The sequence below is a fragment of the Bradyrhizobium algeriense genome (assembly GCF_036924595.1).
Taxonomy (GTDB): domain Bacteria; phylum Pseudomonadota; class Alphaproteobacteria; order Rhizobiales; family Xanthobacteraceae; genus Bradyrhizobium; species Bradyrhizobium algeriense.
This window is the reverse complement of the sequence record NZ_JAZHRV010000001.1, coordinates 169,861-227,320: the sequence shown is the minus strand read 5'-3', so window position 1 is coordinate 227,320 and position 57,460 is coordinate 169,861. Positions and strand designations below refer to the sequence as shown.

Below are 57,460 nucleotides of genomic sequence, written 5' to 3'. Positions count from 1 at the left end.
TCGCCGTTCCGCCGCCGCCTCGAGCGCATCGAGCGCCAGCATCAGGCGCCGTGTGGCGGCGTCGATGTCGACTTGGACCGGCTCGGCATTGCCGACACCGTTAGTGTGACGATCGCTCATGAGAGACAGCGCGCACCTTCGCGTGAGCCCGCCGCACGGCAGCAAAATCCGCGGTTCGGCAAGCGGTTAGAGCACGAAATTTACGTGGCAAGCGAGCGAATCGCAACGCCCGCGCGAAGCTATGCACTGCTAAGCAACTTTTCGCACCAAAAGGGCGTTTCCTCGCCTTGGACTCACGGGGATTGAGGTGCTATCCAGCCCCGACTTTCCCCTAATCCACGCCCGTATTGCGGCCTTTCGCCCGGTACGTACCGCAACCAAGCACCTCATTTCAGGCGGATTTTCATCATGACGCAGGTCGATCATACCCGTATGGCCAATGCGATTCGCGGGCTTGCCATGGATGCCGTCGAAAAGGCGAAATCCGGCCACCCGGGCTTGCCGATGGGCGCCGCCGACGTCGCGACCGTGCTGTTCACACAGTTCCTCAAATTCGACGCAACTGATCCGACCTGGCCGGACCGTGACCGCTTCGTGCTCTCGGCCGGACACGGCTCGATGCTGCTCTATGCCTTGCTGTACCTGACCGGTAACAAGGACATGACGCTCGACCAGATCAGGAATTTCCGCCAGCTCAACTCCAAGACGCCGGGACACCCGGAAAACTTCGAGACCAGCGGCGTCGAGACCACCACCGGCCCGCTCGGCCAAGGCATCGCCACCGCGGTCGGCATGGCGCTGGCGGAAAAGATGCTCGCAGCCGAGTTCGGCAAGAAGGTGGTCGGGCATCACACTTACGTGCTCGCCTCCGACGGCGACCTGATGGAGGGCGTGTCGCAGGAAGCGATCGCCATGGCGGGCCATTGGAAGCTGAACAAGATGATCGTGCTGTATGACGACAACGGCATCTCGATCGACGGCCCGACCTCGCTCGCCGATTCGGTCGACCAGGTGAAGCGATTCAAGTCCGCGGGTTGGGCGGCCGAGCTGATCGACGGCCAAGATCCGAAGGCGATTGCAGCCGCGATCACCCGCGCGCAGAAATCCAACAAGCCGTCGCTGATCGCCTGCAAGACCACCATCGGCTACGGCGCGCCGACTCGGGCCGGCACGGCGAAAGCCCATGGCGAGGCGCTCGGCGCCGACGAACTCAAGGGCGCCAAGGAAAAGCTCGGCATCTCGCTTGAGCCGTTCTCCGTACCCGACGATGTCTTGAAAGCATGGCGTGCGGCCGGCAGCCGCGGCGCTGCCGCGCGCGAGGAATGGCAGGCCCGCTTCGACGAACTCGGCAGCCGCAAGCGCGCCGAGTTCGAGCGGCGGATGCGGCACGAACGGCCGGCTTCGCTCGCGAAGGCGCTGCGCGCGCACAAGAAGGCGCTGCTGGAAACGCCCCAGAATGTCGCCACGCGGAAATCATCCGAATCCGCCATCGAGGCGATCGCAGCAGCGATGCCGATGGAATTTTTGGCCGGCTCCGCCGACCTCACCGGCTCCAACAACAACAAGGCGAAATCGGCGGTGGCGTTCTCCGCCAAAACGCCGAAGGGCCGCTTCATCCATTACGGCATCCGCGAGCACGGCATGGCGGCGGCCATGAACGGCATCTTCCTGCATGGCGGTTTTGCGCCGAACGGCGCCACCTTCCTGGTGTTCACGGACTACGCGCGGCCTGCGATGCGGTTGGCCGCGCTGATGGGCAACGGCGTCGTTTACGTGATGACCCATGATTCAATCGGGCTCGGCGAGGACGGCCCGACGCATCAGCCGGTCGAACACCTCGCCGCGCTGCGTGCGATTCCCAACATGCGCGTGTTCCGGCCCTGCGACGCCGTCGAGGTAACGGAATGCTGGGAGCTGGCGCTCAACCGTATCGACGGCCCGACCGTGCTGGCGCTGACCCGCCAGAACCTGCCGCAACTGCGCACCTCAGCGCCAAACGACAATCCTTGCGCGCATGGCGCCTATGAGCTGGTCGCGGCGCAGGGCGACGCCAAGGTGTCTCTGTTCGCCTCGGGCTCCGAGGTCGAAATCGCGGTGGCCGCCCAGAAGCAGCTGGCGGAACGCGGCATCGCGTCGCGGGTGGTTTCGGTGCCCTCGCTCGAATTGCTGCTTTCACAGCCGGCGGACCGGCGGAAGGCCATCATCGGCAACGCCCCGGTCAAGATCGCCATCGAGGCCGCGGTGCGCTGGGGCTGGGATGCCGTGATCGGCCCGGATGGTGAATTCGTGGGCATGCACGGTTTCGGTGCCAGCGCGCCCGCCAAGGACCTTTTCAGGCACTTCGGAATTACCGCCGAGACCGTCGTTAACGCTGCCCTGAAGCGCTTGGGCTGACGGTTGAGATTGCTGGGAAAAAGGACTACCTAGACCCCATCTTGACCGTTCCCGCCCGGCCGAACCGGGCGTTCCGCCGTAAGCACCTCCGTGGAACGTCTCCGCGGGGCCGGCACCGGCTATTAGAGGAGAAACGAGCATGGCAATCCGCGTCGGGATCAACGGATTTGGCCGCATCGGCCGCAATATCTTGCGAGCCATCGCCGAATCCGGCCGCAAGGATATCGAGGTGGTCGGGATCAACGATCTTGGCCCGGTCGAGACCAACGCCCACCTGCTGCGCTTCGATTCCGTGCATGGCCGCTTCCCCGGCACCGTGACCGTCGACGGCGACTCGCTCAGCCTCGGCAACGGCAAGATCAAGGTTTCCGCCGAGCGCGATCCCTCCAAGCTGCCGTGGAAGGCCCTCGGCGTCGATATCGCGCTGGAATGCACTGGCATCTTCACCGCCAAGGACAAGGCCTCCGCGCATCTGACCGCCGGCGCCAAGCGCGTCCTGATATCGGCGCCTGGCGAGAACGCCGATGCGACCATCGTCTACGGCGTCAACCATGACACCCTGACCAAGGATCATTTGATCGTCTCCAACGGCTCCTGCACAACCAACTGCCTCGCGCCGGTCGCCAAGGTGCTGAACGACACCGTGGGCATCGAGACCGGCTTCATGACCACGATCCACGCCTATACCGGCGACCAGCCGACGCTCGATACCCTGCACAAGGATCTCTATCGCGGCCGCGCAGCGGCGATGTCGATGATCCCGACTTCGACCGGTGCTGCAAAGGCGATCGGCCTCGTGCTGCCGGAACTGAAGGGCAAGCTCGACGGCGTCGCGATCCGCGTGCCGACCCCGAACGTCTCGGTGGTCGATCTCAAGATCGTCGCCAAGCGCGCCACCGATGTGAAGGAAATCAACGCGGCGATGAAGCGCGCCTCCGAGCAGCAGCTCAAAGGGATCTTGGGCTATACCACCGCGCCGAACGTCTCGATCGACTTCAACCACGATCCCCACTCGTCGACGTTCCACGAGGACCAGACCAAGGTGCAAAACGGCACGCTGGTGCGCGTGATGTCCTGGTACGACAATGAATGGGGCTTCTCCAACCGCATGGCCGACACCGCCGTGGCGATGGGGAAGCTGCTGTAAGTCTCGTGTCCCGGACGCGGCGCGGCACGAAGTGGCGCGACGCAGAGCCGGGACCCATCCAGTGTAGGTCCCGGTTCAGCACAGCGGCACTTCGCGCCGCCGTGCGCCCGGGACAAGAGAGCGCCAATGTCGAAAACATTCCGCACCCTCGATGACGTCGACGTGAAGGGCAAGCGCGTGCTGCTGCGCGTCGACCTCAACGTGCCCATGGAGAACGGCCGCGTTTCCGACGCGACCAGGCTCGAGCGCGTCGCGCCGACCATCACCGAAATTTCGGACAAGGGCGGCAAGGTCGTCCTGCTCGCCCATTTCGGCCGGCCAAAGGGACGCGACGCCAAGGATTCGCTCAAACCCGTCGCCGCGGCGCTTGGGCAGGTGATCAAGAAGCCGGTCGCCTTCGCCGACGACTGCATCGGTGAGGCCGCCGCCAAGGCCGTGGCCGCCATGAAGGATGGCGACATCCTCTGCCTGGAAAACACCCGCTTCCATAAAGAGGAAGAGAAGAACGATCCCGCGTTCGTAGCCGAACTCGCCAAGCTCGGCGACATCTGGGTCAACGACGCGTTCTCGGCCGCGCACCGCGCGCATGCTACGACCGAAGGCCTTGGCCACAAGCTACCCGCCTATGCCGGCCGCACCATGCAGGCCGAACTCACTGCGCTTGAGAAGGCGCTGGAAGCGCCGACCAAGCCGGTCATCGCGATCATCGGCGGCGCCAAGGTATCGACCAAAATCGACCTCTTGGAAAACCTCGTCAGCAAGGTCGATGCCCTCGTCATCGGCGGCGGCATGGCCAACACCTTCCTGCACGCGCAAGGCGTCGGCGTCGGCAAATCGCTGGCGGAGAAAGATCTCGCGGCGACCGCGCTGCGCATCATGGAAAAGGCCAGTGCCGCGAACTGCGCCATTATCCTGCCCGTCGATGCCGTGGTCGCCTATCACTTCGCGGCCAACTCGCCCTCGCACGCCTATGGGCTCGACGCCATTCCGGCCGACGGCATGATCCTCGACGTCGGCCCGCAATCGACCGCGCGGATTCACGCCGCGATCGACGACGCCAAGACGCTGGTCTGGAACGGCCCGCTCGGCGCATTCGAAATGACGCCGTTCGACCGCGGCACGGTGGTTGCGGCCAAGCACGCGGCAGAGCGTACCAAGGCGAAGAAACTGATTTCGGTTGCGGGTGGCGGCGACACCGTTGCGGCGCTGAACCAGGCCGGCGTATCAGGCGATTTTTCCTATGTTTCGACGGCCGGCGGCGCGTTTCTCGAATGGATGGAAGGCAAACCGCTGCCTGGCGTGGAAGTTCTGAAGCAGCGTTAAGCCAAGATTTAATGGAGCGCCAAAGGCGCGGCAAATACAGGAGAATTTGAATGGCTCGCATTACCTTGCGTCAACTGCTCGATCATGCGGCAGAGCACGATTACGGGGTGCCGGCTTTCAACATCAACAATATGGAGCAGGCGCTGGCCATCATGGAGGCCGCCTCTTCGCTCGATGCTCCCGTCATCATCCAGGCCTCGCGCGGCGCGCGCTCCTACGCCAATGACGTCATGCTCCGCCACATGATGGACGCTGTCACCGAAATCTATCCGCAGATTCCGGTCTGCGTGCACCTCGATCACGGCAACGAACCTGCGACCTGCATGACCGCGATCCAGGCCGGCTTCACCTCGGTCATGATGGACGGCTCGCTGAAGGCCGACGGCAAAACGCCCGGCGACTGGGACTACAACGTCGGCGTGACCAAGACCGTCACCGACATGGCCCATCTCGGCGGCATCTCGGTGGAAGGCGAGCTCGGCGTGCTCGGCTCGCTCGAGACCGGCATGGGCGACAAGGAAGACGGCCACGGCGCGGAAGGCAAGCTGTCGCACGACCAGTTGCTCACCAACCCCGATGAAGCCGTGAAGTTCGTCAAGGAGACAAAAGTCGACGCGCTGGCGATCGCGATGGGCACTTCACACGGCGCCTACAAGTTCACCCGCAAGCCGGACGGCGACATCCTCGCCATGAAGGTGATCGAGGAGATCCATCGCAAGCTGCCGAACACGCATCTGGTGATGCATGGTTCGTCCTCGGTGCCGCAGGACCTGCAGGAAATCATCAACGCCAATGGCGGCAAGATGAAACCGACCTGGGGCGTGCCGGTGTCCGAAATTCAGCGCGGCATCAAGAATGGCGTACGCAAGATCAACATCGACACCGACAACCGCATGGCGATGACCGGGCAGATCCGCAAGGTGCTGAAGGACAATCCGGAAGAGTTCGATCCGCGCAAATATCTCAAGCCCGCGATGGAAGCCATGGCCAAGCTGTGCAAGCAGCGGCTGCAGGAATTCAATACCGCAGGCCAGGCCAGCAAGATCAAGAAGGTGCTGACGACGGCCGAAATGGCCAAGCGGTACAGCAAGGGTGAGCTGGACCCCAAGATCGCCTGACAAGATCGCCTGAGCGGCCGCCCGCGCCTCGCAAACACCCCCGCTGCGACGAACGTTTTCTAGGCAATTGCCCGAGAACCGCCTATTTTGGTGCGCAAGGGCATGATGTTTCTGGAGAACTTCGATGAATCTTGCTGACCTCAACAAGGTTGCCCTCGCCATGGTCACCCCGGGCAAGGGCATTCTCGCCGCCGACGAATCCTCGGGCACGATCAAGAAGCGTTTTGACGCCATCAAGGTCGAATCGACCGAGGAGAACCGCCGCGACTATCGCGAGATGCTGTTCCGCTCCACCGAGGCGATGAGCAAGTACGTCTCGGGCGTGATCCTGTACGACGAGACGATCTGGCAGAACGCGAAGGACGGCACGCCGCTGGTCAAGCTGATCGAGCAGTCCGGCGCGATCCCCGGCATCAAGGTCGATGAGGGGACGCAAGCGCTGCCGCAATGTCCGGGCGAACTGGTCACCGTCGGTCTCGACAAGCTCGCCGAGCGCCTGAAGAAATATTACGAACGCGGCGCGCGCTTCGCCAAATGGCGCGCAGTGATCGACATCGGCGCGGGCATCCCCTCCATGACCGCGATCAGCGTCAACGCGCACGCGCTGGCGCGCTATGCCGCGCTGTGCCAGGCGGCGCAGATCGTGCCGATCGTGGAGCCAGAAGTGCTGATGGATGGCGATCACGACATTGACCGCTGCTATGACGTCACCCAGCGTGTGCTGAACGAGACGTTCCAGGAATTGCGGGTCCAGCGCGTCGAACTCGAAGGCATGGTGCTGAAGCCCAACATGGCCGTTTCAGGCAAGAAGTGCGCGAAGCAGGCTTCCGCCGAGGAAGTCGCCGAGAAGACTGTTCGTCTCCTGAAGGCGTGTGTTCCCGCAGCCGTGCCGGGCATCGCCTTCCTTTCCGGCGGACAATCCGATGAGGATGCGACCGCGCATCTAAACGCGATGAACCGGATCGGCGGCCTCCCTTCCAGTTTGCCTTGGAGACTGACCTTCTCCTATGGCCGGGCGTTGCAGGCGGCGCCGCAAAAGGCGTGGTCGGGTAAGGCCGAGAACATCGCCGCGGGCCAGCGCGCCTTCACGCACCGTGCGCGGATGAATGCGCTGGCGAGCAAGGGCGAGTGGGAAACCGGCCTTGAAAAGAAGGTCGCCTAGACTTGGCTAATAAACCTGTTCCGCCGCGCCCGGCGCCGCGCCTCTATCTCGCGACATCAGAGGTCGACGATCCGTCGCAGCTCGCAAGCATGCTTCCGGAGCTGTTGGCAGCGGCCGACATCGCGGCGGTGCTGCTGCGGCTGAAGCCGACCGACCAGCGCACCATGATTTCGCGTGTGAAGACACTGGCGCCCGTGATCCAGAATGCCGGCGCGGCGCTGCTGCTCGACGGCCATGTCGAACTGGTGGCGCGCGCGGGCGCCGACGGCGCGCATCTGAACGGCATCGCCGCGCTGGAGGATGCCTTGCCGTCGCTGAAGCCGGACCGCATTGCCGGCGTCGGCGGCCTTGCTACGCGGCACGATTCGATGGCCGCGGGCGAACGGGGCGCGGACTACGTGCTGTTCGGCGAACCCGACGCCGAGGGCCAGCGGCCCTCGGTGGACGCGATTGCCGAGCGCCTGCAATGGTGGGACGAACTGTTCGAGCCGCCTTGCATCGGCTTTGCCGCCTCGCGCGAGGAGGCTTTCGAATTCGCAGCCGCCGGCGCGGATTTCGTGCTGGTCGGCGATTTCATCTGGGCCGACCCGTGCGGCGCCAAGGCGGCGCTGACCGATGCCGGACAGGCGATCGCGCAAGCGTACGAAGCGGCGTTCGGAAAAGCCAGGACCGGCGCTGAGAAGACCGGCACTGAGAAGACCGGCACGGACAAGGCCGGGCACGGATAACGCCGGACCATGAAACCCCTGCGTCCCATATCGCTGCTTGCGGGCTTGCTGATGACGATGACCGGCGCCACCGCGCAGATCTCGCTGACGCCGCCTGCCGCGCAGCCGCCTGCGAGCCCTCCGGCGGCGAAAAAGGAGGCGCCCAAACCAAAGGCTCCGGCCGCAACGAAACAGCCTGCTGCGACACCGACGCCGACGCCGTCGGCGCCGCTCAAGCCTGCGGTAACGACCAAGCCCGCAGCAACGCCTGTGCCCTCGCCCTCGCCGACGGCCGCGTTCGAGGACCCGAACGTCGACAGCGTCTACGGCGCCTATCAGCGCGGCCTCTACAAGACGGCCTTCGACCTCGCGACCACGCGTGCGCAATATAACGGCGACGCCAAGGCGATGACGATGCTGGGCGAACTCTATGCCAACGGGCTCGGCATCAAGCGCAACTATGCGAAGGCCGTCGAGTGGTACCAGCGCGCGGCGGACGCCGGCGACCGCGAGGGCATGTTCGCGCTCGCCATGATGCGGCTGGCGGGCCGCGGCGGCCCCACCAATCGCGAACAGGCGGTCAAGCTATTGGCGTCCGCGGCCAAGCTCGGCAACCCCAAGGCGGCCTACAATCTGGCGCTGCTCTATCTCGACGGCAACACGCTGCCGCAGGACACCCGGCGCGCCGCCGAGCTGCTGCGCGTCGCAGCCGACGCCGGCAATCCGGAAGCGCAATACGCGCTGGCGACCTTCTACAAGGAGGGCACCGGCGTGCCAAAGGACATCGAGCGGGCGGTGCGGCTGCTGCAGGCGGCTGCGCTGGCCGACAATGTCGATGCCGAGGTCGAATACGCCATCGCGCTGTTCAACGGCACCGGCACGCCAAAGAACCAGCCGGCCGCGGTCGCGCTCTTGCGCAAAGCCGCCCGGCAAAACAGCCCGGTCGCGCAAAACCGGCTGGCCTGGCTGCTGATCTACGGCGTGGGCACACCCCCGGACAAGGTCGAGGGCTTCAAATGGCATCTCGTCGCCAAGACTGCCGGCAAGGGCGACCCCAAGCTGGACGAATTGCTTGCCGAGCTCAGCCCCGAGGATCGCGCCAAGGCCGAGGCGGCGGCGCGCAAATGGACCGGAACCGCCGACAAATCACGCCTTGACGGCGGCATATCAGCAGGGCACCCAGTCCCTAAACCCTGACGGCATTGCGCCGTTCCCTCACACCATAAGCTCGCATCATGCTCTACTCAGCCCTTATCAACGTCATGGTGAAAGCCGCGCGCCGCGCCGGCCGCAGCCTCAAGCGCGACCTCGGCGAGATCGAGCATCTGCAGGTGTCGCTGAAGGGGCCGGCGAACTTCGTCACCAAGGCCGACAAGCGCGCCGAGGAAATGCTGTACGAGGACCTCGCCAAGGCGCGGCCGGGCTACGGTTTCATCGGCGAGGAAGGCGGCAGCCGCGAAGGCGCCGACAAGACCCACACCTGGATCGTCGACCCCCTGGACGGCACCACCAACTTCCTGCACGGCATCCCGCAATTTGCGATCTCGATCGGCTTGCGGCGCGAAGACACCATCATCGCCGGCGTGATCTACAATCCCGCCAATGACGAATTGTACATCGCCGAGCGCGGCAAGGGCGCGTTCCTCAACGACCAGCGGCTGCGCGTCGCCGGCCGCCGCAGGCTCGATGAATGCGTGGTCGCCTGCGGCCTGCCGCATATCGGCCGCGGCGACCACCAACTGGCACTGAACGAAATGGCCGCGCTGCAGAACAAGGTCGCCGGCTTCCGCCGCTTCGGCGCCGCCTCCCTCGACCTTGCCTTCGTCGCCGCCGGCCGCCTCGACGGCTACTGGGAACGCAATCTCTCGCCTTGGGATATCGCGGCGGGGCAGATCATGGTGCGGGAAGCGGGCGGGACGGTGACGGGCATCGACGGCAAGGATGATGCGCTGAAGACGGGGCACGTAGTGTGCGGCAACGAGTTCGTGCACGGCGAGCTGGTGAAGATACTCGGGCCGCTGGGAAAATAGGGCGACGGTCCCAAACCACGCGCCGTCGCATCATCCGCGATCGGGTGATGCAGCCTTCCGGAGGCGACGAAAGGACACGGAGGGGCCTCGGCGCTCCCAGCCAAAATATTGAAAACAACCCCATGCACAGTAGCCGGCACTCGCCGGTGCCGAAGTAGACATTTGACACGTCGGGCAAATCAGCGCGACAAGACCATCATCCACCGAAGGTAGCGATTGTAACAAGTCGTGCGGGGACCATAGGTCGCCGGCAGGTCGCGCCATGGCGCACCTGAACGCAGGACCCGAACGATGCCATCGAGCACGCGGCGGTCATCTACTCGCCGAACGCCGCGCGGCTTGTTTGGCAACATCGGCTTAATGGCGGTCCACTCATGTTCGCTGAATCGCTATGTTCACTGACGCGCGGATTGGTATTGCGTGGCTGAGTGCTCCTCCTTCCCACCGCCGCTCCACGATTAACACTGGTCTGACGCAGCCCTGGCCTCGCAGGATGCAAAGTACTCTTCGGATTGCGACCGAAGGCCTGCTCGGCCTGGCGCGAATCCGAAAGTACGCGTGGACTTGGGTGACCGCCCAGAGACGACTTGCTCGATGCAAGGGGCTTTCAGGTGACTCCCACCGTCAGACGGAAATGAGCGCATAGGGCAACCCTGAAGGCTTCTGCACGCCCATGGCGACGTTGTACACCCGCGCTCCGGCGGGCGTGCGGCCCTCATACTTCCCGCGATGCGCATGACCATGCACGACGGCGCATACTTTGAAGCGGTCAATGGTCTCTGCAAGGCGCGAGCACCCGAGGAAGGGATAAATTTCGAGAGGTTCACCCTCCACCGTGTCGACAATCGGGGCATAGTGAAGGACCACGACGGCGCGCCGGCTGTTCACCGTGCGCATGATGTTCTCCAGCCGCATCGCTTCATTCATCGCTTCGGCAACAAACGTCTTGATCGCCGGCTCGCCGAAAGAGCTTAGCATTCGTGGACCAAATCCGCCGGCAAAGCCCTTCACGCCAATAAATGCCACGCCATTAACTTCGGCTGCCTGGCCATCGAGCAGGTGTACGCCCGCGTCGCAAAGGATTCGTTTCACCTCGTCGGCATGTCCCGACTCGTAATCGTGGTTCCCAAGGACGCCGATTACTGGGACAGAGCAGACACGCAGCTCTTTAGCGAGGATTTCCGCCTGTGCCGGAGTTCCCGTATCGGTGAGGTCGCCGCAAAGGACCAGGGCGCCGGCACTCTTCGAGATTGCTTGAAACAATTCGCGGAGCGAGCCCGACTGCCCATCCTTCACATGAAGATCGCCGATGCTTGCAAATGTGAATGAACTTGCATCATCGGTCATTGCCGCACTCGTCTTCGACGTTCAGGAAGTCCCATTTCTCGGTCGCACTTCGATAATCGGAGCTGGAAAGCAACCGACCGCGGCAGAGTTTCGTCGCCGGTGGCGGACCTTCCCGCTGCCGACTCAATCGTTCAAGAAGATCGTCAAGCAGCCAATCTGGAATGGCATCTCGCTCACTCGGATAGATCCAACGAAACATGAGCAGATGACAAAGCAGTATCTCCCAATGTGGGTTCATGTACATGATCAGGCGCTGCCAATCGATTGCCTCTCGCTGCTTAAGAATGAGATGGACGATATCGACGCCATCATGACGGTTCCGCTTCTGGATGAACGCCTTGGTCCAGATCAGCTCGGTGGGGTTGATCACAGGCACGCAATGCCCGAGCACTTGAGCCTGTGCTGCATACTGAAACCACTCTTCCTGAACCGGCACGGCGCCATTGCTGGAACCAAAGATGACGTCAACGAAATCGCGACCGCAGTGAACTTTTCCCAGCCAACTCTCATCCGCCGATACCCGATTGTTCCGCTGTAGGTGAGAGAGCAGGCGAGGGAATTCCGCGGCAGTCGTAAAAATGTCTAGGTCCTTTGTCGGGCACCGCGCGTGGGTATAAAGATTTACGGCGTACCCGCCTCCGATCATGAACGGAAGGTCCGATTCGAGGAGATCCCTCAGGACACTTGAATAGAACTGCTCCGTATGGGTAAGAGACGCGAGCTTGAACGCATCGACACCTGTCGAACGTTCCGTACCCGGCGCTGGGCGATCTCGCGCGTGCACTGATCACTCCATTTGGTTCCTGAATACTAATCGGCGCGCATCGTGGAAGTTCCTTTGAGTTCCGAATTGAACGATTCGGCGCGAACGGCCGGGCGGCAGCAGAAGGCGTGCGAAAGAGCAGGACAAACGCTTCCTGGCGACGTGAGGTGGACAATCGGTTGATTGTCTTTGACTGCGTGCCGGCCCGCGCCGCGCCAGAAACTTCAGCCCTTGTCCCTGAGCGCATTCGTGGCGAAAAAGAACTCCTCCAATTCATCGCGCGCTCGCGACGAAAGATGGCGGATGTCCTTCAAATTCGTCTCGAGAGGCAAACGGTCACGCACCTGCGAGCGCGCTTCAACATTGCAACAACAGCGGCGATGACCTAGCGCGATCCCTCTCAAAACGAACGGTCGCCGCAATCATTCCGATAGTCTCATCCAGGCGGCTGCAACCCCGGCGAAGTCAGCCATTCGTCGATATGAGCGGCATCGCGCGCCTTCTTCAAAAGAAAGTCTCGATCCTCTAAAAGAAGGTCTCGATCCTCTCCCGGCGGCAGACGCTCGGCTTGCCTTCTGACCTGCTCGCTTCTCGGAGAAGGCTCTCTTCAATCGAGGTCGAGGGCCTGCTACGGTGCTTCATGAGGGGCCTCCGTCGTTTCGGTTCCCCGCCCGAGGCCCATTGATAACCTCGCTGACTAGGGCCGGGTTCCCTCTCCGCACGGTAGGAGCATCATGCTGATCGGCATGCTATCGGGCGCTTTCCCAGGCGCTACGTGCCTGCGCTCGAATTGCAGAATTGATCGGGATTTCCCTTCCTCCATCGCGGTCCTATAGACGTTTGCTGGGTTTTTTGCTTCAGGAGTTCGGTACCATCCCTACCATTGGCGATAGAATTGATGTTAAGGGATGGCGATTCGAAATTGTCGACCTCGACGGCAGGCGCATAGACAAGGTTTTGGTCAGCTGGCTTCGAGCCTCAATAAATGCTTGATAGCTGCTCCTGGCACCTTTGAGACATGTCCGCCTATCCTGAGAATGTCCGTTCGCCGGGGTAGACCGGAAGTCGCCGTCATCCGGTCAAACCGACGCGATTGACCCACAGCAGACATTGCTTCCGCGACGCACGGGAATACTACCGTTCCGGTTTCGACTTCCACTCAACCGCCAGCTTCTGCGCTTCGGCGATCTGTGCCGGGGTCATCTGCTGCGCGACGCGATTTCGATTGCTGATCGCATCTTGGTCACTTCGCGCAGCCGCCAAACTGAGCCACATGTATGCTTGAATATTGTCTTGCGGCACGCCTAGTCCCGTAGCGTAACAGAGGCCAAGATATACCTGCGCTCCAATATGACCTTGGTCTGCAGCGCGGCGAAACCACTTCGCAGCCTCGATCCGGTTCTCGGACACGGCCACGCCCGCGAAATGCAGGACCCCGACGTTGAACTGCGCACCATCGTTACCGCGCTCGGCGGCAAGGTGATACCACTTCAATGCTTCAGCTTTGTTCTGAGGCACCCCATTGCCGTTGTCGTACAAGGTCCCCAGGTTGTACTGGGCGAAGGTATGGCCTTGATCGGCTGCGAGGCGCCACCACTTTGCAGCCCTAGCGTAATTTTTCGGCACACCTTGGCCGCCGTCGTACATGAACCCGAGTGCGTACTGCGCCTCGGCATTGCCTTGGTCGGCCAGCGGACGCCAGAGCCGCAGCGCGGTTGCGTAGTCGCGTCTGCTATGCGCCGCCTGCGCATCCTCAAACGGCCCCGCAACAGCGCCTCCCGCCATCGACAGCGGCGAAGCGAGCGCGAGAAGGACCAGGAGGATTCGCACGATCGGCATGGGAAACCTCAATTGGCGTCGCGCGATCGGCGCGGCACGCGCCGCCGTCGCGACGATGGCGGCTTGTTTGTCGCGGGCCGCCCGCGAAAGGTTCACCGCCGACGGCCTCTTGCGGACACAAACGAACGACCATTGCGCATTAGCCCGGATCCGTGCCTTTGCAAGCATGTCGCCTATTGGCACATAGCGTCGTTTCGCTGCTTTGCAGCACGTCGGGTATCGGAGCATAGCCGACGCTGGCGCGGCGTCAGCCCGGCAAATTTATGGCTTCACGGACTGGATGCATCGGCCGCCGCCTGCGCCAAGGCTTCTCGACGGCCCGAGACCGCAAGTCCCGGCGAAGCCCTGGTGTCGCGGGGTCACGGAGCATGACAACGTCTATCGCTTCACTGGCGCCGGCGGCCCGACCACCTCGGCTGCCACCGCCTCCTCCACCTTCTCCCGATCTCCCGCCAGCACGCGCTGCACTGAGACGAAGAACACCGGCACCATCAATAGCGCCAGGATCACCACCGCGATCATGCCGCCCATGACGCTGGTGCCGAGCGCCTGCTGGCTGGCGCCGCCGGCGCCGGTCGCGATCGCCATCGGCAGCACGCCGCAGACGAAGGCCAGGCCTGTCATCAGGATCGGGCGGAAGCGCAAGCTGCACGCTTCGATCGTTGCCTCGACCAGCGGCTTGCCCTGCGCGCGCAAATCCTTGGCGAACTCGATGATGAGGATGGCGTCTTTTGCCGCCAGGCCGATGATGGTGATCAGGCCGACGGTGAAATAGACGTCGTTCGGTAGCCCCCGCATCGTGGCGGCAATGACGGCGCCGCAGATGCCGAGCGGCACCGTCAGCAGCACTGCAAGCGGAATGGTCCAGCTCTCATAGAGAGCGGCGAGCAAGAGGAACACCACCAGCACCGAGAGGCCGAGCAGGAACGGTGCCTGCGAGCCCGACAGCTTTTCCTGCAGCGACTGCCCGGTCCATTCGAAACCGAAGCCGCGTGGCAGCTTGTTCGCCAGCCGCTCCATCTCGGCGATGGCGTTGCCGGACGTGAAGCCGGGCTTGGCTTCGCCGGAGATGCGCACGGCGGGATAGTAGTTGAAGCCCGCGATCTGGGTCGGCCCCCTCGACCACTGCACCGTGGCAAAGGCGGAGAACGGCACCAATTGCCCGCGGCTGTTCTTGACGTTGTAATTGAGGATGTCGTCCGCGTTCATGCGGCTGGCGCGGTCGGCCTGCACGATCACGCGCTGCATCCGGCCGCGGTTCGGGAAGTCGTTGATGTAGTTCGAGCCGAGATTGGTCGAAATCGTCTGGTTGATGTCCTCGAAGGTGACGCCGAACGCGCCGGCCTTTTCGCGGTCGATCATCAGATTGACCTGCGGCGCCGGCGGCAGGCCCTCGACATAGACCTTTTGCAGCACCGGGCTGGCATTGGCTTCGGTGATCAGGCGGTCGGCGGCGGCGACCAGCGCCGGATAGCCTTTCTGGCCACGGTCCTGCAGGCGGAACGAGAAGCCTGAGGAGTTGCCAAGGTTGTCGATCGGCGGCGGCTGCAGCGCCGAAATTTTGGCATCGCGGATCGACGACAGTTCGCGGTTGATGTCGGCTACGATGGCGGCGGCGGAATCCTTAGAACCCCGCTCCGACCAGTCCTTCAGCGAGATGAAGGCCTGCGCGGTGTTCATGCCCTGGCCGAGGAAGCTGAAGCCGGTCAGAAAGGTGACGTCCTCGACACCTGCACGATTGAGCAGGTACTTCTCCACGGCTTCGACGGCAGCCTCGGTACGGGCATAGGAGGAGTCGGACGGCGTCTGCACGTCGGTCGTGATAAAGCCCTGGTCGTCGACCGGCAGGAAGCCGCCCGGGAGCCGGACGAAGCCCCAGCCGAGGCCAATCAGCAGCGCGGCATAGATCAGCATCAAGCGCCCGGTGCGCTTCAGCGAACCCTTGACGGTGCGCGTATAGCCGCCGCGGCCGGAATCGAGCACGCGGTTGAACCAGCCGAACACGCCCTTGCGCGCATGGCCGTGACCGGCTTCGACCGGCTTCAAGAGCGTCGCGCACAGCGCCGGCGTTAACGACAGCGCCAACAGCGCGGAGAAGGCGATGGCGGACACCATGGTGACCGAGAACTGGCGGTAGATGATGCCGACCGATCCCGGGAAGAACGCCATCGGCACGAACACCGCCATCAGCACCAGCGTGATGCCGATGATGGCGCTGGTGATCTGCGACATCGCCTTGCGGGTGGCTTCCTTCGGCGGCAGGCCTTCTTCGGCCATGATGCGCTCGACGTTCTCGACCACGACGATGGCGTCGTCGACGAGAATGCCGACCGCCAGCACCATGCCGAACATCGTCAGCATGTTGATGGAATAGCCGGCCGCCATCAGCATCGCGCAGGTGCCGAGCAGCGCCACCGGCACCACGATGGTCGGGATGATGGTGTAGCGGATGTTCTGCAGGAACAGGAACATCACGATGAAGACCAGCACCACCGCCTCGACCAGCGTCATCAGCACCTTGTTGATCGAGGCCTTGACGACGGGGGTGATGTTGTAGGGGATTTCGTAGCCGATATTGGCGGGGAAGAACTTTGACAGTTCTTTCATCTTGGCTTCGACGGCGCTGGCGGTCTGCAGCGCGTTGCCGGTCGGCGACAGCAGCACCGAGAGACCTGCGGTCGGCTTGCCGTTGAGGCGCGTGTTGAATTGATAGCTCAGGCCGCCGATCTCGATGCGGGCGACGTCGCGTAGCCGCACGGTCGATCCGTCCGGATTGGCGCGCAGCGTGATCGCGCCGAATTCGTCGGGCGAGGCGAGCTGGCCCTTGACCAGCACCAGCGCCGAAATCTTCTGTTCCGGCGTGCTCGGCTCGGCGCCGATGCTGCCGGAGGCGACCTGCGCGTTCTGGGCTGTAATGGCCTTGTTGACGTCGTCGGCGGTGAGGCCGTAGCCGACGAGTTTTGCCGGATCGACCCAGATCCGCAACGAACGTTCGGTGGAGTAGAGCGTGGCACGGCCGACGCCGGGAATGCGCCTGATTTCGCCGAGCACGTTGCGGATCATGAAATCGCCGAGGCCGATTTCGTCGAGCGAGCCGTCGGTGGAGTTCAGCGTGATGATCTGCAGCACGGCGGAGGAGGCCTCCTCGACCAGGATGCCCTGCTGGATCACCGCGCGCGGCAGCCGCGCCTCGACGCGCTTGAGGCGGTTCTGCACTTCGACCGAAGCCGCGCCGGTTTCGGTACCAGGCACGAAGTTGGCGATGATTTCGACCTGCCCCAGCGAGTCAGAGGTGGATTCGAAATTGAGGATGCCGGAGGCGCCATTGAGCTCCTCCTCGATCAGGCGCGTAACGCTGTTGTAGAGATTTTCAGGTGACGCGCCGGGATAGCTGGTCGAGATCGAGATCGAGGGCGGCGCGATGATCGGATATTGCGCGACCGCCAGCAACGGAATCGAAATCGCGCCGATCAAACAGATGAAAAGCGCAACCACCCAGGCGAAGATCGGCCTGTCGATGAAGAAACTAGGCATATCCCGATCTCAGCGGGCGGCTTGCGTCGCCGGCGCACTCGGTATGGTACCAACCGAGGCATCCGCATCGATCCACGCCTTCGCCTTGACCTTGTCGCCGGGCACGAATTTCTGGAACCCGTCGACGACGACGCGGTCGCCGTCCTTGAGGCCCTCGCTGACCAGCCACAGGCCGTCCTGCACCGCGCCGGTGCGAACCGGCTGCGTTGCGATACGGCCGTCATCCTTGACCACGAACACCTCGCTGCCGCCGCCGGCATCGCGCTGGATCGCCTGCTGCGGCACCGCGATGGCGTCGGAATCGATACCCTGCTCGATCAGGACGCGGACATACATGCCGGGGAGCAGTTCGCGACTAGGATTCGGGAACTGTCCGCGCAGCGTGACCTGTCCGGTATAGGCATCCACCTTGGCTTCGGAAAACAGCAGCTTGCCGGGAATCGGATAGACTGTTCCGTCGTCCAGCACGAGGCGGACCTTGGCTGCGTCGGGCGCAATCCGGTCGAGATCGCCATTGTCAAAGGCACGGCGCAGCTTGTGCATCTCCGAGACCGACTGGGTGAAGTCGGCATAGATCGGGTCGAGTTGCTGGATCGTGGCGAGACTGGTGGTCTCGTTCTGCACCACCAGCGCGCCTTCGCTTACCAGCGCGGCGCCGACGACGCCGCTGATCGGCGCACGGATCGTTGCATAATCAAGGTTCAGCTTGGCGCGCGCGACTTCGGCCTTGCGGCTGCCGACCTCGGCCTCGGCCTGGCGCTGGGCCCCGATGGCCTTTTCATTCTCAGCCTCGGGCGCCGCGCGCTGGCTGGTCAGTGTCCCGATGCGCCGAGCATGCTGCGAGGCGAGATCGAACGCGGCGATAGCCTTGTCCAGTGCGGCTTCGCTCGCCTGCAGTTCGACCTCGAACGGCTTGGGGTCGATCCGGTACAGCGGATCGCCGGCGTTCACCTCGGTTCCCTGCTGGAACAAACGCTCGACGATAATCCCGGAGACGCGCGTGCGAACTTCCGAAACCCGCGTGGGCGCGATCCGGCCGGGCAATTCACGCACGAGGGCGCGGGACTGAGGCCGCACGGTGAAGGTGCCTACTTCAGGCTCTTGCGGTTTTGCCGCGGCGGTAGCGGCGATCGGTTCATTGCAGCCAGCCAAAAGCGGCGCCATCGCAGTCAACATCAAAACGATGCATGCCGATCGCGTTTGTAGTCCGGACATTGAAAGCATTGCCCCAGTTCAGGTTGGAGAGCGCGAATTGAGCATTCGCGACGTTATCGTCGGAAGACGTCGCAAGCGGTCCTTGGAACTCACGGTTGATGGAACATAGGATAGGGAGAGCCTGCTGCGACGCAATACGGTTTCGTGGCGGCCCAATGTCACACAATGCTATCGCACTGAATTAACGTCGGTTTTTCCGGACTCACTCGATTGTGAGCCGGGTTCCATCTACTCATTCGCAGGCGTAGATGGGTTAACCGGCGGCCGCCTTCAGCCGGTAATGGCTGACGCCCCACTCGCTGCCACCGGCGTAACCGAACAGGCCTGCGGTGGCGAGCAGGAACCAGCGCCAGCGCCGCATCCACAACGCGGTCTCGCCGCCATGGACCTTGCGAAGCACGCGCTCGATTTCGTAGCGATGCGTGTCGAAGTTCTCCAGCCAATCCTGCGCGGTGCGCTGATAGTGCACGCCGCTCCAGCGCCATTCCTTTTCGACCCCGAACAGATCGGCATATTGCCGGATCAGATGATGGCTCGGCATCACGCCGCCGGCAAAGAAACGTTGCGCGATCCAGTCCTCGCCATCGGCGCGATCGAACAGATAGGCGCCGGAGCGGTGGGTGAAGATGTGCAGGAAGAAGCGGCCATCGGGTTCCAGCCATGTACGCAGACGCGTCATCATTTCGCGCCAGCTCATCATGTGCTCGAACATCTCGACGGAGACGACACGGTCGAACTGCGTGTCGGGCGCGAACACGTTCATGTCCTGCGTGATGACGCGCAAATTGGCCAGGCCTCGCTGGGCGGCTTCGCCCTCGATGTATTCGCGCTGCGCGTTCGAGTTGGAGACCGCCGTGACCAGCGAATGCGGAAATTGCCGCGCCATCCAAAGCGACAGCGAACCCCAGCCGCAGCCAAGTTCGAGGATCGATTGCCCGTCGGCCAGGTCGGCATGCTCGACAGTCTGGCGCAGCGCTTCCTCCTCGGCCTCCTGCAGGGTCGAGGCCGCCTCCCGGTAGAAGCAACAGGAATATTTGCGATTGGGACCGAGCACGCAGGCAAAGAACTCGGCCGGCACCTCGTGGCCGCGGACATCGGGCTCGTCGCTATATTCGGCGATGGCGCGTGCCGCCATTTCGTCGGCGAGCCAGGCATCGCTTTCCGCATTCCCGGTGGCGAGCCGCGTGGCAGCGCGCGAGCAGAGCTGGTGGATTGCGGCCCGGATAATGGCGTCGGGCAGCGGTACGCGCTCGGCGGTTCCCATGATCGCGGAGACGAAGCTCATGTGACCACTCCCTTCGGCAGCGGGCTGCTGCGGCTGGTCTATCCCGCAACAAGTGCTCCCTTCGAATAGCCGCTGGACGGGGCGGCCGGCCCACCAGGGCCCTCCGTCGCAACCGAAAGCGATGCGGGGACGGCCGGCGGTCCCTCAAGATATAGGGCCGTCATGAAAAATCCCGGTTGGACATCGAAACGTTCCAAAATACGCTGATGTCAAAGCCGGGTTTCGGGAAGAGGTTCCACCATCGTCCACTCGAAATCGCGGCTTCGCAGCTTTTTTCTCCAGCCCGCTGTGCCATATTGGTTCCCCAGCGCGGCTTTTCGTAACGGATGACACCCGCAAATGCCCTCAGGCCACTCCTCCCGCTCCGAAATGGAGATCGAACTGAGCAAACTGTCCTCGCCCCGGATTTTTCTGGTGCGGATGCTGGTGTTCCTGGTGCTGTGTGCGCTGGTGACGGTCGTGCTCTACAAGCAGATCATCGCGGCGTTCTTTGCCAATCCCGGCCTCAACGCCCTGATCGGCGCGGTGCTTCTGATCGGCATCATCCTGTCGTTCCGGCAGGTGATCCGGCTCTATCCCGAGGTCTCCTGGGTCAACAATTTCCGCATCGCCGATCCGGGTCTCGCGATCGACCGGCGCCCGAGACTGCTGGCGCCGATGGCGGCGATCCTTGGCGGCGAGCGCTCGGGGCGGATGACGATTTCGCAGCAGACCATGCGGCACCTGCTGGATTCGATCGCGACGCGGCTGGATGAAGCGCGCGACATTTCCCGCTACATGACGGGCTTGCTGGTGTTTCTCGGCCTGCTCGGCACCTTCTGGGGCCTGATCGAAACCGTAGGTTCCGTCGGCAAGGTGATCGACGGCTTGAAGGTCGGCGGCGATTCCGGCGCCCTGTTCGACACCCTGAAGGACGGGCTGGCCGCGCCGCTCGGCGGCATGGGCATTTCGTTCTCGTCCTCGCTGTTCGGCCTCGCCGGCTCGCTGATCCTGGGCTTTCTCGACCTGCAGTCGAGCCAGGCGCAGAACCGCTTCTACACCGACCTCGAAGACTGGCTCGCCTCCACCGTGCGCGAATATGGCGATGGCGGGTCCGGCCTCGGCGGCGAATTGCAACATGCGATGGAACGGATGCGCGCGGTGGTTGAAGAGAGCGGCAGTGGCCGCAGCACCACGGCGGCGATGGCCAACCTCGCCGAGGCCATCCAGGGCCTGGTCGCACATATGCGCACCGAGCAGCAGATGATCCGCGAATGGGCCGACGGCCAGGGCGAGCAGAACCGCGAGATCAAGAAGCTGCTGGAGCGGATCGCCAAGCAGCCCGAGAAGAGCTGACCAACCTCAATTAGCAAGAGAGAAGCCGATGGCCCTCGCCCGTGCACGCCGCAGCGAATCCGGTTTCAACTACTGGCCGGGGTTCGTCGACGCCCTGTCGACACTGGTGCTGTCGATCGTGTTCCTGCTGTCGGTGTTTTTGGTGGTGCAGTTCTTCCTGTCGCAGGAGGTCACTGGCAAGGACAAGGCACTGGAACAGCTCAACGCCAAGATCGCGCAGCTCAATGAGCTGCTGTCACTGGAAAAGCTCGGCAAGATCGCGCTCGACGACCAGGTCGGGCAATTGCGCGCCGGCCTCGCCGCCGCGGAAGGCGAGCGCGACCGTATCAAGGGGCTTTACGAGGGGCTGGCCGGCGCCGGCAGCGACGCCCAGGGCCGCACCACCGAGCTCAACAAGGCGCTGGAATCCGAAAAGACAGTGTCCTCGCGCGCGCTCGCCCAGATCGAGGTGCTGAACCAGCAGATCAGCGCGCTGCGCCGCCAGCTCGCGGCGCTAGAGGAAGCGCTGGAAGCGTCCGAAAAGCGCGACAAGGAATCGCAGGGGCGGATTGCCGATCTCGGCCAGCGCCTGAACGTCGCGCTGGCGCAGCGCGTGCAGGAATTGTCGCGCTACCGTTCGGAATTCTTCGGCCGCCTGCGCGCCATTCTGGGCAATCGCCCCGATATCCGGATCGTCGGTGACCGTTTTGTCTTTCAGTCGGAGGTATTCTTCGATACCGGCCAGGCGCTGTTGCTGCCCGAGGGTCGCGCCGAACTCGACAAGCTCGCCACCGCGCTGATCGACCTGGACAAGCAGATTCCAAGCGAGATCGCCTGGGTGCTGCGGGTCGACGGCCACACCGACATGCGGCCGATCAACTCGCCGCTGTTCAAGTCGAACTGGGAATTGTCGTCGGCGCGCGCCATCTCCGTGGTGCAATACCTGGTTTTCCTCGGCGTCCCCGCGCAGCGGCTGGTCGCCGCCGGCTTTGCCGAATTCCAGCCGCTCGATCCAGCACCCAACGAAGACGCCTACAAGCGCAACCGCCGCATCGAACTGAAGCTGACGGAACGGTGAGGGTGATCTTCACGCACACCACGTCGTCATGGCCGGGCTTGTCCCGGCCATGACGTCTTGTGGATCGGCTAAAAGAAAGACGTGGATGCCCGGGACAAGCCCGGGCATGACGACTTGGGTATCGGCTTGACCCCATCCTTCACACTCCGTCCCTATCGTGCCGAGGACGAAGACGCGGCGATCGAGCTGTGGCGGCTGACCTGGCAGCAGGCCTATCCGGGAATCGATTTCACCGCACGCGTGCCGTGGTGGCGCGAGCGCTGGCGCAACGAGCTGGTGCCGAATGCTTCGATCATCGTCGCCGAACACGCGGACGCGCTGATCGGGTTCGTGACCATCGACGGATCAGGCTATCTCGACCAGCTCGTGGTCAGCCCGGATCATTGGGGCTCGAAACTGGCCACCGCATTGGTCGATGAAGCCAAGCGCCTGTCGCCCAATGGCGTCACGCTTCTGGTCAACAAGGACAACGCCCGCGCTATCCGCTTCTACGAACGCAACGGCTTTGCGCATGCCGGCGAGGACATGAATCCGACATCGGGCCGGGCGGTGTTGAAGATGCGCTGGAAGGCGTAACCCGGTCCGACGCTGTCATACGCCCCGGATCAGTACTCCCGCCGTCAACACGACATAGGCGATGGCCAGCACGTCGAACGCGCGCGATGGGGTGATGATGGGTATCGAGATATGGGCATAGCGAACGAGCAGCGCGCAAACTGCCAGGATGACCGAAATCAGGAAGATAGCAACCGAGGGAGGCGTCAGGGCAAAACCACCGCGGCGAAAGGGCATAACCGTCTCCTGTTTAGCTGGCCGGGCAAGAAGCACGGCCTAGCAACAACAACGCGACCCTTTAAGTTCCCGCCAATCGGCTACACGCCCTCGAACTGCAATCGCGCCAACCGTGCGTACAAACCGTTCGCTGCAACCAGCTCCGCATGCGTGCCCTGTTCGACGATCCGGCCCTGGTCCATCACCATGATGCGGTCGCAGGACAGCACGGTGGCAAGGCGATGGGCGATCACGAGCGTGGTGCGGTGGCGCATCAATTCTTCCAGCGCGGTCTGCACCAGCGTCTCGCTTTCCGCATCGAGCGCGGAAGTGGCTTCGTCGAGCAACAGCAACGGCGCGTCGCGCAGGATCGCGCGCGCGATCGCGATGCGCTGGCGCTGGCCGCCGGACAGCGTCACGCCGCGCTCGCCGAGTTGCGCCTCGAAACCACCCGGCAGCCGGCGGAGGAATTCGGTGGCATGGGCGAGATCGGCGGCGCGCTCGACTTCGGCATCGCCCGCATCAGGCCGGCCAAAGCGGATGTTTTCGCGTGCGGAGGCCGCGAACACGACCGAGTCCTGCGGCACCAGCGCGATGCGCGAACGCACGTCAACCGGATCGGCCGATCTGACCGGTACGCCGTCGAGCGAAATCGTGCCGCGTGCGGGATCGTAGAAGCGCAGCAGGAGGTGAAACAGCGTGCTCTTGCCCGCCCCTGACGGGCCTACGATCGCGACCTTCTCGCCGGCCTTGACCGCGAGCGAAACGTTGTCGATCGCCAGCACGTCCGGCCGCGTTGGATAGGCGAAGCTGACATTCTCGAAACCGACGTCGCCGCGCGCTGGCTGCGGCAGTACGGCCGGCTGCGGCGGCGCGGCGATCTGCGATTTGACCCGCAGGATTTCGAACAGCCGCTCGGCGGCGCCCGACGCAGCCGAGACTTCGCCCCAGACTTCGCTGAGCTGCCCGAGACCGGTCGCGGCGAACGCCGCATACAGCACGAACTGGCCAAGCCGGCCCGGCGTGATCTGGCCGGTCAGCACGTCGTGCGAGCCGACCCAGAGGATCGCGACGACGCTGGAGAACACGATGAAGATGATGATCAGCGTCAGCACCGCGCGCGCCCGCGTCGAGCTGCGCGCCGCCTCATAGGCCTGCTCGACCTCGCCGCCGAAGCGGTTGGTTGCCATCCGCTCGCTGGTATAAGCCTGCACGGTCCGGATCGCGCCGATCAGTTCGGAGGCGTAGGCGCTGGCGTCCGCCAGCGTATCCTGCGCGTTGCGCGACAGCCGCCGCACCCAGCGCCCGAACGCGACCAGCGGAATCACGATCAGCGGGATCGCCAGCAGCACGAAGCCGGACAATTTCGGGCTCGTGATCACCATCATGGCGGTGGCGCCGATGAACAGCATCATGTTGCGCAGCGCGATCGATACCGACGCGCCGACGGCGGATTTGATCTGGGTGGTATCGGCGGTCAGCCGCGACACCAGTTCGCCCGAGCGCGCGGAATCGAAGAACGCGGGCGACAGCGAGACCAGATGCGCGAACACGTCGCGCCTGATATCGGCGACGATGCGTTCGCCGATCGTCATGACAAGGTAGTAGCGCGACGCGCTTGCCGCGGCGAGCACCGCGACAATGGCGATCATGACGCTGAAATAGCTGTTGATCAGGGCTATGCCTTCGGGGCTGAAGCCGAAATCGATCATGCGCCTGACCGCGATCGGCACCACCAGCGTGGTGATTGCCGCGACCGTCAGCGAGATGAAGGCGAGAGCCGCCCGTCCACGGTAGCGCGCGACGTAAGGCGCCAGCGCCAGCAGCGGGCGGAGCCTGGCGCTCGTCTTGGCCGGCGACTGCGTCAGCTGGACCTCGATAAAGGCCTCTTCCTCGAGCAGGGCGTCGCGCCGTGGAGGCGTGCCAGGGGGGGCTTCAAACTGTTCCGCTGCGCTCATGAAATCCGACCGGTTTTGCCGCCCCCAGATAGGCCTCGCAGCCCCCTCTGGCAAATCCGGGAGATTCCCAATCGGGGCTTACACGTAGCTTGTTTTGGCGGGCGGCTTACGTTATAGAGCCGCCAAATCCCGTATCCCCTGACTTTTGCGACGGGCGCCGGCGCGCCGAAGGATATGCCATGAAAGCCGAAATTCATCCGAATTATCATACGATTACGGTCGTGATGACCGACGGGACCGAGTACCAGACCCGCTCCACCTGGGGCAAGGAAGGCGACAAGCTGAACCTCGATATCGATCCCAAGTCGCATCCGGCCTGGACCGGCGGCTCGCAGCAGCTCCTCGACCGGGGCGGCCGTGTGTCGCGCTTCCAGAAGAAGTTTTCGGGCTTCCTCAAGAAGGACTGAGGGTTTTCGGACCCCTCCTCGCCTCAGACATGCAAAAACGCCCCGGTTTACTGGGGCGTTTTTTTGTCTCTCACCGTCATTGCGAGCGCAGCGAAGCAATCCAGCCCTCCACTTGCGGCGCTATGGATTGCTTCGCTTGGCTCGCAGCTGTGCATGTTCACTAATTCGCTGATTGGATCGCTCCTCTGGAGGACGATCCAATGCGCGATAACAGCTATGACCGGACGATTGAACGCAATTACCTGCAGAAGTGGCGGTTCCTGATCCCGGAGTACGAGGCGGTAAAGGCGGGCCGGTCGAAGCTGTTCAAGCGGGTTGGGGATTTCTACCGCCACCACGGAACCTGCTCGCAGACGTTCCGCAAGTATTACAACCGCTATCTGCAGAGCGGCGATGAGGCAGATTTGTTGCCGCGCCGCCGTGGACCCAAATGGCGGGAACGGCGCGAGCCAGAGGGCATCGAGGCGGAGATCGTTGCATGCCGGCAGAAGGGTATGAACCGCTACGAGATCCATGCCGTCTTGCGCGAGCGGCGCGACACGATACCCTCGCCCTCGACCATCTATCGGGTGCTGACACGCTATGGGCTGAACCGCCGCACGCCGGCGATGCGCGAGGAGAAACGCCGCATTATCAAGGACAAGCTCGGAGAGCTCGGCCACGTCGATCTGCATCAATTGCCGCGCGATATGTTTCTCGCGCCACCCCCGGCCACGGCCTACATCGTCAGCCTGATCGACAGTTGCTCGCGGCTGGCCTGGGCCGAGGTCCTGACCTCCAAGAAGGCGCTGCCGGCGCCGAGTTCGCCGCCCGCACCAAGCCGGACGAGCATCCGTTCGAGGCCATGCTGCTCGAGCTCGGCATCAAACACCGCTACACCAGGCCCTATCGGCCGCAGACCAACGGCAAGGTCGAACGCTTCTGGCGCACGCTCGATGAGGACGTCATCGAGGGCGCCACCTTCGACAATCTCGACCACTTCGCCAACGAACTGTTCGAGTACCTGATCTACTACAACAACCACAGGCCCCATCAGGCCTTGGCAGGGCAAACTCCCAAGGCCTTCGCCGCTACCAAGGCCACCGCGATCCAATCAGCGAATTAGTGAACATCGACAGCAATGACGACGGAGAGAATTACTGCTCGAACGCCGCTTTCAGGCGGTTGAGCTGCGGCACCAGCGGATTGCCGATCGGGGCCCGTTCAGCGACGGGCGCGTGGATCGAGGTGTCGAGGCGGCGGACCCGCGTTTGCAGGCTCATCGAGCGCGCAATCAGATCCTGCAATTGCTGCGGCAGCTTTGCGATCATCTCCTCAGTGCCGGGATCGGCAGCCGTGAGTTTGACCTTGGTCTTTTCCCGATTGGCCTGGGTCAGCGTCATCTCGCCTTCCTTGACCGCGCGATGCAGCAACAGCCAGGACGCGAGCTGCATCAGGCGGGTGGTGAGGCGCATGCTTTCGGTTGCGTAAGTGAGGCTGACGGAGCGTTCGAGCGCCTTGGCCTCATTACGGCCGTCGCCGTCGAGATAGGCAGCGGTTTCCTCGACCAGATCCATGCCTTCCCGGAACAGGGTTCCGAACGCCGCGGAATTGGTGAGCCGCTCGCTGAACAGAACGAGCGCGGATTCGCTTTGCGAACGGTCCGCCATGGTTAACGCCCTCACGCCACTACTTGCCCCACCGGCTGTGAACCACCGGCTTATGATGAACAAATCATTGCTCGGGCGAGATCGAGAGTCCAGCGGCAACCGGATTTATGGTTTCCAGCGTATGGGGGCACAAAATAGCCGCGTTGCGCACAAAAAAGAGCCGCCGTTTCCGGCGGCTTTTGAAGTTGATAACAGGGAGGCGTCAAACAGAGTGGACAGGAGCCACTCGGTGTCCAAACGAGGACGATGCCAGTCATAAAGGAGAAAGCTTAACGGACCGTAAACGAACGATTTTCTTTAGGGATTATTTGCCATGTCGGCCATTGGCCGAGTTTGATGTTGACTCCAACTGCTGGTCGTCCCTGCGAACGCACTAGTGCTTTCGCAGGGGACGACGTGGTGAGAGATCGAGTTCTAGAAATCCTACGTCTTGAAAAAACTGTTCGCCGCATCCTTTGACGCGCGCTTTTTCGTGACGGCTTCTTGCAGCCGTTCGATCTCCGAATTCATCAGCGCGATCCGTTCGGTCAATTCCTCGACCGACAGCAGCGACAGATCCTGGCCGATCTCGTGGGTGATTTTCTTCCGCGGCTTGTCGTCATCCTCGATCGCCATGCGTTTCTCCTTGTGCTCGGCGGTCCCTGGAGCGGTTGCCAGCCGGGGCCGGGCTGGCTAATCAGGGGCCGCCTCAATTCTCAGCCTTTCGCAAGGACAAATCATGGAAAAGCTGCCCGCGCAAATGACCGTCGTCAGCATCAGCAAGCCCGGCGGCCCCGAGGTGCTGTTGCCCGAAACCCGCGCCGTGCCCCTGCCCGGTCCGGGCGAAATCCTGGTCAAGGTGATGGCCGCCGGCGTCAACCGTCCCGACGTTGCCCAGCGTTCCGGCGCCTACCCGCCGCCGCCCGGCGCCAGCGACCTGCCCGGCCTTGAAATCGCCGGCGAAGTGGTCGCCCTCGGCGAAGGCGCGGCCAAGCACAAGCTCGGCGACAAGGTGATGTCGCTGGTGGCGGGCGGCGGCTACGCTCAATATTGCATCGCGCAAGACGCGCAGGCGATGGCGGTGCCGCCGTCGCTCACGATCCAGGAAGCCGGCGCGCTCCCGGAAACGCTGATGACGGTCTGGCACAATGTGTTCGAGCGCGGCGCGCTGAAGCCGGGAGAAACCTTGCTGATCCACGGCGGCTCATCCGGCATCGGCACCATGGCGATCCAGCTAGCGAAAGCGTTCGGCTCGAAAGTGATCGTGACCGTCGGCTCGCAGGACAAGATCGACGCCTGCCTGAAACTCGGCGCTGACCGCGCGATCAACTACAAGACCGAGGACTTCGTCGCCGTGGTCAAGGCGGAGACCAACAATGCGGGCGCCAACCTGATCCTCGACATGGTCGCCGGCGACTATGTCGATCGTAATTATGATGCCGCCGCGATCGATGGCCGAATTGTGCAGATCGCAACCCTCAACGGACCCAAGGTCACCGTCAACATTGCCAAGGTGATGGTGAAGCGGCTGACCCATACCGGCTCCACGCTGCGCCCCCGTACTAATGCGGATAAGGCCGCGATGGTCGCGGCAATCGAAGCCAAGGTGATGCCACTATTGCGCGAAGGACGGGTAAAACCGCTGATGGACAGCTCATTCCCGCTGGAAAAAGCCGCCGATGCGCACCGGCGGATGGAGACCAGCGCACATATTGGCAAAATTGTGTTGGCGGTTTGACCGATCGCGTGCGGAGTCAAGGTGGAAACCCTTTGATTCGATTTGCTTTCATGTCATTTATCGCGGCTACGCCGACCCGTTCGCTGGGCCGGGAGAATCGTTGGTCGCGGAGTACTGACATTGCGTCTGATCAGGTGCCTGGCGCTGCTTGCGCTGGGCCTCATGATTGTTGCGGCGGCGCCTCCGGCGCACGCCATTGACGCTGTCAGCGTCCGCAGCGACGCGCCTGCCATCGATCTCACCGCCGTCCTCGACCATCAGCGCAGCGAAACCGACCGCATCCAGGTTTCGACGGCGCCGGGAACCGACGGTATCGTCCGCCGCATCGAGGTGCGCGCCCGCGAAGGCGGGCAGAACTGGGTGGTGTTCGCGCTTGCCAACAACACCGACGACCAGCTCGACCGCCTGATCGTCGCCCCGCACTATCGCATCGTGTCGTCCGGCCTGCTGTGGCCCGATCTCGGCCTGTCGCGCATCGCGACCATCACGCCGTCGGTCGGCGATCGTCCCGAGCGGCAGGAAAGCGCGACCGCCGACATCTTCCGCATCACGCTCGATCCCGGCGCCGTCGTCACCTTCGTGGCGGAATTGCGCACCGACAAGCTGCCGCAGCTCTATCTGTGGGAACCCGACGCCTACAAGGACAAGGTGAACTCGTTCACGCTCTACCAGGGCATCGTAATCGGCATCTCCGGCCTCCTGGCCCTCGTTCTCACCATTCTGTTCGTGGTCAAGGGCAGCATCATGTTCCCCGCCGCCGCCGCGCTGGCGTGGGCGGTGCTGGTCTATATCGGCGTCGATTTCGGCTTCTGGGGCAAGGTGCTCGACATGTCGAACAACGCCGAGCGCGTCTGGCGCGCGGCGGGCGAAGCGATCCTGGCGGCGACGCTGCTCGTGTTCCTGTTCGCCTATCTCAATCTCAGCCGCTGGCATGTGCGCTATTCCCACATCACCGTCGGCTGGCTGGCCTTCCTCGGCTCACTGGTGGCGCTGGCGCTGTTCGATCCGGCGGTCGCTTCCGGCATTGCGCGGATCTCGCTGGTGCTGATCGCCTTCGCCGGCTTCACGCTGATCGTCTATCTCTCGACGCATGGTTTCGACCGCGCGGTGCTGTTGATTCCGACCTGGTTCCTGCTGGTGGTCTGGGTGATCGCGGCCGGCATGACCGTGGGGGGCTCGGTCACCAACGACATCGTGGGCCCGGCTTTGCTCGGCGGCCTCGTGCTGATCGTGATGCTGATCGGATTTACGGTCATGCAGCACGCGTTCGCCGGCGGCGGCGCGACCACCGGCATCGTCTCAGACATCGAGCGCCGCGCGCTGGCGCTGACCGGCTCCGGCGACCTGATCTGGGACTGGGACGTCTCGGCCGATAAGGTGTTCACGAGTCCCGAAACTGAAAGCCTGCTCGGGCTGAAACGCGGCACGCTGGAAGGTCCCGCCGCAAAATGGCTCGAGGTGCTGCACCCGCTCGACCAGGATCGCTTTCGCGCAGCGCTGGACAGCGTGCTCGACCAGCGCCGCGGCCGGCTGGTACAGGATTTCCGCCTGCGCACGCCCGACGGCCATTTCATGTGGTTCGCGCTGAAGGCGCGCCCGGTGGTCGGCTCCGACGGCGAGGTCTCGCGCGTGGTCGGAACGCTCACCGACGTCACCGACATCAAGAACGCCGAAGAGCGCATGCTCCACGACTCCGTGCATGACAACCTCACGGGTCTTCCGAACCGCAAATTGTTCATGGACCGCCTCGGCGCGGTCGCCAATTTTGCCAAGAGCATGCCTAACCTGCGGCCGACGCTGATGGTGATCGACCTCGACCGTTTCAAGCAGGTCAATGATTCCGTCGGCATTGCGGTCGGCGACTCCATCCTCTTGACGCTGGCGCGGCGGCTGACGCGCATCCTGAAACCGCAGGACACGCTGGCGCGGCTGGCCGGCGACCAGTTCGGCCTGATCCTGTTGTCGGAACAGGACCCGGCGCGCATCACCGCGTTTGCCGAAACCATCCGCAAGACCATCCGCGCGCCGATCGCCTTCAACGACCGCGAGATCTTCCTGACCGCCTCCATCGGGCTCGCGCTGTCGGACCCGCAGACGCAATTGTCGGAGGAGATCATCAAGGACGCCGAGCTTGCGATGTATCACTCCAAGCGCATCGGCGGCGATCGCATCGACGTCTACAAGCCGGCGATGCGCGCCCGCAAGACCGACCGCCTGACGCTGGAAAGCGAACTGCGCCGCGCCATCGAGCGGCAGGAAATCACCATTCTCTACCAGCCGATCGTGCGGCTGGAAGACCGCTCGATCGCCGGCTTCGAGGCGCTGGCACGCTGGGACCACCCCAAGCTCGGCCGGATGTCGCCGTCGGAATTCATCACGATTGCCGAGGAAATCGGCCTGATCGTCGATCTCGGCATGTTCGTGCTCGACCAGACCGCGCGGCAGCTTTCGGTGTGGCAGCGCGCGATGCGCTCGCGCGAACCGATCTTTGCCTCCGTCAACGTCTCCTCCCGGCAGTTGCTGCGCCACGATCTGATCCACGATATCCGCACCGTGCTGTCACGCTCGTCGGTGGCGCGTGGCACGCTCAAGCTCGAACTGACGGAATCGCTTGTCATGGAGAACCCGGAGCACGCGGCGCAGATGCTGACGCGCATCCGCGAGCTCGGCACCGGGCTGTCGCTCGACGATTTCGGCACCGGCCATTCCTCGCTGGCCTATCTGCAGCGTTTTCCGTTCGACACCATCAAGATCGACCAGTCCTTCGTGCGCACCACCAGCCGCGGTACGCGCCCCGTGATCCTGAAATCGATCATCGCGCTGGCGCACGACCTCGGCATGGACGTGGTGGCGGAAGGCGCGGAGACGGATTCGGATGCAGTCGAGCTCTATCAATTGGGCTGCGAATACGCGCAGGGCTTTGCTTTCGGCGAGCCGATGGATGCGGATGCCGCGATGCGGCTATTGACCGAAGAGCGGCTGGAAGCGGCGAGTTAACCTCCTCGTCGCCCCTTCGAAAGCAGGGGCTATACGCCGCGGCCTGCCCGTGAAGTGCCGGGACCAATTGCCTTCGCTACAACAACGCCCCGTGGTTATGGGCCCCCGCCTTCCCTACGCGCGACGTGCCGCGTCTTACCACCAGCCCGGTTGCATCGGACGATAGTACTGGCCGCCGCCGCGGCGGCGCGTGTTGCCGGTTTGGGGGACCGGATCGCGCGGGAAATTGAAGAAGCCGAAACCGTTGTCGCCCTGGAAGTCGTCGCTCGCAACAAGGACATCGGCCGTCGGCCGGCGCGTTATAAAGCCGCCCTGCGGCTCGGTGCTCAGCACCGCGACGAACTCGGTGCGATAGTTGGTCTCGCTGCTCAGCGGCTCGTCCGAGATGATGATCGAGGATCGCGGCAACGCGGTCGGCGCGATGCGATCGAGCACATCCTGCGGGATGGTAATGCGGTCGAGCGCGGCCTTGGCGTTGTCGCCGTCGTCGATCGTGACCGCGGTCCAGCGCAGGCCCGCCTCGCTGCGCGCCACCGCCGTGAACACATGCGTGCCGATCGGTCTTTCGGGATTGCGGATCGTGACCGGAACCTCAATCGTCGCATCGAACACGATGCCGCCGCCGTCAGGTGCCGGCTTATGCGTGGGGCGGCGCACGTAGAGCTTCTGCGTCGCGCGGCTGATGTAGATCGAGACCGGCTCGACCGCGAGCTTCGTCTCGCTCGCGGCTTTGGCGGTGTCGGCCTTCCGTGTCTGCGCCGTCTTGGCGGCTTCCTTTGCGACGGCGGCCGCGTCGAGCTTCGATTTCGTATCGGCCTTGGCGGTGTCGAGCTGGTTCCCCAGTTCGGCGGCCTTGGCGGCGGCCTTTTGCTTGAGGTCCTCGGCCCGCGCCGTGGCCTCGTCCGTCTTGGCGGCGGCGAGCGCCTTGTCGGCGTAGGTGAGCTCGGCGTCGGCGCGGGTCTTGAGCCCCTGCAGCTTGCGTAACGCCGCCGACAGCGACGCCGTCTCGCGCGCTGCCGACGCTGCGGCTTTCTTCGCCTCGTCGGCCATCCTGGCTGCCTCGGCCGCCTCGCGGAGGAGCGCCTCGGCCCTGGCCGGCGCGGCCGCGATGGCCTCCGCCTTCGGCACCAACAGCGCCGGATGGGAGAACTCGACCGGCTCGGCGTTATCAGGCGAGACGATTACCCGCATCCCGATCCGCGTCTTGTCGAACAGCTTCTCGGCGAAGCCAAAGGGCATCCGCACGCAGCCGTGCGAGGCCGCATATCCGGGCAGCGGTCCGCCGTGCAGCGCGATGCCGTTCCAGGTGATGCGCTGCATGTTCGGCATCTCGGCATCGTCATAGAGGCTCGAGCGGTGGTCCTTGTTCTTCTCGAGGATGGCGAACACGCCGGCGGGCGTCTCGCGTCCCGTGGTGCCGGTCGACACCGGCGCGCGCAGGATCCAGCCGTCGGCGTCGTAGATAGTGACCTGCTGGGTCTTGATCGACACGATCGCCATGATCGGCTCGCCTGCATCGCGCGGCGCCGCCGCCTCGGTGGGAGGCTTGGGGCGCGCCTGTCTCGCCGCGGCGTCGGCGGTCAGCGCCGTCAGCGCGGCCATCACCGCGAGCGTCACAATGGCGGGGGAGCCCCAACGCCGCATCGCCACGGTGGATCGCGCCGTCATAAATCGATTCACCATGCCAGGCCCCGGTTGAACTGTCCGCGCTTTCCGTCGATCGAATGTCAGATCGCGACTTTGGATTGACTAACCGCCGCCACCATCCACGCCGCCAATTCGCTCCTTAAGACTAGCGGCACGTTCCGTTGGCCATTCTCTCATATACGACAGCCCGCGTAGCAGGAAGGGTCGCGGCTGAAATTGGCACTTTTAGGACGTGCAGCGTGGAGCGAGACGACGTCTGCTCTAGAGGGAAAGCGACGTCCCTGGCCATAATGCCCGACTTCCGAAATGACCCAGGCGGAATCGTCTATGAACCGTGGTGCAGCTGTCTGAACCCTACTCGCCGAAGGAGACGAGCCGTCGGTCCACGCTTGATCACATCGCGGAAACGCTCCCCATGGGCGCAGCGCCACCCCAGCAGCCAGCCTTCAAAGAATCCAACGATGGACACGGTTAGCATTGTGACGAAGGCGAGCAGCGTTATCCCAGAGATCGTGGCGACCACCAGTCCGTTAGTCGTGACGTGTGTGACCGTGGATGCGGGGTCCAGAATGCCTGACAGCCATGCTACGCCGACAACCATTGCTGCTATCAAAGGTGCGGCGGCAGCTTGGAAGAGGAAAACAGACGGAAAAGTCGCAGCCATTGCTAGAGCAAGTGCCAATCCTTTGCGGCGGGTACCTCGGTTGAGCGCCATCACTCCGGCCAAGAACCAAACCAGACACGCAAGGGGTATCCAGACCAACAACGCTACAAAATATATGAACGTCGGAGGCAAGGTCCCAACTCCTGGAGGCTTTTTCCAGAGCGAGCATACATTACTCCGAACACGCGCGCTGACGCGGCTCTAATCCTTGGCTCGCAATATGCTGATCCGCGTTTCATCGACGAAACTCTTGATGTCCTGATCGGGCCGGCGGAACAGACTGCGTTCGACAATGAGCGAACGGCCGCTGATCGTCTTGGTGCAGCGTTCCCTGAGGTAGATGCCTCCCACTGGCTGGTCTCCTGCACCCGGCTGGCCCTCGGTGCATGCCCAGCCGTCCGAGCCGTAGCGCGATTTGGCCTGTAGCCCCAGGAGAAACGCCTTCTTCCGGATATAGAGCCGCGCCTTCGGATCGGTCTCGATCTGCAAACCGGCGACATGGCCGGTATCGTCGATCAGCAAGGTCAGGATCGCGGGATGACCCGCCACCATCGTGCCGTCGCGGCTGGTCGATGGATCGTAGCCAAATCGGATCGCCCTCGTTCCGCTCGCGTCGGCAGGACAGTCGCGCCAGTTCTTCCAGCCAGCCAACGTTCGCTTCTCGTCCGCCGCGCAAGAGAAGTCGACATAGCCCGACTCCGCCAATTCGGCCGCGGCCATTCCGAGGCGAATGTCGCGCAGATCGTTGCCGCCGAACTCTTCCGCCCGTGCCGGAGAGTGCGCAAGTGCGACGGCCTGCCAGGCAAGCAGGCCTGCGGCAAGAACTCCCGATAGCGTCAGTCTGTCCATCACTGGCCCTTCCCCGTGCTGGCGGTCGCATGATCCGGCTGCTGAGTCTTGTAGACGTCGCAGACCCGCGACGTGCTCGAGAAGAAAGCGACGCATTCCGCGTAAGTGGGTTCGCCGGTTCCCTTGATGTGGGCTATCACGTAATCGGCGACGGCTTCGATATCTTTCGGCCGCAGGAACGTTGCGCCCTCGGGCGGTATCTGTGCCCCCGCATCCTGGCGGTTCATGCCGTGGCATTTCACCTCATCGTAGCCGCCGCGTATAAAGAACGGCATCCCCGTGCCCGGCCGCCCGCAGCCGATGGTTTCAATGATCTGATCCCGCGTCAGCTCGGTCTTGCGCAGCGACAGCGCATCGCCGCCATAGCCGCCGCCACCATTGCCGTGCCACTTGTGACAGCCCACGCAGTTTGCGCGACTGAACACCGCCTTGCCGGCATTGGTCGGGTCCGAGGCCGGCGGCGGCGCCGACTGACCGCAGGCCGCGGCTAGCATCGAAAAATTCAGGGCGACGACGCTCGCGAGCAGCACGCCCGCTCGCGCCGCTAGTCTGTTGAAGATCATCATTGCGTCTCTTGTCGAGGAAGCGGAGGCCCGCGGTTGACGGGCCTCCACTTTCGAGAATGTCAGAGCGAGAATACGTAGAGCATCGATCCCGGCTGTATCTTCTTCAGTTCGGGCGTTGAATCGATGAACCACTTGTCCCAGGCGCCGCCCAGGCCGACCAGAATGGCGATGTACTGCTTGCCATCGACCGAAAAGGTCATCGGCGGTGCGTTGACGCCGCCGCCCGTGTTGAACTCCCAGAGCTTCTGCAATGACTTGGCGTCAAGCGCATGGACTTCGCCGGATGGCTGGCCGGTGAAGACGAGGTCGGGAGTCGCAAGCATGCCGCCCAGATTGGGGAACGGCGTTTCCATTTTGCCGGCTATCTTGCCGGTCGTTACATCGATCGCCGTCACGCTGCCGGTGATCTTGAACGGCTGGCTCGGGCCACCGCCGGTCCAGAACTCCCGTGGTTTCAGTTTGTCCGGCGTCATCACCTCAACCTTGATGCGATTGCAGCTCTCGATTACCGGAATGTACCAGAGCTTCAGATCCGGATTGTAGGCCGTCGGCGGCCAGTTCTTGCCACCCATGTTGCCGGGGCAGATATCGGTTTCCATGTTGGTGCGGCTTGGCGTCACCGACGCGATATAGGTCTGCACGGACTTGTTCGGGTCATACTCGATCGGCTTGCCGCTCTCCGGGTCGAGCCCCTTGGTCCATGTGACTTTCTTCACGAACGGAAGGCCCCAGACGAACTTGCCGTTGGTGCGATCGATCGCATAGGCGAAGCCGTTGCGGTCGGCTTCGAGCGCGAGCTTCCGCGGACCATTGGGCCCGGGGATATCGACCAGCACGTTTTCCGCCACGCTGTCATAGTCGTAGGGGTCGTTCGGCGTGTGCTGATAGTGCCACTTGATCTTGCCGGTCGTGGCATCGAGCGCCAGCGAGCTGTCGGTGTAAAGGTTGTCGCCCGGCCGATACGCGTTATCCCAATCCGGTCCGGGATTGCCGATGCCCCAGATGATGGTGTCGGTTGCGGGATCGTAGGTGCCGGTCACCCAGGTCGAACCGCCGCCGGCCGCAGCGGCGTTGTTGCTGTCTTTCCAGGTTTCGCTGCCGGGCTCGCCCTTGCCCGGGATCGTGTGGGTGCGCCAGACCTCCTTCTGGGTTGCCAGATCAGTTGCGGCGATCCAGCCACGGATGCCGTACTCCGCGCCGGCCACGCCTGTTATCGCCATGTTCTTGACGATCAATGGCGCGCCGGTGATGACCTCACCCTTGTCCGGATCGGCCACATTGCGCTGCCACGCGACCTGGCCGGTTTCCTTGTTGGTCGCGATCAGCCGTCCATCCAGCGTGTGGGAAATGACGAGATCGCCCCACAATGCGACGCCGCGGTTATCGACGCCGCAACACGCCACCGCACCAGCCCAGTCGCGGTCCGTCTTGGGATCCATCTTCCAGACCAGCAAGCCGCGGCCGCCATGCGCGTCGATCTTGTAGACCGAACCCCATCCATCGGTGACGTAGAGGAAGCCGTTCTCGGCAATCGGCGTGCCTTCCAGCCCGCCATGGCTCCAGATGCCGCCGCCTTCGATGCCGCCGAGATGCATGGTCCAGGCGACCTTCAGGTTCTTCACGTTATCGCGGTTGACCTCCTTCAGCGTGGAGAACCGGTGAGCCGCGTAATTCTGATGATGATGAAGCCAGTTGCCCGGCTCCTTGTCGACGTTGAGCAGCCGTTCCTGATTGACCTGGTCTGCAGCGGAGACAGGTAGTGTGCCCATCACGCTTGCGGCAGCACCTGCTACGGCAAGCAGACAGGCTCGCGTCAACAATCTTGTGTGACCTGAAGATCGCTCCATGAGTAATGCCCTCCCTCGTTGGCAAGTTCTTGTGGCAGTTCATGTTGGATTGAACGTCCGGCATATCCGGGCGTTTCGCTGTCGGGCCCCATTCAGCGGGCTTCACCAGTCCGCTGTCGCGATCACGGCGTTCGTGAAACCTGCACCTCCGTTTCCCTGGTTCCGGCTTTCTGGAAAACGACGGCGCATGTAAACGTCTCGCCGTCGACAAGCTTCTGCCGCGTCTGCAGCAGCATCACGTGATATCCGTCGTGCTTGAGTTCGATCGTCTTGCTCTCCGGGATCGGAATGGACTTGATCTCGCGCATGGCGGGCGCGCCTTCGCCGCGATCGACGGTGTGCTTTACAGCGAAATTCGCAAACGGACAGCGGACGCGCAGGATCGCGTCGGCTTCGGCCGCATCGTTTCTGATCGTCATCAGCAGCGGGAGATCGATACCAATCTCGTCGGACGCGGCCACCCGCGCGCTCGTCACCTGCAGTGCGTCGCCGGCAGCAGCGAAACCGGGCGTCAGCCCAAGGCCGGCACCAAGGCCGGCAACCAGTCCGAGCGCGAGAAACCGGGATCTGTCGGGCAGCGCAGCCCACCCTGCCCGATCAAGAGCACCATCAAAGCTCGATGTCGCTATGGCGGTCATCGGCTATCGCCGCGGCCATCAGAGATTTACAGGCGTGGGACGCCCAAACGACCCTGTCGTCGGAATCATCGGCGCCATCCTCCCAGATCGATTCTTCTTGTCTTTTTACTTGCGCCCCAGAGAGAACCAAATCATCCCAAATTGAGGCGACGGTAGGGCCGGTGTTTGGAAAATGATTCCAACGGCAGCTGGTCCACCGTATTCCATACCAATCGATATCCGGCACGGAAGACCGGCGCTGCATGCGCCGGCGTGAGCCACGCGCGCTCACCGCCTCGCGGGTATCTTCTTGAACTTCACGCTCTTCCCATCCGCTTGCCGCGTTGCGATGTAGCCTGCTTCGAGACAGGCTTCGCGCTGCGGCATCTTCTCCTGCGGGCTGCGCAACGTCTCCCACCAGGACGCGCGCTGCGCGGCGCGCGGCAGGGCCGCGTCGATGATCTCCTCGATCTGTTCGAAGCTCAGCACGAATTCAGGAAGTTTCTGCTTCTTCAGATAGTCCCTCAGCAGGTCGTAGTCGTTCACCCGTGTCTCCAAATGGCGATTTGCATAAAACCGTCGCTCCCGGCAACCAAGCGTTAACTGATTATCCTATCGCTGTCGCCGTTTAAGGCCGCAACAACATTTCCGGCCGCATACCGGAAGGATTGGAGCGGTTTATGCCATTTGGACGGCAAAGCGATGGGACCAGAATTGGCTGGTTCAGGAGAGATTCCGGCCGCCGGCCCTGGCGGTTGTCGGCGAAGCTGTTGATCGCGTCGTCGATCGCGACCGTGATCGGCTTTTCCACGATTTGCGCCAGCGTCATGCTCGACATGCGCCGCGGCGAGGAAGAGCTCGCGCGCCAGACTCTCGAAAATCTCGCCGCGGGCATCGATGCCGACATCAGCCGGAACATCGAACTCTATGACCTCTCGCTACGCAACGTCGCCAGCAATCTGGTGATGCCGGAGATCATGAGCGTCAGCAAGGAGATCCAGCATCTGATCCTGTTCGATCATGCCGCCACCGCCAAACATTTCGGCGTGATCCAGGTGTTCGACGCGCAGGGCAAGCTGACGCACGACGCGGCCAGCCTCGATCCGGCGCCGGAAGATCGCGGCGACGAGGAGTATTTCCAGGTCCATCGCGCCAATCCCGACGTAGGCCTGTACATGAGCCGACCGATGCTGCGCCGCAGCGCCTATTCGATCGTGCTCAGCCGGCGCATCAACGACACCGATGGTGGTTTCCTCGGCGTCGTGGTGGGCTCGATCCGCTTCACTTATTTCCATGACTTGTTCGGCCGGCTCACCCTCAACCCCGGCGATACGATCACCGTGTTGCGCCGCGATCGAACGATCATCATGCGGACGCCGTTCGACCTGGACGTCATCGGGAAAAACCTGGCGGAGCGGCCAAAATGGCGCGCGGACAATTTGAAGGAAGGCATCGCCTATGCCGGCGTCGGACCGGTCGATCCGACACCGCGGCTTTACGTTCGAAGCGGCAGCACGAACTTGTTCTTTGTCGTGGTCGGAAAGCCGCTGGCGAGCATCCTGAACCTTTGGCACCGGGAGGTGCTGCGGATCGGGGCGGTCATGATGACGCTGATCCTGTTCGTGGTCGGCACCACGCTGTTCCTCGCCCGCGAGATCGGCCGCCGCGCCGAGGCGGAAGAGAAGCTCGAGGAACTCGCGACGACGGACGCGCTGACGGGGCTGAAGAACCGGCGCAAATTCGATATCGAGATCGATCTGGAGTGGCGGCGGGCAGCGCGCAACAAGACCCCTGTCGCGGTGCTGATGATCGATGCGGACCACTTCAAGGCCTACAACGATACCTACGGACACCAGGCCGGCGATCAGGTGCTGGTCGGCATTGCTATCTGCATTTCGGACTCGGTGCGGCGGTCGGGCGACTGTCCGGCGCGCTACGGCGGCGAGGAATTCGCGATACTCCTGCCGGGCCTCTCGGCGGTGGAAGCGTTCACCGTCGCCGAGACCATCCGCTTGAAAGTCGAGCAATGGTCGGAAGATCCCAATGTCACGACGGTCAGCGTCGGCGTGGCGAGCATAACGCCCACGGCAGCTATCGACTGGTCCTATCTGATCGAAGCGGCCGACAAGGCGCTCTACGCGGCCAAGGCCAATGGCCGCAACCAGTCAGTGCTCGCCGCGATCCCGCAACTCGCGCTGGTGGCGTAACACGCAGCCTCGTCATGCCCGCGAAGGCGGGCATCCAGTACGCCGCGCTGCCTGGATCAATCATCAAATGCCGCGGAGTACTGGATCATCCGCCTTCGCGGATGATGACAGCGGAGAACGCGGACTGAGCACGTCCTCACTTCTCCAGATACTTCTTCATCTCCGCGCGCAGGCCCTCGCGCAAATCGTCGCGCGCCATGCCGTAGGCGATGTTGGCGCGCAGGAAACCGGACTTCGAGCCGCAATCGTGCCGCTCGCCCTCGAACTCCACGCCGTAGAACCTTTGCGTTTTGGCGAGGGTTTTCATCGCATCGGTGAGCTGGATCTCGTTGCCGGCGCCGCGCTCCTGGGTCTCCAGGATCTTGAAGATTTCCGGCTGCAGGATGTAGCGCCCGGTGATCGACAGGTTGGACGGCGCCGTGCCCTTTGGCGGCTTCTCCACCATGCCGTCGACCTCGAACATGTTTTTCGCGAGCCGCTTGCCGACGCCACAGATGCCGTATTGGTGGGTGAGATCGTCGGGCACCGCTTCCACCGCGAGCAGATTGGACTTGCCGCCGAGCTTGGCCGCAGCCTCGATCATCTGCTTCAGGCAACCCGGGCTGTTCAGCACCAGCTCGTCCGGCAGCACCACCGCGAACGGCTCGTCACCGACGATGTCGCGCGCGCACCAGACCGCGTGCCCGAGACCGAGCGGCGCCTGCTGGCGGGTGAAGCTGGTAGCGCCGGCTTCGGGCTGGTCGCGCGCCAAGATGTCCTGCTCGGCCTTCTTGCCGCGCGCGGCCAGCGTGGTGTCGAGCTCGAACATCCGGTCGAAATGATCCTCGATCACGCCCTTGTTGCGCCCGGTGACGAAGACGAAATGCTCGATGCCGGCTTCCTTGGCCTCGTCGACCACGTACTGGATCAACGGCTTGTCGACGATGGTCAGCATTTCCTTCGGCATCGCCTTGGTGGCGGGCAGGACGCGGGTGCCGAGACCGGCGACCGGGAAGACGGCTTTACGGATTTTCATGGGATGTCGAGGGCCTTGGAAATGAGGAATCTATGGAACGGGGAAAGTGCTTTGATTGCACGTTGCTAGCCGGTTTGCATCCCCCAACAAAGGCGGATGTATGGTGCCAATTGTTTCGCCTGCCCTTGCGTCGACCGGGGGCGACAACGAAATTCCGCCTCTGTTAAGCTGTTGGAAACCGTGGCAAGGCCTTCTGAACCGGGGTGAGAAGCAACGGACGGACACTGGATGGGTTTGCCTGAACGAGCGATGACCAATCGAGCCGGCGCGATTCTAATCGCGGCCGCGCTGGTGTGTTCCAGCCAGGCCGTTTTTGTCAGCCCATCTCAAGCCCAATCCTCCGACAACGGGATTTCGAACTTTTTGGGCAACATCTTCCAAGGTCCGAAATCCGGCCCGGCGCCGCAGACCGCGCCCGGCCCCGACGGCGGCCCGCCGCCCTGGAGCGGCGAGGACGGCGCCTCCGGCCATCCGCTGATGACGGCTTCCGCGATCCGGGAGGCGGCTGCGAACTTTCAAAATTGCGTCGCCGCGATGTGGCCTGATGCCGCACGGCGCAACATCACGCAAGCGAATTTCGAGCGCTTCACCGCAGGTCTCGCGCCCGATCTGCGCATCATGGACCTGATGGATTCGCAGCCCGAATTCACCAAGGCGATCTGGGACTATCTCGACATCCTCGTGAACGACAACCGCCTTGCCAAGGGGCGCGAGATTCTTGCGAAATACAAGCCGCAGTTCGACGCGGTGGAGAAAGCCTACGGCGTCGACCGCTACGCGATCGCCTCGATCTGGGGCATCGAGTCGAACTACTCGACGCAGATGGGCGACCGCAACGTGGTGCAGTCGACGGCGACGCTGGCCTGCGTCGGCCGCCGGCAGGCCTATTTCAAGGACGAATTCCTCACTGCGCTGGAAATCCTCAACCGCGGCGATCTGCGTCCCGAACAGATGCGCGGCTCCTGGGCCGGCGCGTTCGGGCCGACGCAGTTCATGCCGACCGCCTTCAAGCGCTACGCCGTCGATGCTGACGGCGACGGCCGCCGCGACGTCGTCGACAACGCCGCGGACTTGATCGCCTCCACCGCCAACAACCTCAAGAAGGATGGCTGGCAGACCGGCCGGACCTGGGGCTACGAGGTGGTGCTGCCGGAAGGCTTTAATTTCATGCTGGCAGACAAGGCCAAGGCGATGACGATCGCGCAGTGGCAGAGCCAGGGAATGAAGCGGGCTGACGGCAAGCCGTTCCCCGACATGACCGAGAAGGCCTACCTGCTGGCGCCCGCCGGCGCGCAGGGGCCCGGCTTCCTGATGCTGCAGAATTTTCGGGTGATCATGAAATACAACCCGGCGGAGGCCTATGCGCTGGCGATCGGCCATTTTGCCGACCGCCTGCGCGGCGGACCCGCCTTCGTGCAGCCCTGGCCACGGCAGGAACGGGTGCTGTCGCGCGCCGAACGGCTGGAACTGCAGCAGCTTTTGGCTCAGCGCGGCTTCTACAAGGGCACACCGGACGGCCAGTTCGGCGGCCAGACCCGGGAGGCGCTGCGCAGCTTCCAGGCCTCGATCGGGGCGCCGGCGGACGGATTTGCGTCGTCCGACGTGCTGGAGCGGCTGCGGGGGCGTTAAATCGCGCTAAAGTAGCCCTGAAAACCACGATTCGGCTTGAGCCTTGACGGTCAGGCCGGAACCCCGGTTTATGGGGAAAATCTGCCCGCTTGCGGCCCGATTTCGCTATTATATTTGACACATCCACGACCCATTGCGACCGAGCCGGAATGCGAAAGCCAAAGTCCTTCTTGCACGTGTTCACCGACACCGGCCCGCTGGTCGCGCTGGCGGTTGCGGTCGCGCTCCTGATCGGGATCGTGGGCCCTGCCTCGGCGCAGTTTTTCAATTTCGGAGGGCCCTCCCGACCCGCCCCGCGCAGCGGCGGCAGCTGGTTCGGGGGCGATTTCTTTGCGCCATTCCAGCAGCAGGCCCCGCAACAAGCGCCGCGCCAGGATTTTTCCCGCGCGCCTGGGCCCGCCAAGCGCGACACCGTGCCGGAACGTAACGTACTGGTGCTGGGCGACGCCATGGCGGACTGGCTCGGATATGGCCTGGAAGACACCTATACCGAGCAGCCCGACATGGGCGTGATCCGCAAGCACAAGACAGTCTCCGGCCTGATCAAGTATCAGCCGCGCGGCGAGCCCGCCGATTGGGCCGCGGCCGCCAAGGCCATCCTCGCCACCGAAAAGCCTGATGCCATCGTCGTCATGCTCGGCCTCCACGACCGCGTGGCCATCCGCGAGGCGGCGCCTGAGAAGAAGAGCGACAAGAAAGACGACAAGAAGGACGCGCGCGCCAAGCCGGGCGATGCAAAGCCCAAACCCGAAGGCTCGACTGATACTGCCAAGGCCGATGCCGGCAAGGCTGATGGAACCAAGGCAGACACCGCCAAGGCTGACACTACCAAGGCTGACAATACCAAGGCTGATACCGCGAAGGCTGACGATGCCGAGGACGATGATGCGGCACAAATCGCCGCCCCCGAAAAGAGCGCGCGCGCGGGCGGCGGGCTTTACGAGTTTCGCGACGAGCGCTGGGTCGAGCACTACGCCAAGAAGATCGAAGAGTTGATCGGCGTACTGAAATCCAAGGGCGTGCCGGTGTTGTGGGTCGGGCTGCCGGCCATCCGCGGCCAGAAGGGAACGTCCGACATGCTGTTCCTCGACGCGCTGTATCGTGACGGCGCGGGCAAGGCCGGCATCACCTATGTCGATGTCTGGGATGGCTTCGTCGATGAAGCCGGCCGCTTCCTGCAAAAAGGTCCCGACTTCGAAGGCCAGATCCGCCAGTTGCGCACCGCCGACGGCGTCTTCTTCACCAAGCCCGGCGCGCGCAAGCTCGCGCATTACGTCGAGCGCGAGGTGACGCGCCTGCTTGCCGCCCGCTCCGGGCCGATCGCCGTGCCGATCGAGCCGGCAACCCCGGAGGCCAATGTCGCGCCCGGCCAGCCGGCGCCGCGTCCGCTGGCCGGACCGGTCATGCCGCTGGTGGCCTCTTCCGTCGGCACCGATCAGTTGCTCGGTGGTCCCGGCTCGCGTCCGGCCGGGGTGGATGCACTGGCTGCGCGCACGCTGGTGAAGGGTGAAGCGCTGGCAGCACCGGCCGGCCGCGCCGACGATTACGCCTGGCCGCGCCGGGAAATCGGCCGCGAGCAGGCCAAGGGCGATACGCCGGTAGCAGCCGTATCGCCGAGCGGAACGGTGGCGGCGGTGCCCGGACAGAGGCAGCTTTTGCTTCCGCCGCCGCAGCAAACGTTACAGCAACAGAAGAAGCAGCCACAGCAGCCGATGCAGATCCGACCCCCGCCAAACAACGGGCCGTCGCTGCGCGATTTCTTCGGCGGGTTCGGCGCGGCGCCGCGTCAGCCCGCGCCGCCTGCGGCCGCACCGCCGCGTGGACCCGTGGCCCCGGGACCCGTGGCCCCGGGCGTGCCGCGCCCGCCGGGTAATGTCGGACGATCGGCTGAGGTCCCGCCGGGCAATCTCACGCGATTCTGACGCCTCACGGTGAGACGCGGGCCGGACGATGCATCGCATCGCCGGGGCCGAACGATGCATCGCATCGCCCGGCAAACCAATGAAGACCGTTCTATCCGTAATAGCGCCAGCGCGGCGGCGGACGGCGCGGCGGGCGTGTCATCAACAGTGCCAGCGCAAATCCAATTCCACCTGCGACCAACAGCGCGCCGAGCGGATTTTCCCGCACGGTCTTCGCCACCGCTTGCTGACTGCTGCGAACGGTGTCGCCGCTGTTTTCATAGGCGTCCTTGGCATAGTTGACGGCGGCGTCGGTGGCGTCCCGGGCCGCATCCTTGGCCTGGCCGTAGAGATTTTGCACCGTGCCGGCTGCTTCGCGCGCGCGGCCTTCGGCTTGCGTCTTCGCATCGCCAGCCATGTCCCCGACAGTGCTTTCGACCTTACCCGCAAAATCCTGGGCCGAGCCGGCAATCCGATCCTTGTCCATCGCGATTACTCCTGCTTTTCAGAGGAAGTAACCGGCGAGACCCGTTCGGGTTCCTAAAGCGCTCGAAATGCCCCGGTTCAGAACGCTTGGCTCAAAGTATAAGCCCGCCATCTACCACGATGGTCTGGCCGATGATGTAGGACGAAAGCGGCGAGGCCAGGAACAGTGCCGCACCGGCCATGTCGGCTGGCGTACCGAGCCGCTTCAGCGGGATCCGCTCCAGCGCGCCTTCGAGGCGTTTCGGATTTGATGTCGTCGCCTTGGTCATCTTGGTGTCGACCAGGCCGGGCGCGATGCCGTTGACGCGGATGCCGTTCTCGGCCCACGCCTCGCCGAGTGTGCGCGTCAAGCCCATCGCGCCGGTCTTCGAGGCGTTGTACGCCGGATTACCCATGGTGGAATGATAGGCGGCGGTCGAACTGACAATGATGAGCGAGCCTTGGCTGGCGCTCAGCATCGCGTGAAATTTGGTCGCGCACGCCATCAGGCTCATCAAATTGACTTCCAGCACCTTGCGAAAGCCATCCATTTCGAATTCGCCGCGGCGGTAGATCACCGCGCCCTGCGCCAGCACCAGCACGTCGAGTTTTGCAAATGGCGGTTTCAAGGCTTCGATCGCCTTCGGGTCGCTGACGTCGAGCCGGAGGTAATCGAGACCTTCGAGATGTGATCCTTCGTCAGGCGAATAGTCCGCTGCACTTGCGCGGGTACCGCAGACGGCGACACGCGCGCCCTTGGCGCGGAAGGCCTGCGCGATGCCGTTACCGATGCCGCTGGAGCCGCCGACCACCAGCACCTGCCTGCCGCTGAAATCCAGTTCGTTCATCGCTCGCGATCCTTCTTTGTTGATTTGTTGGGCTCTAGTTCAGGCCTTCGCCGAGGTAATTGACCATCAGGACACGATCGTAATATCGCCCGTCCCGCTTGAGACCCCTCTTTTCATAGCCGTACTCGACAAAGCCCGAGGCGCTGTAAAGCCGGCGCGCATCGTCGTTCTCGCTTACCACGGTCAGTTGAATCATCTCGACGCGTTCGCGTGCATGGTTGAGAACCGCCACGACAAGCTTCTTCCCAAGCCCTAGATTTCTTGCGGTGTTTCGCACGTACATGCCCCAAAGCGTCGCCTTATGCGCTTGCTTCGAACCTTCCTGCGCAGCATATGCCGCCACGCCCGCAAGCGTCCCATCGAGGAAAGCGCCGAAGATGTCGACGCGGCCAAGGACGGCTTCGAACCACGACAGCGGCTGCGCGTTTTCCTTCTCAAACGTGCTGCCGAATGCTTCGGGACTTATCCGAAGACCTTCCAGCCGGATCTCCCTGTACAGGGCAGCATCCGAAGGCTCCAGGCGTCGGATCTGCAGGTCACGAATAGTGGTCATGTTTGCATCTCGCTCGGCGTCGTTTGACCTGTCTGCGGATCGGTGCCAGCCTTGTCAATCCTGCACCTTCTGTCCGGACCCATCATGTCAGACTTCAAACGGCTCAGCCGCTCGGTCAAAGGCCTGACCGTCCTCGTCACCGGCGCCGCGAGCGGCATGGGCCGCGCCACCGCGCGGGTGTTCGCCACCGACGGCGCCAACGTCGCCGTCACCGACATCAGCGCCGAGGCCACGCAGGCCGTGGCCGGTGAGATCGCGGCAAGCGGCGGCGCCGCAAAAGCGTGGACGCTCGACGTCGCCGACCGCTACAACATCACCGCCGTCGTCAACGAGGTCGCGGCGCATTTCGGCGGGCTCGATATCGTCGTCAACAATGCCGGCATCTCGGTGCGCGTCGCAATCGACGACGAGGGCTATGACGAGGCCTGGGCAAAAGGGTTGGCGGTGATGCTGACCGCGCATCAACGCATCATCCGCGCCGCGTTACCCTATTTGCGCAAATCGAAATCGCCGCGGATCGTCAATATCGCCTCCACCGAGGCGCTCGGCGCCACTGCATTGCACAGCCCCTACTCCGCCGCCAAGGCCGGCGTCGTCGGCCTGACCCGTTCGCTTGCGGTCGAGCTCGGCCGCGACGGCATCACGGTGAACTGCATCTGCCCGGGGCCGATCCTCACCGGCATGACCGCGCGGATCGCCGCCGAGCACAAGGCGATCTACGCCAAACGCCGCACCGCCCTCGGCCGCTACGGCGACCCCGAGGAAGTCGCGCACATGACGCTGAGCCTGTGCCTGCCGGCGGCCTCTTTCCTGACCGGCGCCGTGATTCCCGTGGACGGTGGGTTGATGGCGAGAAACGCGTAGCGGGCATGCGCCCGCAGCGTTGACTTGGACACGTCCGGGAGTAATTTTTCACTCAAACGAAGCGGGATAACCCGCCCGCCGCATTCTGGAGAGACGCCATGACGATCACGATCCGGCAGCTTCATCCGCATTTTTTCGGCGAAGTTTCGGGCGTTGATTTGCGCAATCCCCTGACGCCGCAGGAAGCGGCCGACATCGAAGCCGGTATGGACAAATACGCCGTGCTGCTGTTCCGCAACCAGGACATCACGGACGAACAGCAACTGGCCTTCGCACTGAATTTCGGCGAGCGCGAGAAGGCACGGGGCGGCACCATCACCAAGAAGGAAGACTACCGCCTGACGTCGGGGCTGAATGACGTGTCCAACCTCGGCAAGGATGGCAAGCCGCTGCCGAAGGATCACCGCACCCATCTGTTCAATCTCGGAAATTGCCTGTGGCATTCCGACAGCTCGTTCCGCCCGATTCCGGCAAAGTTTTCGCTGCTGTCGGCGCGGGTGGTGAACCCCAAGGGCGGCAACACCGAATTCGCCGACATGCGCGCGGCCTATGACGCGCTCGACGACGACACCAAGGCCGAGATCGAGGACATGATCTGCGAGCATTCGCTGATGTATTCGCGCGGCTCGCTCGGCTTCCTGGATTACAGCGACGAAGAGAAAGCGATGTTCAAGCCGGTATTGCAGCGCTTGGTGCGGACGCATCCGGTGCACCACCGCAAGTCGCTGTATCTGTCATCGCATGCCGGCGCCATCAAAGGCATGAGCATGCCCGAGGCGCGGCTGTTGCTGCGCGACCTCACCGAGCACGCCACGCAGCCGGAATTCGTCCACGTCCACAAATGGACCGTGCATGACCTCGTGATGTGGGACAACCGCCAGACCATGCACCGCGTCCGCCGCTACGACCAGTCGCAGCCCCGCGACATGCGGCGTGCGACCGTTGCGGGGACCGAACCGACGGTGCAGCAGCAGGCGGCGGAGTAGATTGGCACAGAACCATCGTCGTCGCTGCGCACGCAGCCGTAGGGTGGGCAAAGCGAAGCGTGCCCACCATCCAAGAACCGGCATGTTGATAGATGGTGGGCACGGCGCAAGCGCGCCTTTGCCCACCCTACTAATCGGGAGCTTACGCGTGCCCGGCCTCGTTCGACAACATGCCGGGGTCGATGCCGATCTTTTGCAATGCACGCTGGTATTTTTCGTCGACGTCGTCACCGAAGATCAGGTCCGGATCGGCGTCGCAATGCAGCCAGCCATTGTGCTGGATCTCGTTCTCGAGCTGGCCCGGCGCCCAGCCGGCATAGCCCAGCGCCAGGATCGCGTGCTTCGGTCCGGTGCCCTTGGCGATCGCCTTGAGGATGTCCACCGTCGCGGTCAGGCAGATGCCCTCGTCGATATTGAGCGTCGCATCCTTGATGAAGAAATCGCTCGAATGCAGCACGAAGCCGCGGCCGGTATCGACCGGGCCGCCCTTCAGCACCTGCATGGTCTCGGCGTTTTCCGGCAGCTTGATCTGGTCCGCCTTCTGGATGATGTCGAGCTGCACCAATAGGCCGGGAAAATCGATGCTGCCGGCCGGGCGGTTGACGATGATGCCCATCGCCCCTTCCGAGGAGTGCGCGCACATGTAGATGACGGAGCGCTCGAACCGCGGATCGCCCATGACCGGCATGGCGATCAGCAGCCGGCCGTCCAGGTAGCCCTCGCCGGACGAATTGTCGCCAATACCGGCGGCTTTGCGGCGAACGGGCTTCGGTGTCTTGCCTTCAGGGCTCATCCGCAAAGGCCTCTCTTGCTGACTCGTATCCTGATATCGGGTGCGGTTTCTGTCAATCAAGCTTCCGGCATCATTCGGCGGCCGATCACACGCAATTCAATGGTTTGCGCCGCAACTTGCCTGTAAAGACGTCCCATGATCGTGATGGTTCCCCTGCGCGCCGCGCTCGGCGTCGCCGCTTTGTGTGTTGCGTGTGCGACGTCGGAGGTTCGCGCCGAGGATGCCTCGCCGTGGCAACGCGACGCGCATTCCGCGGTGCGGCTGCTGGCGGGATCGCGCAGCGGCCCGGTGCTGCTCGGCGGCGTAGCCATCCAGTTGCAGCCCGGATGGAAGACCTATTGGCGGACGCCCGGCGATTCCGGCGTCCCGCCCCGCTTCGATTTCTCAAAATCGGATAATGTCGAAGCCGTGACCGTGCTGTGGCCGGCACCGAAGAAGTTTGACGACGGCGCCGGCGGCACCGCGCTGGGATACAAGCAGCAGGTCGTGCTGCCGTTGCGGATCGTCGCCAAGAATGCCGACAAGCCGGTGACGCTGCGCGCCCACATCAATTATGCCGTCTGCGACAAGCTCTGCATTCCGGTCGAAGCCCATGCCGAACTCGCCTTTGCCAGCGTGGCAAGCACCGAGGACGGCAACCTGTCCGATGCGCTCAATACCGTGCCGAAGCCCGCCAATGTCGGCGACCCAAATCCGCTGACCATCCGCGACGTCAAGCGCGAGGGAAAGAACAACGTGCTGGTCGACGTCACCGCGCCCGAAGCCAAGGAGGTCAGCCTGTTCGTCGAGGGGCCGACGCCGGACTGGGCGCTGCCGGTTCCCAGGCTCGTCGAGCAAAGCCCGCCCGGCGTCAAACGCTTTGCCTTCGAACTCGACGGCCTGCCGCCCGGCGCCAGCGCTGACGGCGCCGCGCTCAAGCTGACGCTGGTCGGCGGCGACCGGGCCTATGAGTTCAACGTCAGTTTGAATTGACTGCTTTGTCGTCCCTGCGAACGCAGGGACCCATACGCCGCGGCGGGAATCGTGAGCCGGTCTGGTAATTGCCTTCTTTTCACGCCACTTCGCCCTGTGGTTATGGGTTCCTGCGTTCGCAGGAACGACAGCTCCACCCAACCGAATCTTAACGAATGGTTGATACATCCGGGCATCGCCGCCGCCTCGCGGCGCGTTTCGGGGATGCACCCTTGTGGCCGTGATGGATACGCAATCCGCAACCGCCTCGCCTGCCGGCGTGATCGCGCGCCTGCGCGCGTTGCTTGGCGGCTCCAGCGAGGCCTCCGTCACCAGACGGCTGGCGGGCACCATCTTCATCATCCGCGTCTTCAGCGCAGCGCTCGCCTATTTCGCGCAGATCCTGCTGGCGCGCTGGATGGGCGGCTCGGATTACGGCGTTTATGTCTATGTCTGGACCTGGGTGCTGCTGCTCGGCAGCATGATGGATTTCGGCATCTCGGCATCCGCGCAGAAGATCATTCCGGAGTATCGAACCCGCGGCGAACATGCCCTGCTGCGCGGCTTCCTCTCCGGCAGCCGCTGGATCACGTTCGCCATCTCCTCCATCATCTCGCTGCTGCTGGCGGGCGTGGTGAAGGGATTGTCGCCCTGGATCGACGCCAACGCGATCGTTCCCCTCTATATCGGCTGCCTGACGCTGCCGGCGTTTGTCGTCGCCAACACCCAGGACGGCATCGCCCGCTCGCATGACTGGATGCGGCTCGGCCTGATGCCGCAATTCATTGTGCGGCAGTCGCTGATCATCGGCTTGACCGCCGGCGCCTTCGTGCTCGGCTTCAATCTCGGCGCTACAGCTGCGATGTGGGCCAGCACTGCTGCGGTATGGATCGCGATGATCGGCCAGATGATCGTGCTGAACCGCAGGCTCGGCGGCCACATCGCGCCTGGCCCCAAGGCCTATGATTTCCGCGGCTGGCTCGCGGTCTCGCTGCCGATCCTGATGGTCGAGGGATTTTACCTGCTGCTGTCCTACACCGACGTGCTGGTGCTGCAGCAATTCCGCTCCTCCGAAGAAGTCGGTGTCTATTTCGCCGTGGTGAAGACGCTGGCGCTGGTTTCCTTCATTCACTATGCGATGGCGGCGACGACGGCGCATCGCTTTGCCGAGTATCACGCGCAGGGCGACAAGCCGCGGCTGTCGGCCTATGTGGCGCATGCGATCCAGTGGACGTTTTGGCCGTCGCTGGCTGCGACCATCGTGCTGCTGGCGCTGGGCAAGCCGCTGCTGTGGCTGTTCGGACCGCAATTCGTGGTCGGCTACGACATCATGTTCATTGCCGCCGTTGGCCTCGTGGTGCGATCCGCCATCGGACCGGTCGAGCGGCTGCTCAACATGCTCGGCCACCAGCATATCTGCGCGCTGGCCTATGCGCTCGCCTTCGCCATGAACCTCGTGCTGTGCGTGATGCTGGTGCCGCGCTTCGGCGGCCATGGTGCTGCGGCCGCGACGTCGATCTCGCTGGCGTTCGAGACGGTGCTGCTGTTCTGGATCGTGCGCCGGCGGCTCGGACTGCACGTGCTGGCGTTCGGCAAACGCTGATCCGGGCAGCCGAACTGGCATTGATGTGCGGCGCACTGGCGCCAGCCTGCCCCCTGGAAACAGACGATCCCGAGTGCGCTGGCCGCTGGCGCCTGAACGGTTGCCTCATGTGAGGCGGCAGGACGTCGTTATCGTCAGGCGCCGGCATAATGGGGAAAAAAACCAGCGAACTCCGATGTGCGCAAGAAACATTCTTATTTCAGTCAAACGGGCACGATTGTTAGGCCCCCTGCGGCGGCGCTGCTATATGTCGAGCATGCAAATGGAACTATCTCCCCGATATGATTGATCACCTCTACGTGGCGTCCGGATTCGGCGTCGGCCTGCTGGTCGGGATGACGGGCGTCGGCGGCGGCTCGCTGATGACGCCATTGTTGATCCTGCTGTTCGGCATCCATCCGTCGACCGCCGTCGGCACCGACCTGCTCTATGCCGCGGCGACCAAGACCGGCGGCAGCCTGGTGCATGGCTGGTCTCAGAGCATTCACTGGCCGGCGGTGATACGTCTCGCCAGCGGCAGCATCCCGGCCAGCTTCGTCACCTTGCTCGTGCTGTGGCAGCTCGAACTCAAAGGGGATTCCGCGCGCAGCCTGGTCAATCTGGTGCTGTGCTTTGCGCTCATCCTAACGGCGACGTCGTTGATCTTCCGCAAGGCGATCATGGATCGATACCGCCAGCGTATGGAACGGCTCGGCGCCTCGACGACCGGCAACGCGACCGTGCTGGTCGGCGTGGCGCTCGGTGTACTGGTTTCGATTTCGTCGGTCGGTGCCGGCGCGGTCGGCGTCACCGCGCTGTTGCTGCTCTATCCGCGCCTGCCGATGGCAAGCATCGTCGGCTCCGACATTGCACACGCCGTGCCGCTGACGCTGGTCGCCGGCATAGGCCACTGGGCGCTGGGCTCGGTCGATTGGGCGCTGATGGGTGTGCTGCTGATAGGCTCGCTGCCCGGCATCGTGATCGGCAGTTACTGTGCGGTTCGCGTACCGGAGACGGTGCTGAGGCTGGTGCTGGCCTTGGTTCTGATTCTGGTCGCCAGCAAGCTTGGCTTCAGTGAGCTGCACCTCTCGACCGAAAGTGTCGCGGCCGTTGCCGGGAGCGCCACCCATTAGGATTGTGGCTGTGCGCTCCCGGGAGCCGTTCGCAATTCCTACTCCGCCGTCCAGCCGCCGTCGATGGAGTAGTTGGACCCGGTGATTTGGGCTGCATCGTCGCTGCACAGGAACAGCGCCAGCGCAGCAACCTGCTCTGACGTCACGAACTCTTTGGTCGGCTGGGCGTCAAGAAGCACGTCCTTGATGACCTGCTCCTTGGTCATGTTGCGCGCCTTCATGGTCTCGGGGATCTGGTGCTCGACCAGCGGTGTCCAGACATAGCCCGGGCTGATGCAGTTGCAGGTGATCTTGAAAGTCGCAACCTCCAGCGCCACCGTTTTTGTCAGCCCGGCGATGCCGTGCTTGGCCGAGACATAGGCCGACTTGAATGGCGAAGCCACCAGCGAATGCGCGGAAGCCGTGTTGATGATGCGGCCCCAGCCGCGCTTCTTCATGCCGGGTACGGCGGCGCGGATGGCATGAAATGCCGATGACAGATTGATTGCAATGATCGCGTCCCATTTCTCGATCGGAAACTCCTCGATCGGGGCGACGAACTGGATGCCGGCATTGTTGACGAGGATATCGACCGAGCCGAAGGTCTTCTCGCCGAGCGCGACCATTTCGGCGATTTCGGCGGGCTTGGTCATGTCGGCAGGCGAATGCACCGCGCGGACTTTGAAATCGGTCTCGATGCCGGAACGCTCGCGCTCGATATCGGCCGGGACGCCCATGCCATTGAGAACGATATTGGCGCCGGCGCCGGCGAAAGCGCGCGCATAAGCCAATCCGATGCCGCTGGTCGAGCCGGTCACGACGGCGGTTTTGCCTTTTAACGTACCCATATCAATTCACTCCTGTTTGCCTTCGGCTGGCTTTGAGCCCTTCCCCGTGAGATCGTAAGTCGCCATGGTCTGCCCGGGTTGCGGCCGCTCCAGCCGTTCTTTGTTACGCATCGACAAATGCACATCGCGAACACCCGCTTCCCAATGTTCGACCATGGCGACATGCGAGAAGTCGTAGTCCTTGGAATTTGTCTCGTAATTCTTGCTCTTGTAGATCAGGTGCACGACCGTGACGGTGTTTTCCTTCGAGGCCTTGCGCAGAAATTCGACCGACGGATCGTTGTTCAAATGATCCGGCAATTTGCTGAGCAGATCGCGCACCGCCTTCCGCGCGTTGTGGATCTGCTTGTTCTTGTCGGTACTCGTGCGGGTGCGGCTGGAATAACGGATGTCCTTTTCCCGCTCGGCGGCTTCGAGCAGCGACGTCGGCAGGTCGCCGCGCGCGCTGAACAGGTCGACCTGGAAGATCAGGAGATCGCGGTTGAACTCTTCTTCCAGCACGAAATCGAGCGGCGTGTTCGAGGCGATGCCGCCGTCCCAGTAATGCTCACCTTCGATGACAACGGACGGAAAACCGGGTGGCAGCGCGCCGGAGGCCATGACGTGCTCGGGGCCGATCTTCTTGCCGGCCTTCCTGAACTCGACATTGTCGAAATATCTGAAATTGCCCGAGGTGACGCCGACCGCGCCGACGCTGAACCTCATCTTCAGATCGTTGATGCGGTCGAAATCCACCAGCCGCTCGAGCGTTTTCTTCAGCGGCGCGGTGTCGTAATAGCTCTGCGACTGCGGGCTGCCGGGCGGCCACAACGGTGCAGGCGGAATCCGCGGCGTGAAGAAGCCGGGCACGCCGAAGGTCGCGATCAGCGCGGCTGAGGTTTCGTTGAACAGCGAGCGTGCGCGCTCACCTGGTGTCACCGGATTCCACGACACCGGAGATGAAACCATCTCCCAGAATTCCTTCAAACGATCGACGCGCGTTTCCGGTCCGTTGCCGGCAATGATCGCGGCATTGATGGCGCCGATCGAAATGCCCGCGACCCATTCCGGTTCGAAACCCGAGCGACACAATGCCTGAAAGGCGCCGGCCTGATAGGAGCCGAGCGCGCCACCGCCTTGCAGCACCAGCACACGCTGCGCTTTGGCGGGCGTGGTGGCCGGCACAGAGTCGGAAAGATCCATTGTGACCGTCGACTAGTGGACAAAGACAGTGGCACCGTGGCGACAGTTCGCCACCGCGTCAATCGGCGAGATCGAAGCAAGGATCACGCCGAGTTTACCGCCTCGTGAGGCATCGAAGCCCGTAACCGGACCTGCTTCAGGTTGATGCAAGGATGAGCGTCCAGAACACCTTGTATTTGGTGTTTGGAGCATAGGCCGCCGCGATGCCCAATTTTGTGACACCGTTCTTGAGCATATTGGCCTTGTGCGGCGGCGAGTCGCGCCAGCCGGAGAAGGCTTCCGCCAGGGTGTGATATCCGGCCGAGACATTTTCAACCGCGAGCTTCGCCGGATAGCCGGAGGCTCCCAGCCGCTTTTCCAGAGGGCCCTTCACATTGTGGTCCATCTTGTTGCGCGCCGCCATCGCCTGCGACTGCTGCTCGGCGAGCCTGGTCAGATCGGGATCGACCACCACGGTACCGAGGCCGTTGTTCTGACGGTATTGCGAGATCATGATCGCCGCCGCGACCGGATCGAGCGTGGCGCCGGGTTGCGCCATGTCGAGATACATGGCCGGCTGGTCCGGGATTTTGACGTCTGCCGAGCAGCCGGCAAGCAGCAAGAGCCCGATAATCGCGGTAGTCGCCCGTTTCACTGAAAGAATCCCCCAAAGAATCCCGAACGCTGGACGGGCCGTTGTTGCATACCAACCGTGGCTGAATGGTGAACGGGGGAGCAAATCCGCGGTCATTCCGGGGCGCGAGGCGAACCCGGAATGACAGCCAACATCAATCCTGGGCGGCAAAGATCCGGTAGCGGCGGGGCTGCAGGCCGATGATCTCGCCGGCCTGGAGTTCCCGGTCCCGGGGGGCGTCGATCTCGATCACGGTCTTGCCCTCACCGCCCGAGAGCGCGACCTCCGCCCGCTGGATCGGGCCGAACGAGCGGACATGGCGCACCGCGCCCTCCAGCGAGCCGGTTCCCGCCGGCCCGATCTGCATGTCGTGGCGGCGGACGAACAGTTTTGAGGCGCCGGAGGCCGCGCCATCGGCGGCGATGTTGAGCGGCTGGCCGCCGAGCCGCACTGAGCCGCCGAGAACCTCCACCGGCAGCACGATGGATTCGCCGATGAAGCCGTGGACGAAGGCGGTGGCGGGATTGTCATAGACATCGCCCGGCGTGCCGATCTGCTCGATACGGCCCTTGTCCATGACAACCACGCGGTTGGCGACTTCGAGCGCCTCTTCCTGATCGTGGGTGACGAAGATCGAGGTGACGTGAATTTCGGAATGCAGCGAGCGCAGCCATTGCCGCAGCTCTTTCCGCACCTTGGCATCGAGCGCACCGAACGGTTCGTCGAGCAGCAGGATGCGCGGCTCGATCGCCAGCGCGCGGGCAAGCGCAATGCGCTGCCGCTGGCCGCCGGACAACTGGCTGGGATAGCGGTTGGCGAGCCAGTCGAGTTGCACTAGATCAAGCAATTCCTTGACGCGGGCGCGGATGGTGGCCTCGTCCTTGCGGATGGCGCGCGGCTGTACGCGCAGGCCAAAGGCGACATTTTCGAACACCGTCATGTGGCGGAACAGTGCGTAATGTTGGAACACGAAGCCGACATGGCGCTCGCTGGCGCCGTGTCCCAGCGCATCCTCGCCGTCGATCCGCACCTCGCCGGCATCGGGCCAGTCGAGGCCTGCAATGATCCTCAACAGCGTCGTCTTGCCCGAACCGGACGGACCGAGCAGCGCCAGCAATTCGCCCTTGCCGACCTTCAGATCGACGTTATCCAGCGCAGCAAACGCGCCGAACTTCTTGACGATATTTTTGACTTCAATGGTCACTTGGATGGTCCCTTGAATAGTCGCTTGAATAGTCGCTTGGGCTTTGCCCTTCGTCCAGACGCTGTTCGAGCACGGTCTTCACGACCAGCGTGATCAGGGCCAGCATCGCCAAGAGCGAGGCGATCGCAAACGACGCCACGAATTGATACTCATTATAGAGAATTTCGACCAGCAGCGGCATGGTGTTGGTCTCGCCGCGGATATGGCCCGACACAACAGACACCGCGCCGAACTCGCCCATGGCGCGCGCGTTGCACAGCAGTACGCCATACAACAGGCCCCATTTGATATTGGGCAGAGTGACGCGGAAGAAGGTCTGCAGGCCTGACGCTCCGAGCGAGGTCGCCGCCTCTTCCTCCTGCGTGCCCTGCTCCTGCATCAAGGGGATCAGCGAGCGGGCGACAAACGGGAACGTCACGAAGATGGTGGCGAGTGCAATGCCCGGCACCGCGAACAGGATGTGGACGTTGTTCGCCTGCAGCCACGTGCCCCAATAGCCCTGCGCGCCGAACAGGAGCACGAAGACGAGACCCGAAATGACCGGGCTGACCGAGAACGGCAGGTCGATCAGCGTGATCAGAAAGGTCTTGCCGCGGAATTCGAATTTCGCGATCGCCCAGGCCGCGATCACGCCGAACACAAGGTTGAGGGTGACCGAGATCGCCGCAACCAGCAGCGTCAGCCTGATCGCCGACAGCGCCTCCGGCTCGGCGAGCGCGGCAAAATAGGCGCTGATGCCTTTCGAAAAGGCCGATGCGAACA

51 protein-coding genes and 3 pseudogenes (2 of these 54 running past the window's edge) are annotated in these 57,460 nt (G+C 63.4%); 26 read left to right on the top strand and 28 right to left on the bottom strand.

Features of this window, described 5'->3' with window-relative positions; genetic code table 11:
• Nucleotides 1-120: the start of a DUF4164 domain-containing protein gene (locus tag V1286_RS01075; RefSeq protein ID WP_334477023.1), read on the bottom strand. Its footprint begins 201 nt before the window's first position; only the first 120 of its 321 coding nucleotides appear in the window; its start codon is at nt 118-120; its stop codon lies beyond the left edge, outside the window.
• Between the two features lie 288 nt (nt 121-408).
• On the opposite strand from V1286_RS01075, the gene tkt reads away from it, so the two are divergent.
• From tkt to V1286_RS01035, 8 genes are all read left to right on the top strand, one after another.
• The gene (tkt, locus tag V1286_RS01070; protein WP_334477022.1) at nt 409-2,394 is read left to right on the top strand and encodes a transketolase; all 1,986 of its coding nucleotides are present in this window, start codon (nt 409-411) and stop codon (nt 2,392-2,394) included.
• A gap of 139 nt (nt 2,395-2,533) precedes the next feature.
• Nucleotides 2,534-3,541 (top strand): type I glyceraldehyde-3-phosphate dehydrogenase, encoded by a 1,008-nt coding sequence (gap, locus tag V1286_RS01065; protein WP_108514217.1) that lies wholly within the window; start codon nt 2,534-2,536, stop codon nt 3,539-3,541.
• Between the two features lie 126 nt (nt 3,542-3,667).
• Nucleotides 3,668-4,864: a phosphoglycerate kinase gene (locus V1286_RS01060; RefSeq protein WP_108514218.1), complete on the top strand. Its 1,197-nt coding sequence runs from the start codon at nt 3,668-3,670 to the stop codon at nt 4,862-4,864.
• A 50-nt stretch (nt 4,865-4,914) separates the two neighbouring features.
• Nucleotides 4,915-5,982, top strand: a complete 1,068-nt coding sequence (fba, locus tag V1286_RS01055; protein ID WP_334477021.1) for a class II fructose-bisphosphate aldolase — start codon at nt 4,915-4,917, stop codon at nt 5,980-5,982.
• 124 nt (nt 5,983-6,106) lie between these two features.
• Nucleotides 6,107-7,144: a class I fructose-bisphosphate aldolase gene (locus V1286_RS01050; RefSeq protein ID WP_334477020.1), complete on the top strand. Its 1,038-nt coding sequence runs from the start codon at nt 6,107-6,109 to the stop codon at nt 7,142-7,144.
• Between the two features lie 2 nt (nt 7,145-7,146).
• Nucleotides 7,147-7,872, top strand: a complete 726-nt coding sequence (locus tag V1286_RS01045) for a thiamine phosphate synthase (protein WP_334477019.1) — start codon at nt 7,147-7,149, stop codon at nt 7,870-7,872.
• A gap of 9 nt (nt 7,873-7,881) precedes the next feature.
• The gene (locus tag V1286_RS01040; RefSeq protein WP_334477018.1) at nt 7,882-9,048 is read left to right on the top strand and encodes a tetratricopeptide repeat protein; all 1,167 of its coding nucleotides are present in this window, start codon (nt 7,882-7,884) and stop codon (nt 9,046-9,048) included.
• Nucleotides 9,049-9,086: 38 nt separating this feature from the next.
• The gene (locus tag V1286_RS01035) at nt 9,087-9,881 is read left to right on the top strand and encodes an inositol monophosphatase family protein (protein WP_334477017.1); all 795 of its coding nucleotides are present in this window, start codon (nt 9,087-9,089) and stop codon (nt 9,879-9,881) included.
• A 200-nt stretch (nt 9,882-10,081) separates the two neighbouring features.
• On the opposite strand, the pseudogene V1286_RS01030 reads toward V1286_RS01035, so the two are convergent.
• The 3 genes and pseudogenes from V1286_RS01030 to V1286_RS01020 form a co-directional block, all read right to left on the bottom strand.
• Nucleotides 10,082-10,264: pseudogene (locus V1286_RS01030) on the bottom strand (transposase); the annotation flags it as partial.
• Between the two features lie 241 nt (nt 10,265-10,505).
• On the bottom strand, nt 10,506-11,228 hold the full coding sequence (locus V1286_RS01025; protein ID WP_334477016.1) for a metallophosphoesterase family protein: 723 nt from the start codon (nt 11,226-11,228) through the stop codon (nt 10,506-10,508).
• Nucleotides 11,218-12,012, bottom strand: a complete 795-nt coding sequence (locus V1286_RS01020) for a hypothetical protein (protein ID WP_334477015.1) — start codon at nt 12,010-12,012, stop codon at nt 11,218-11,220. The genes V1286_RS01025 and V1286_RS01020 overlap by 11 nt, the downstream gene beginning before the upstream one ends.
• A 146-nt stretch (nt 12,013-12,158) precedes the next feature.
• Here V1286_RS01020 and V1286_RS01015 point away from each other — a divergent pair, with 146 nt between their 5' ends.
• A complete protein-coding gene (locus tag V1286_RS01015; protein WP_334477014.1) occupies nt 12,159-12,380 on the top strand; it encodes a hypothetical protein in 222 nt (73 codons plus the stop codon).
• A 409-nt stretch (nt 12,381-12,789) separates the two neighbouring features.
• The gene (locus V1286_RS01010; protein ID WP_334477013.1) at nt 12,790-12,984 is read left to right on the top strand and encodes a transporter associated domain-containing protein; all 195 of its coding nucleotides are present in this window, start codon (nt 12,790-12,792) and stop codon (nt 12,982-12,984) included.
• A 141-nt stretch (nt 12,985-13,125) separates the two neighbouring features.
• Here V1286_RS01010 and V1286_RS01005 read toward each other — a convergent pair whose 3' ends face one another.
• The 4 genes from V1286_RS01005 to V1286_RS00990 form a co-directional block, all read right to left on the bottom strand.
• Nucleotides 13,126-13,998, bottom strand: a complete 873-nt coding sequence (locus V1286_RS01005; RefSeq protein WP_247780910.1) for a tetratricopeptide repeat protein — start codon at nt 13,996-13,998, stop codon at nt 13,126-13,128.
• Between the two features lie 210 nt (nt 13,999-14,208).
• A complete protein-coding gene (locus tag V1286_RS01000) occupies nt 14,209-17,364 on the bottom strand; it encodes a multidrug efflux RND transporter permease subunit (RefSeq protein WP_334477012.1) in 3,156 nt (1,051 codons plus the stop codon).
• A 9-nt stretch (nt 17,365-17,373) separates the two neighbouring features.
• Complete coding sequence (locus tag V1286_RS00995; protein WP_334477011.1) at nt 17,374-18,579, bottom strand: efflux RND transporter periplasmic adaptor subunit; 1,206 nt, start codon at nt 18,577-18,579, stop codon at nt 17,374-17,376.
• A gap of 253 nt (nt 18,580-18,832) precedes the next feature.
• A complete protein-coding gene (locus tag V1286_RS00990) occupies nt 18,833-19,864 on the bottom strand; it encodes an SAM-dependent methyltransferase (RefSeq protein ID WP_334477010.1) in 1,032 nt (343 codons plus the stop codon).
• Nucleotides 19,865-20,203: 339 nt separating this feature from the next.
• Between V1286_RS00990 and V1286_RS00985 the strand changes: the two genes are divergently transcribed.
• From V1286_RS00985 to V1286_RS00975, 3 genes are all read left to right on the top strand, one after another.
• A complete protein-coding gene (locus tag V1286_RS00985; protein ID WP_334477009.1) occupies nt 20,204-21,199 on the top strand; it encodes a flagellar motor protein MotA in 996 nt (331 codons plus the stop codon).
• Between the two features lie 28 nt (nt 21,200-21,227).
• Nucleotides 21,228-22,256: a peptidoglycan -binding protein gene (locus V1286_RS00980; protein ID WP_334477008.1), complete on the top strand. Its 1,029-nt coding sequence runs from the start codon at nt 21,228-21,230 to the stop codon at nt 22,254-22,256.
• A gap of 126 nt (nt 22,257-22,382) precedes the next feature.
• On the top strand, nt 22,383-22,832 hold the full coding sequence (locus V1286_RS00975; protein ID WP_334477007.1) for a GNAT family N-acetyltransferase: 450 nt from the start codon (nt 22,383-22,385) through the stop codon (nt 22,830-22,832).
• Nucleotides 22,833-22,847: 15 nt separating this feature from the next.
• Here the strand turns inward: V1286_RS00975 and V1286_RS00970 are convergent, their stop codons facing one another.
• On the bottom strand, nt 22,848-23,048 hold the full coding sequence (locus tag V1286_RS00970; protein WP_334477006.1) for a hypothetical protein: 201 nt from the start codon (nt 23,046-23,048) through the stop codon (nt 22,848-22,850).
• A gap of 80 nt (nt 23,049-23,128) precedes the next feature.
• Nucleotides 23,129-24,985, bottom strand: a complete 1,857-nt coding sequence (locus tag V1286_RS00965; protein ID WP_334477005.1) for an ABC transporter ATP-binding protein/permease — start codon at nt 24,983-24,985, stop codon at nt 23,129-23,131.
• 179 nt (nt 24,986-25,164) lie between these two features.
• Between V1286_RS00965 and rpmE the strand changes: the two genes are divergently transcribed.
• From rpmE to V1286_RS00950, 3 genes and pseudogenes are all read left to right on the top strand, one after another.
• Nucleotides 25,165-25,392, top strand: coding sequence for a 50S ribosomal protein L31 (gene rpmE / locus V1286_RS00960; RefSeq protein ID WP_108514241.1), 228 nt, complete (start codon nt 25,165-25,167; stop codon nt 25,390-25,392).
• Nucleotides 25,393-25,592: 200 nt separating this feature from the next.
• Nucleotides 25,593-25,907: pseudogene (locus V1286_RS38790) on the top strand (hypothetical protein); the annotation flags it as partial.
• Between the two features lie 341 nt (nt 25,908-26,248).
• Nucleotides 26,249-26,497, top strand: a pseudogene (locus V1286_RS00950) (integrase core domain-containing protein); the annotation flags it as partial.
• A gap of 31 nt (nt 26,498-26,528) precedes the next feature.
• On the opposite strand, the gene rcdA reads toward V1286_RS00950, so the two are convergent.
• Together rcdA and V1286_RS00940 are read right to left on the bottom strand one after the other, a co-directional pair.
• Nucleotides 26,529-27,041, bottom strand: a complete 513-nt coding sequence (rcdA, locus tag V1286_RS00945; RefSeq protein ID WP_108514242.1) for a protease adaptor protein RcdA — start codon at nt 27,039-27,041, stop codon at nt 26,529-26,531.
• Nucleotides 27,042-27,464: 423 nt separating this feature from the next.
• On the bottom strand, nt 27,465-27,656 hold the full coding sequence (locus V1286_RS00940; RefSeq protein ID WP_334477002.1) for a DUF1192 domain-containing protein: 192 nt from the start codon (nt 27,654-27,656) through the stop codon (nt 27,465-27,467).
• A gap of 103 nt (nt 27,657-27,759) precedes the next feature.
• Between V1286_RS00940 and V1286_RS00935 the strand changes: the two genes are divergently transcribed.
• Both V1286_RS00935 and V1286_RS00930 read left to right on the top strand, forming a co-directional pair.
• Nucleotides 27,760-28,758, top strand: a complete 999-nt coding sequence (locus V1286_RS00935; protein WP_334477001.1) for an NAD(P)H-quinone oxidoreductase — start codon at nt 27,760-27,762, stop codon at nt 28,756-28,758.
• 120 nt (nt 28,759-28,878) lie between these two features.
• Nucleotides 28,879-31,755, top strand: coding sequence for an EAL domain-containing protein (locus V1286_RS00930; RefSeq protein ID WP_334477000.1), 2,877 nt, complete (start codon nt 28,879-28,881; stop codon nt 31,753-31,755).
• A 135-nt stretch (nt 31,756-31,890) separates the two neighbouring features.
• Here V1286_RS00930 and V1286_RS00925 read toward each other — a convergent pair whose 3' ends face one another.
• The 6 genes from V1286_RS00925 to V1286_RS00900 all read right to left on the bottom strand — a co-directional run bounded on the left by V1286_RS00925 (nt 31,891) and on the right by V1286_RS00900 (nt 38,491).
• The gene (locus V1286_RS00925; RefSeq protein ID WP_334476999.1) at nt 31,891-33,438 is read right to left on the bottom strand and encodes a L,D-transpeptidase; all 1,548 of its coding nucleotides are present in this window, start codon (nt 33,436-33,438) and stop codon (nt 31,891-31,893) included.
• Between the two features lie 829 nt (nt 33,439-34,267).
• A complete protein-coding gene (locus V1286_RS00920; RefSeq protein ID WP_334489477.1) occupies nt 34,268-34,915 on the bottom strand; it encodes a hypothetical protein in 648 nt (215 codons plus the stop codon).
• Entirely contained in the window at nt 34,915-35,409 is a 495-nt protein-coding gene (locus V1286_RS00915) for a c-type cytochrome (RefSeq protein WP_334489475.1), read from the bottom strand. Before V1286_RS00915 ends, V1286_RS00920 begins: the two co-directional genes overlap by 1 nt.
• Nucleotides 35,410-35,540: 131 nt before the next feature.
• The gene (locus V1286_RS00910; protein ID WP_334476998.1) at nt 35,541-37,250 is read right to left on the bottom strand and encodes a PQQ-dependent dehydrogenase, methanol/ethanol family; all 1,710 of its coding nucleotides are present in this window, start codon (nt 37,248-37,250) and stop codon (nt 35,541-35,543) included.
• Between the two features lie 200 nt (nt 37,251-37,450).
• Nucleotides 37,451-37,966: a copper chaperone PCu(A)C gene (locus tag V1286_RS00905; RefSeq protein WP_334476997.1), complete on the bottom strand. Its 516-nt coding sequence runs from the start codon at nt 37,964-37,966 to the stop codon at nt 37,451-37,453.
• 267 nt (nt 37,967-38,233) lie between these two features.
• Nucleotides 38,234-38,491 carry a DUF7662 domain-containing protein gene (locus V1286_RS00900; protein ID WP_190241774.1) on the bottom strand — a complete coding sequence of 86 codons (258 nt, stop codon included), beginning with the start codon at nt 38,489-38,491 and terminating at the stop codon, nt 38,234-38,236.
• Nucleotides 38,492-38,625: 134 nt separating this feature from the next.
• On the opposite strand from V1286_RS00900, the gene V1286_RS00895 reads away from it, so the two are divergent.
• Nucleotides 38,626-40,152 (top strand): GGDEF domain-containing protein, encoded by a 1,527-nt coding sequence (locus tag V1286_RS00895; protein ID WP_334476996.1) that lies wholly within the window; start codon nt 38,626-38,628, stop codon nt 40,150-40,152.
• A 136-nt stretch (nt 40,153-40,288) separates the two neighbouring features.
• Here the strand turns inward: V1286_RS00895 and galU are convergent, their stop codons facing one another.
• Nucleotides 40,289-41,167 (bottom strand): UTP--glucose-1-phosphate uridylyltransferase GalU, encoded by an 879-nt coding sequence (gene galU / locus V1286_RS00890; protein ID WP_334476995.1) that lies wholly within the window; start codon nt 41,165-41,167, stop codon nt 40,289-40,291.
• Between the two features lie 249 nt (nt 41,168-41,416).
• On the opposite strand from galU, the gene V1286_RS00885 reads away from it, so the two are divergent.
• Both V1286_RS00885 and V1286_RS00880 read left to right on the top strand, forming a co-directional pair.
• Entirely contained in the window at nt 41,417-42,796 is a 1,380-nt protein-coding gene (locus tag V1286_RS00885; RefSeq protein ID WP_334476994.1) for a lytic murein transglycosylase, read from the top strand.
• Nucleotides 42,797-42,945: 149 nt separating this feature from the next.
• On the top strand, nt 42,946-44,718 hold the full coding sequence (locus V1286_RS00880) for a DUF459 domain-containing protein (RefSeq protein ID WP_334476993.1): 1,773 nt from the start codon (nt 42,946-42,948) through the stop codon (nt 44,716-44,718).
• A 91-nt stretch (nt 44,719-44,809) separates the two neighbouring features.
• Here V1286_RS00880 and V1286_RS00875 read toward each other — a convergent pair whose 3' ends face one another.
• The 3 genes from V1286_RS00875 to V1286_RS00865 form a co-directional block, all read right to left on the bottom strand.
• Nucleotides 44,810-45,184, bottom strand: coding sequence for a CsbD family protein (locus tag V1286_RS00875; RefSeq protein ID WP_334476992.1), 375 nt, complete (start codon nt 45,182-45,184; stop codon nt 44,810-44,812).
• Nucleotides 45,185-45,275: 91 nt separating this feature from the next.
• Nucleotides 45,276-46,010, bottom strand: coding sequence for an SDR family NAD(P)-dependent oxidoreductase (locus tag V1286_RS00870; protein ID WP_334476991.1), 735 nt, complete (start codon nt 46,008-46,010; stop codon nt 45,276-45,278).
• A 34-nt stretch (nt 46,011-46,044) separates the two neighbouring features.
• Nucleotides 46,045-46,563: a GNAT family N-acetyltransferase gene (locus V1286_RS00865; RefSeq protein ID WP_334476990.1), complete on the bottom strand. Its 519-nt coding sequence runs from the start codon at nt 46,561-46,563 to the stop codon at nt 46,045-46,047.
• Between the two features lie 84 nt (nt 46,564-46,647).
• Here V1286_RS00865 and V1286_RS00860 point away from each other — a divergent pair, with 84 nt between their 5' ends.
• Nucleotides 46,648-47,427: an SDR family NAD(P)-dependent oxidoreductase gene (locus V1286_RS00860; protein ID WP_334476988.1), complete on the top strand. Its 780-nt coding sequence runs from the start codon at nt 46,648-46,650 to the stop codon at nt 47,425-47,427.
• Nucleotides 47,428-47,525: 98 nt separating this feature from the next.
• Nucleotides 47,526-48,413: a TauD/TfdA dioxygenase family protein gene (locus V1286_RS00855; protein WP_334476987.1), complete on the top strand. Its 888-nt coding sequence runs from the start codon at nt 47,526-47,528 to the stop codon at nt 48,411-48,413.
• Between the two features lie 142 nt (nt 48,414-48,555).
• Here V1286_RS00855 and V1286_RS00850 read toward each other — a convergent pair whose 3' ends face one another.
• Nucleotides 48,556-49,206: a YqgE/AlgH family protein gene (locus tag V1286_RS00850; protein ID WP_334476985.1), complete on the bottom strand. Its 651-nt coding sequence runs from the start codon at nt 49,204-49,206 to the stop codon at nt 48,556-48,558.
• 135 nt (nt 49,207-49,341) lie between these two features.
• Between V1286_RS00850 and V1286_RS00845 the strand changes: the two genes are divergently transcribed.
• The 3 genes from V1286_RS00845 (at nt 49,342) to V1286_RS00835 (ending at nt 52,872) form a co-directional block, all read left to right on the top strand.
• Complete coding sequence (locus V1286_RS00845) at nt 49,342-50,178, top strand: protein-disulfide reductase DsbD domain-containing protein (protein ID WP_334476983.1); 837 nt, start codon at nt 49,342-49,344, stop codon at nt 50,176-50,178.
• A gap of 223 nt (nt 50,179-50,401) precedes the next feature.
• The gene (locus V1286_RS00840; RefSeq protein ID WP_334476981.1) at nt 50,402-51,760 is read left to right on the top strand and encodes a flippase; all 1,359 of its coding nucleotides are present in this window, start codon (nt 50,402-50,404) and stop codon (nt 51,758-51,760) included.
• A 281-nt stretch (nt 51,761-52,041) separates the two neighbouring features.
• Nucleotides 52,042-52,872, top strand: a complete 831-nt coding sequence (locus tag V1286_RS00835; protein ID WP_334476979.1) for a sulfite exporter TauE/SafE family protein — start codon at nt 52,042-52,044, stop codon at nt 52,870-52,872.
• A gap of 38 nt (nt 52,873-52,910) precedes the next feature.
• On the opposite strand, the gene V1286_RS00830 is transcribed toward V1286_RS00835, so the two are convergent.
• The 5 genes from V1286_RS00830 to cysW all read right to left on the bottom strand — a co-directional run.
• Complete coding sequence (locus V1286_RS00830) at nt 52,911-53,699, bottom strand: 3-hydroxybutyrate dehydrogenase (RefSeq protein WP_334476977.1); 789 nt, start codon at nt 53,697-53,699, stop codon at nt 52,911-52,913.
• Between the two features lie 6 nt (nt 53,700-53,705).
• Nucleotides 53,706-54,881, bottom strand: a complete 1,176-nt coding sequence (locus V1286_RS00825; protein WP_334476975.1) for a DUF3734 domain-containing protein — start codon at nt 54,879-54,881, stop codon at nt 53,706-53,708.
• A 136-nt stretch (nt 54,882-55,017) separates the two neighbouring features.
• Nucleotides 55,018-55,515: a CAP domain-containing protein gene (locus V1286_RS00820; RefSeq protein ID WP_334476973.1), complete on the bottom strand. Its 498-nt coding sequence runs from the start codon at nt 55,513-55,515 to the stop codon at nt 55,018-55,020.
• A 133-nt stretch (nt 55,516-55,648) separates the two neighbouring features.
• A complete protein-coding gene (locus V1286_RS00815) occupies nt 55,649-56,698 on the bottom strand; it encodes a sulfate/molybdate ABC transporter ATP-binding protein (RefSeq protein ID WP_334476971.1) in 1,050 nt (349 codons plus the stop codon).
• Nucleotides 56,688-57,460 carry the 3' portion of a sulfate ABC transporter permease subunit CysW gene (cysW, locus tag V1286_RS00810; RefSeq protein WP_334476970.1) on the bottom strand. The gene runs 226 nt beyond the window's last position, so the window shows 773 of its 999 coding nt (coding positions 227-999); the start codon falls outside the window, past its right edge — the gene reads right to left on this strand; its stop codon occupies nt 56,688-56,690. Before cysW ends, V1286_RS00815 begins: the two co-directional genes overlap by 11 nt.

Coding starts and splice junctions, on each gene's coding strand:
- tkt (WP_334477022.1), top strand. CDS start 409: ATGACGCAGGTCGATCATACCCGTATGGCCAATGCGATTCGCGGGCTT.
- gap (WP_108514217.1), top strand. CDS start 2,534: ATGGCAATCCGCGTCGGGATCAACGGATTTGGCCGCATCGGCCGCAAT.
- V1286_RS01060 (WP_108514218.1), top strand. CDS start 3,668: ATGTCGAAAACATTCCGCACCCTCGATGACGTCGACGTGAAGGGCAAG.
- fba (WP_334477021.1), top strand. CDS start 4,915: ATGGCTCGCATTACCTTGCGTCAACTGCTCGATCATGCGGCAGAGCAC.
- V1286_RS01050 (WP_334477020.1), top strand. CDS start 6,107: ATGAATCTTGCTGACCTCAACAAGGTTGCCCTCGCCATGGTCACCCCG.
- V1286_RS01040 (WP_334477018.1), top strand. CDS start 7,882: ATGAAACCCCTGCGTCCCATATCGCTGCTTGCGGGCTTGCTGATGACG.
- V1286_RS01035 (WP_334477017.1), top strand. CDS start 9,087: ATGCTCTACTCAGCCCTTATCAACGTCATGGTGAAAGCCGCGCGCCGC.
- V1286_RS01025 (WP_334477016.1), bottom strand. CDS start 11,228: ATGACCGATGATGCAAGTTCATTCACATTTGCAAGCATCGGCGATCTT.
- V1286_RS01005 (WP_247780910.1), bottom strand. CDS start 13,998: ATGCTTGCAAAGGCACGGATCCGGGCTAATGCGCAATGGTCGTTCGTT.
- V1286_RS01000 (WP_334477012.1), bottom strand. CDS start 17,364: ATGCCTAGTTTCTTCATCGACAGGCCGATCTTCGCCTGGGTGGTTGCG.
- V1286_RS00995 (WP_334477011.1), bottom strand. CDS start 18,579: ATGTCCGGACTACAAACGCGATCGGCATGCATCGTTTTGATGTTGACT.
- V1286_RS00990 (WP_334477010.1), bottom strand. CDS start 19,864: ATGAGCTTCGTCTCCGCGATCATGGGAACCGCCGAGCGCGTACCGCTG.
- V1286_RS00985 (WP_334477009.1), top strand. CDS start 20,204: ATGCCCTCAGGCCACTCCTCCCGCTCCGAAATGGAGATCGAACTGAGC.
- V1286_RS00980 (WP_334477008.1), top strand. CDS start 21,228: ATGGCCCTCGCCCGTGCACGCCGCAGCGAATCCGGTTTCAACTACTGG.
- V1286_RS00970 (WP_334477006.1), bottom strand. CDS start 23,048: ATGCCCTTTCGCCGCGGTGGTTTTGCCCTGACGCCTCCCTCGGTTGCT.
- V1286_RS00965 (WP_334477005.1), bottom strand. CDS start 24,985: ATGAGCGCAGCGGAACAGTTTGAAGCCCCCCCTGGCACGCCTCCACGG.
- rpmE (WP_108514241.1), top strand. CDS start 25,165: ATGAAAGCCGAAATTCATCCGAATTATCATACGATTACGGTCGTGATG.
- rcdA (WP_108514242.1), bottom strand. CDS start 27,041: ATGGCGGACCGTTCGCAAAGCGAATCCGCGCTCGTTCTGTTCAGCGAG.
- V1286_RS00940 (WP_334477002.1), bottom strand. CDS start 27,656: ATGGCGATCGAGGATGACGACAAGCCGCGGAAGAAAATCACCCACGAG.
- V1286_RS00935 (WP_334477001.1), top strand. CDS start 27,760: ATGGAAAAGCTGCCCGCGCAAATGACCGTCGTCAGCATCAGCAAGCCC.
- V1286_RS00925 (WP_334476999.1), bottom strand. CDS start 33,438: ATGGTGAATCGATTTATGACGGCGCGATCCACCGTGGCGATGCGGCGT.
- V1286_RS00920 (WP_334489477.1), bottom strand. CDS start 34,915: ATGGACAGACTGACGCTATCGGGAGTTCTTGCCGCAGGCCTGCTTGCC.
- V1286_RS00915 (WP_334489475.1), bottom strand. CDS start 35,409: ATGCTAGCCGCGGCCTGCGGTCAGTCGGCGCCGCCGCCGGCCTCGGAC.
- V1286_RS00910 (WP_334476998.1), bottom strand. CDS start 37,250: ATGGGCACACTACCTGTCTCCGCTGCAGACCAGGTCAATCAGGAACGG.
- V1286_RS00905 (WP_334476997.1), bottom strand. CDS start 37,966: ATGACCGCCATAGCGACATCGAGCTTTGATGGTGCTCTTGATCGGGCA.
- V1286_RS00895 (WP_334476996.1), top strand. CDS start 38,626: ATGCCATTTGGACGGCAAAGCGATGGGACCAGAATTGGCTGGTTCAGG.
- galU (WP_334476995.1), bottom strand. CDS start 41,167: ATGAAAATCCGTAAAGCCGTCTTCCCGGTCGCCGGTCTCGGCACCCGC.
- V1286_RS00885 (WP_334476994.1), top strand. CDS start 41,417: ATGACCAATCGAGCCGGCGCGATTCTAATCGCGGCCGCGCTGGTGTGT.
- V1286_RS00880 (WP_334476993.1), top strand. CDS start 42,946: ATGCGAAAGCCAAAGTCCTTCTTGCACGTGTTCACCGACACCGGCCCG.
- V1286_RS00875 (WP_334476992.1), bottom strand. CDS start 45,184: ATGGACAAGGATCGGATTGCCGGCTCGGCCCAGGATTTTGCGGGTAAG.
- V1286_RS00870 (WP_334476991.1), bottom strand. CDS start 46,010: ATGAACGAACTGGATTTCAGCGGCAGGCAGGTGCTGGTGGTCGGCGGC.
- V1286_RS00865 (WP_334476990.1), bottom strand. CDS start 46,563: ATGACCACTATTCGTGACCTGCAGATCCGACGCCTGGAGCCTTCGGAT.
- V1286_RS00860 (WP_334476988.1), top strand. CDS start 46,648: ATGTCAGACTTCAAACGGCTCAGCCGCTCGGTCAAAGGCCTGACCGTC.
- V1286_RS00855 (WP_334476987.1), top strand. CDS start 47,526: ATGACGATCACGATCCGGCAGCTTCATCCGCATTTTTTCGGCGAAGTT.
- V1286_RS00850 (WP_334476985.1), bottom strand. CDS start 49,206: ATGAGCCCTGAAGGCAAGACACCGAAGCCCGTTCGCCGCAAAGCCGCC.
- V1286_RS00845 (WP_334476983.1), top strand. CDS start 49,342: ATGATCGTGATGGTTCCCCTGCGCGCCGCGCTCGGCGTCGCCGCTTTG.
- V1286_RS00840 (WP_334476981.1), top strand. CDS start 50,402: ATGGATACGCAATCCGCAACCGCCTCGCCTGCCGGCGTGATCGCGCGC.
- V1286_RS00835 (WP_334476979.1), top strand. CDS start 52,042: ATGATTGATCACCTCTACGTGGCGTCCGGATTCGGCGTCGGCCTGCTG.
- V1286_RS00830 (WP_334476977.1), bottom strand. CDS start 53,699: ATGGGTACGTTAAAAGGCAAAACCGCCGTCGTGACCGGCTCGACCAGC.
- V1286_RS00825 (WP_334476975.1), bottom strand. CDS start 54,881: ATGGATCTTTCCGACTCTGTGCCGGCCACCACGCCCGCCAAAGCGCAG.